This is a genomic window from Streptomyces sp. SYSU D01066-1 (genome assembly GCF_054956795.1).
The window spans coordinates 57,672-107,561 of the sequence record NZ_JBUDHV010000018.1 but is presented as its reverse complement, the minus strand read 5'-3'; the positions used below and the strand labels follow the sequence as shown (position 1 = coordinate 107,561).

Here is a 49,890-nt window from a genome sequence, read left to right as displayed (position 1 = left end):
GGGGGGGGGCGGGGGGGCGCCGGGGGGGGGGGGGGGGGGGGGGGGGGGGGGGGGGGGGGGCGCGGGGGCCCCCCGCCCCCCCCCCCCCCCCCGCCGCTCTCCCCGGACGGCGGCCAGTTCCGCCTCGATCAGGTCGGCCGCCCGTCGGGTACCGCCCTCCTCGGCCATCTCCGCCTGGATCCTCGTCAGCCGCCGGGCCACCTGCGGGTCGTCGGCCAGAGCGAGCGCGGCGGTGCGCAGCGCCTCGGCGGTGGCCTCCTCGGTGAGCAGCTTGCGGGCGACACCGAGCGCCTGGAGCAGGTCCGCGTTCCCGAACTGGTCCACGGCCTGCGGTACGGCGATCATCGGGGTGGCCGTGGCCAGCCCCTCCTGGCTGCCGCCGGCCCCGGCGTGCGTGACGAACAGGTCCGCCTGCCTGAGGATCGCCAGCTGCGGGACCCAGGACCGCACCTCCACGTTGGCGGGGAGGTCCCCCAGCTCGGCCGGGTCGACGTGCCGGCCGATCTGGAGCACCAGGTGCCAGCCCGGCAGTCCGCCGAACGCCTTGACGCACTCCCGGTAGAAGGCCGGCCGCTTGGTGAAGGAGGAGCCGAGCGACACGAGCACGACCTTCTGGGCACCGGCCGGCCGCTCCCAGCCGCCCTCGGCGCCGCGGTCGCCCTGGCAGGCGCCGACGAAACGGTGCACCGTCTCGTCGACCCGGTCGGCGTTGGGCTGGAGCGCCCTGGGGATCAGCACCAGGGAACGGGCGGGGCGGCCGACGAACGGGTCCGGGTGCTCGGTGATCCCGTTCTCCTCCAGCCAGGCACGGAACCGGGCGTAGTACGCCTGACCGCGCTCGGTCCTCAGCGGCTCCTCCCACATCGGCTCGCCGACCTCCCGCTCGTACCCGTCCCAGGCGACGAGGTTCGGCGAGAGGGAGATCGCGGGCACGCCCCAGCGGCGGGCGAGGACCCGGGCCGGGTACGAGGTGACGTCGTGCAGGACGAGGTCCGGCTCGTCGCCCTCGTACGCCTCGATGAGCTGCGGGAGCGCCTGGATCGCGTCGGCCAGGAACGGCTCCACGTGGTCCAGCAGGGTGGTGCCCCAGGCCGCCGGATCGGCGTCGGGGCCGGGCAGCGTGCTGTGCCACGGCTTCGGTTCGGCACCCGTCCCGGCGACCTTCTCCACCAGGGCGGGCGGGATCGCGTACGTCACCCGGTGTCCCCGCGCCACCAGCTCGCGGATCACCTCCAGGCTGGGGTTCACATGGCCGTGGGCGGCGATGGAGAACATGGCGATGTGGGCGCGACTGGTCATACGACGACCGTAACGAGACGAGACGTATCGTGCAAGCCAGTTGCCGGCACGGTCACCGCCCGCCTCTTCGATCCGTACGCCCTCGTTCCGTGCGCCCTGGACGGGCCCGGTCGTGGAAGTGCAGGCGACGCGCCCCGTCAGGGCACCTCGCACACCGCCCCGACCTGTGTGAATGCGACACTGGGACGGGTTTCGGAGCACGGAGGCGGACGATGGACGAGGCACGGGCACGGGAGGTGCTGGACGCGGCGGGAGTACTGCCCGGCGCGGCGGCCGACACGCGGCTGCTCACGCTGGGCGAGAACGCCGTGTTCGCCGCCGGCCCTCTGGTGGTCAAGGTGGGCCGCGACGCCGGCCTGCTCGACCGGGCGCGGCGGGAGCTGGCCGTCGCGCTGTGGCTGGATGAGGCCGGGGTGCCGGCGGTCCGGGCCGCCGCGCCCGAGGCGCTGTCGGTCGAGGGCCATCCGGTGACCGTGTGGCACCGGCTGTCCGAGCCCGTGCGGCCCGCCGAACCGCGGGATCTGGCTCCCCTGCTGCGGGTCGTGCACGCACTGCCCTCGCCCTCCTTCGGGCTGCCGCCCCGTGAGCTGCTGGGCGGTGTGGAACGCTGGCTGCGGCTGGCGGGCGACACGATCGACCCCGCCGACGCGGAGTTCCTGCGCGCGCGCCGCGACGGCTTCGCGGCGGCCGCCGCCGCGCTCGTCCCCGCGCTGGAACCGGGCCCGATCCACGGTGACGCGCTGCCCCGCAATGTGCACGTCGGCCCGGACGGCCCCGTCCTGGTCGATCTGGAGACCTTCTCCAGCGACCTGCGCGAGCACGATCTGGTGGTCCTCGCCCTCAGCCGCGACCGCTACGGCCTGCCCGCCGAGGCCTACGACGCCTTCACCGACGCCTACGGCTGGGACGTGCGCGACTGGGACGGCTGTGCGGTGCTGCGCGGTGCCCGGGAGACGGCCAGTTGCGCCTGGGTGGCCCAGCACGCGCCGAGCAATCCGAAGGCGCTGGCCGAGTTCGAGCGCCGGGTGGCGTCGCTGCGGGACGGGGATCCGACGGTGCGGTGGTACCCCTTCTGATCCGCTCGCGGGCGGGCCGGGTCAGACCCGCTCGTCCACCGGCCGCCGTACCGGCCACGTCCCGTCTATCACGGCCGTGGCGTCGCCCTTGCGGCGCAGGAAGCTCTGGAAGTCCGCCGCCCATTCGGCGTACCACTCGATCTGCCGGTGGTGCAGCTCGGCCGGCGTCAGGGCCGCGACCTGGGGGTGCCGGCCGGCTATCGCACAGGCGAGCCGGGCCGCCGCGAGGGCGTCGGCCGAGGCGTCGTGGGCGGTGTCGAGCGGTACGCCGTACTCGGCGCAGACCGCCTCCAGGTTGCGCTTGCCGCGGCGGTAGCGGTCGACGGAGCGGTCGATGGTGTACGGGTCGATGACGGGGGCGGGGCCGGGGCCGCCGAGGCGGTCGCTCAGGGACGGCAGGGCGTGGCGCCGCAGTTCGGCGGTGAGCAGGGTGAGGTCGAAGGCCGCGTTGTAGGCGACGACCGGGACATTCGCCTTCCAGTGGGCGACGAGGACGTCCGCGATGTCGTCCGCGACCTGGTCGGCGGGCCGGCCCTCGGCGGCGGCGCGCTCGGTGCTGATGCCGTGCACCGCCACCGCGCCCGCCGGGATCTCCATGCCGGGATCGGCCAGCCACTCCCGGCGTCCCAGCGGCTCTCCGGCCCTGACCTCGATCACGGCGCCCGTGACGATGCGTGCCTCGTGCGGATCGGTGCCCGTCGTCTCCAGGTCGAAACCGACCAGCAAATCCTGGTGCCAGCCCATGGGCGGCCCCCCTTCTCGGTGCGTTCCCCCAGTGGTCTCCACCTTCGCACGGGCCACTGACAATCCGGCGGCCCCCGTCCGGGACGGCGGCCGCCGACGGGTCAGGAAACCGGCCGCGAATCCGCCCACATCAGCTCGAACTCCTCGCGGTAGGTGGGGAAGAGACCGCCTTCTTCCGCATGGTCCGACTTGACGACTCTGCCGCCGTTCCGCCCGTTCCGCAGGACCAGTACCGGCGCCTCCATCCCCCGGGTGCGGCGCAGGTAGGACTGCACGACCGCGACGCCGTCGGCTCCGTCGCCGTCGACGAGGTAGGCGGTGAAGCGGGGCGTCTCGTCGAAGACCTGGATCTCGAAGGCCCCCGGGTCGCGCAGCCGGGAGCGGACCCGGCGCATGTGCAGGATGTTGGTCTCCACCGCCCGGCCCAGCTCGCCGCGTTTGACGCCCAGTTCGCGCTCGCGCCGCTTGAGGGCGCTGGAGGCCGGGTTGAGGAAGAGCAGCCGGACCCGGCCGCCCGCCTCGGCGAGGCGGACCAGCCGGCGGCCGGAGAAGTTCTGCACGAGCAGGTTGAGGCCGATGCCGATGGCGTCGAGGCGGCGGGCGCCGCCGAAGAAGTCCTCCGCCGGGAACTGGCGCAGCAGCCGCACCCGGTCCGGGTGCACGGCGACCACGTCGGCGTACCGGTCGCCGACCAGGTCCTCCACCGCGTCCACCGGCATCCGGCGGGCGGAGGGCACGTCACCGCCCGCGCCGAGCATCTCCAGGAGCCGGGCCGCGGCCCGCTCGGCCTGGTTCAGGACCGCCTCGGACAGCGCCCGGTTGCGGGAGACGACGTTGCGGGTGACCTCCAGCTCGTCCAGGGCCAGCTCCACGTCCCGGCGGTCGTCCAGGTACGGCTCGAAGCAGGGCCAGTGCTGCACCATCAGCTCGCGCAACTGGGGCAGGGTCAGGAAGCTGAGCACGTTGTCGTCGGCCGGGTCGAGCAGATAGCCCTTGCGGCGGCTGACCTCGCGGACCGCGGCCGCGCGCTGCACCCACTCCTGGCCGGCCGGTCCGGCGGCGGCGATCACCCAGCCGTCGCCGCCGTGGACCGGTTCGTAGACCGGCCGCAGCACGGCGGCCACGACGGATCTCAGCCGCTGCTCGACCAGGTTCAGCCAGATGTAGGCGCGGCCGGCCCGCTGGGCACGGGTGCGCACCTCGTGCCAGGCGTCGGCGTCCCAGTCCAGCTCCGGACCGATCGCGCCCGCGTTCATCGGCCGCGCCAGGGACACCGCACCGGCCGGGACGTCCGTGGAGCTCCCCTCGTGACCCTCGTGACCCTCGTCACCAGGGGGCAGCTCCAGCCCTCCCGAGCCCACCCGCGCACCGCCTTCCGCTCCCCCGACCTGCCCGTCTCAACGATCAAGGAAGGGTACTCCGCGAGCGGTGCGCGGTGCAGCCTGATGCACAGGCTCGTTCACCAACTGGACGCCCGGCCCGGTTCGTTCCGCGCCTGCGGCGGTGCCGGAGTGAGCGGATTCATAGCGGTGACAGACGGCCGGAGCAGGGCACCCCTGTGGTCTCGGGAAAGTCGGCCGCGCATCCTGAGTGCTTCCCGCAACTTTCGGGGAGACTCGGAGCCAAGGCGCCCCCACGGGCGCCGTACACCTGAAAGAGTCGTATCCATGCAGGTCTGGCCTGGAGAGGCGTATCCACTCGGTGCCACGTACGACGGCGCGGGCACCAACTTCGCGGTCTTCTCGGAGGCCGCCGACCGAGTAGAGCTGTGTCTGCTGCACGACGACGGTTCGGAGACGGCGGTCGAACTGCGGGAGAGCGACGCGTTCGTGCGGCACGCGTACCTGCCGGGCGTGATGCCCGGGCAGCGGTACGGCTACCGCGTGCACGGCCCGTACGCCCCGGAGCACGGGCTGCGCTGCAACTCCGCGAAGCTGCTCCTGGATCCGTACGCGCGTGCGATCAGCGGTGCGGTCCGCTGGGGCGAGGAGGTCTACGGCTACCACTTCGACGCCCCCGACCGGCGCAACGACCTGGACTCGGCGCCGCACACGATGACGTCGGTCGTGGTCAACCCGTACTTCGACTGGGGCGACGACCGGCGCCCGCGCACGGAGTACCACCACACGGTGATCTACGAGGCCCACGTCAAGGGCCTGACGATGCGCCACCCGGGGCTGCCGGACGAACTGCGCGGCACGTACGCGGCCCTGGCGCACCCGGCGGTCATCGAGCACCTCACCGAACTGGGCGTGACGGCGCTGGAGCTGATGCCGGTGCACCAGTTCGTCAACGACCACCGCCTGGTCGACATGGGGCTGAACAACTACTGGGGCTACAACACCATCGGTTTCTTCGCCCCGCACAACGCCTACGCCTCCTGGGGCGACCGGGGCCAGCAGGTGCTGGAGTTCAAGTCGGCGGTCAAGGCGCTGCACGAGGCCGGGATCGAGGTGATCCTGGACGTCGTCTACAACCACACCGCCGAGGGCAACCACCTGGGCCCGACGCTCTCCTTCAAGGGCATCGACAACCCGTCGTACTACCGGCTGACCGACGACCCCCGCTACTACATGGACACCACGGGCACCGGGAACTCGCTGCTCATGCGGTCCCCGCACGTCCTCCAGATGATCATGGACTCGCTGCGGTACTGGGTGACCGAGATGCACGTCGACGGGTTCCGCTTCGACCTGGCGGCCACCCTGGCGCGGCAGTTCCACGAGGTGGACCGGCTGTCGTCCTTCTTCGACCTGGTGCAGCAGGACCCGGTGGTCTCCCAGGTGAAGCTGATCGCCGAGCCGTGGGACGTGGGCGAGGGCGGCTACCAGGTGGGCAACTTCCCGCCGCTGTGGACCGAGTGGAACGGCAAGTACCGGGACACCGTGCGCGACCTGTGGCGCGGTGAGCCGCGCACCCTGGCGGAGTTCGCGTCCCGGCTGACCGGTTCCTCCGACCTCTACCAGGACGACGGCCGCCGCCCGCTGGCCTCGATCAACTTCGTGACCTGCCACGACGGCTTCACCCTGCACGACCTGGTCGCGTACAACGAGAAGCACAACGAGGCCAACGGCGAGGACAACCGGGACGGCGAGAGCCACAACCGGTCCTGGAACTGCGGCGCCGAGGGCGAGACCGACGACCCCGCGGTGCTGGAGCTGCGGCAGCGCCAGATGCGGAACTTCATCGCCACGCTGCTGCTCTCCCAGGGCGTGCCCATGATCAGCCACGGCGACGAGTTCGCCCGCACCCAGCGGGGCAACAACAACGCCTACTGCCAGGACAACGAGCTGGCCTGGGTGGAGTGGCCCGACGAGGACCCCGACCTGCTGCGCTTCACGCGCGCGATGGTGTGGCTGCGCAAGGACCACCCGGTCTTCCGGCGCCGCCGCTTCTTCCACGGCCGGCCCGTGGAGGGCACCCACGACGAGCTGTCGGACATCGCCTGGTTCACTCCCGAGGGCCGTGAGATGACCCAGCGGGACTGGACCTCGGCGCAGGCCTCGGCGCTGACGGTGTTCCTGAACGGCAACGCGATCTCGGAGCCGGGGGCGCGCGGGGAGCACATCGGCGACGACTCGTTCCTGCTGATGTTCAACGCCTCGCCCAAGCGGCTGGACTTCGTCGTACCGGTGGACCACGGCCGGCAGTGGGAGGTGGTGGTGGACACCGCCCTGCCGGACGGGGTGCCCGCGGACGGGGGCCGCAAGGTGCAGGCCGGGGACCGGCTGTCCCTGGTGGACCGGAGCCTGACGGTGCTGCGGCGGCCCGTGTAGGGGGGCGCGTACGCCTGTGTGGGGGGCCGGTGACACGAAAGGCGGCGGGGCGGGTACGTAGCTCTGCATGACACCTGAGCGCCCCGACCGGACCCCCACGGCCACCTACCGGCTCCAGCTCCAGCCCGGGTTCCCCTTCGGGGCCGCAGCGGCGGCCGTGCCGTACCTGGCCTCGCTCGGCGTATCCCACCTGCACCTGTCCCCGGTCCTGGAGGCCGTGCCGGGCTCCGCGCACGGCTACGACGTCGTCGACCACGCGCGCGTGCGCGAGGAGCTCGGCGGCGAGGAGGGACTGCGGGAGCTCTCGCGCACCGCGCGGGAGTACGGCCTGGGCCTGGTGGTGGACATCGTGCCGAACCACATGGCGATGTCCCCGCGGCACAACCGCGCCCTGTGGGAGGTGCTGCGCCAGGGGCCGAGTTCGCCGTACGCGCGGTGGTTCGACATCGACTGGGAGGCGCGGGGCGGCCAGGTGCTGATCCCGGTGCTGGGCGCCCCCGTCGGCGAGGTCCTGGACCAACTGCGGGTCGACGGCGACGTGCTGCGCTACCACGACCACGCCTTCCCGCTGCGGGAGGGCACCGCCCACCTGCCGCTGCCGCAGCTGCTGGACGCGCAGTGGTACCGCCCGGTGTGGTGGCGGCTGGCCCGGACCGAGCTGAACTACCGGCGCTTCTTCAGCGTCTCCGAGCTGATCGGCGTGCGCGTGGAGGACCCGGAGGTGTTCGAGGCCACGCACGCCACCGTGCTGCGGCTGCTGCACGAGGGCGTGGTGGACGGGCTGCGCGTCGACCACCCCGACGGGCTCGCCGACCCGGACGCCTACCTGCGGCGGCTGCACGAGGCGACCGGCGGACGGTGGACGGTCGTGGAGAAGATCCTGGCCGACGGGGAACCCCTGCCGGACACCTGGCCGGTGGCGGGGACGACCGGGTACGACGCCCTGCGGCACGTGGACGGGCTGTTCACGGACCCGGCGGGGCACGGGGAACTCGTCGCCGCGTACCGGGGGTTCGCCGCGCCTCAGACCGACCGGGGCGGTGCGTGGGCGCCGACCGTGCGGCGGGCGGCGTACAAGGTGCTCACGCACGAGCTGGCCACCGAGATGAACCGGCTCACGCGGGTGGCGCACCGGTTGTGCGAGGCGTCGCCCGACCCCGCGCTGCGCGACCGCGCGCCCTGGGCGTTGCGGCTGGCCCTCCAGGAGCTGCTGGTCCGCATGGAGGTCTACCGTCCGTACGCGTCGACCGACCCGGCGCGGGTCGTCACCGAGGAGGCGGCTGCCGAGGCCCGGTCGGCGTTCGCGGTGCCCGAGGAGGCCGGCGCGGTCGACGTCGTACGGGACCTGCTGCTCGGCCGGACGGACGACGGACCGGACGCGGTGGAGCTGCGGACGCGGTTCGCGCAGACCGCCTCGGCGCTGCGGGCCAAGTCGGTGGAGGACACGGCGTTCTACCGCTATGTGCCGCTGCTGTCGGCGAACGAGGTCGGCGGCGACCCCGGGCGGCCGGCGGTCCCGCCCGGGGAGTTCCACGCGTACTGCGCGCGCGTGCAGCGCGACTGGCCGCTGACCGGCACGGTGGTCTCCACCCACGACACCAAGCGCAGCGCCGACGTACGGGCGGCGCTGGCCGTGCTGACCCAGTGCCCCGGGCGGTGGGCGGAGGTCCTGGCGCAGGCCGCGCACGGCGTCGAGGAGGTGCCGGACGGGCAGCTCGCGTGGGCGGCCTGGCAGACGGTGTTCGGACTGGGCGGCCCGGCGGACGGGGAGCGGGTCCGGGAGGCACTGCTGAAGCACGTGCGCGAGGCGGGCATGTACACCAGCTGGACCGAGCAGGAGCCGCCGTACGAGGAGGCGGTGGCGCGGTTCGTCGCGGCCGGGCCGTGCGGGGCGCCCGGCGAACGGATCGCCGCCTTCCGCGAGGCGCTGGAACCGCACGTCCTGGCCAACGTCCTGGGCACCGCCCTGGTGCACCTGACCATGCCGGGCGTGCCGGACCTCTACCAGGGCACCGAGCGCGAGTACCGGGCCCTGGTGGACCCGGACAACCGCCGCCCGGTCTCCTTTCCGGACGGCGGCTCCGGGGGGTCCGGTCCGAAGGAGACGGTGACCCGGGCCGCGCTGGCGCTGCGGGTCCGGCGGCCTGGTGCCTTCGGCGGCTCGGCGACGTACGAACCGCTCACCGCCGAGGGGCCGGCGGCGGCCCACTGCGCCGCGTTCGTCCGCTCCGGCGAGGTGCTGACCGCCGTGACCCGGCTGTCGCTGCGGCTGGCCGAGGCGGGCGGCTGGCGGGAGACGAGCCTGCCGCTGCCGCCGGGCCGGTGGGCGGACGTGCTGACCGCCGGGCGGGAGTTCAGCGGGCACGCGCGCGTGGCGGAACTCTTCGAGCGGCTGCCGGTGGCGCTGCTGGAGCGGGTGGGGGCGGACGGCGATTGATCCGCGCGTGACCCGCACGCGGTGACCGGCGCACGCCCGCGCGTCCGCGTGTTCGCACGCCCGCGCGTCCGCGCGTCCGCTGGCGCACGAAGCGCGCCCGTTCGGGAGGCTCCTCGGGGCCGTCGGGAAGGGTCCCCTCCTACCGCACCGACCGTCCGCGCCACGCGCCGCGTCCGGTTCCGTCTCCGCACAGGCCGGGCCGAGGCGGCGGGGGCCTGGCCGCACGGCGAGTCGCACCGCGGGTCACGCGACGGGCCCGCCCGGCAGCGGGGGCCTCCAGGGCCGTCGGCAGGAGTCTCCCCGCACCGACCGTCCGCACCACGCGCCGCGTCCGGTTCCGTCTCCGCACAGGCCGAGCCGAGGCGGCGGGGGCGTGACCGCACCGGCGTGGCCGCACGGCGGGTCACGCGACGGACCGCACGGCAGGTCACGCGACGGGCCGCGCGACAGCGGAGGGCCCTCGTCGGCGTCGGCCGGGGCGCCGTGCCCGGTGGCGTCGCGGAGGAGCCGGTCACCGGCCGGGCCGTCGCCCGGCACGGTCGTCCGCGTCGCAGCGGGCGGCCCGGACGACGCGGAGGATCACGGCCGTCGGCGAGCCGGCCCGGTCCGCCCGGGGTCCGTCGTGACTCGTGTCATTCCCGGTGCGTCGGCACCGCGCCGCGCGCCGTGGCCCGGCCCGTCCGGGCGAGGGGCGGCGGACGCGTGCCGTCCCGCCAGTTCGAAGGCGGCGAGCACCACCCGGGCCTGGAACTCGGCCTGCCGCGCGACCGGCACCCAGCGCGCCGCGCAGCGGTCCCGGTAGTCGTCGCTCCACCGGTCGACCAGCCGTTCCAGCTCCGGCAGCACGTCGGCCGGGTCGCGCCCGGACGCCGTCACCGCCTGGTGCAGCAGTCCGGCCGTGCGCAGGGCGAGCCGCCGGCCGGCGATGCGCAGCGCGGTCAGGTGCGCGGTGTTCAGCGGCGGCAGCCCGCGTCCCGATCCGTCGTCGGCCTGGGGGTCCCAGGCGTCGGCGAGCCGGGGACAGACCAGCAGGTAGTCGTCGACCGGCGCCAGCAGGCGGGCGGTGTCCGCGGTGGCGGGCAGGTGCGGGCGGAGCCGGGCGACCAGGTGGTGCAGGAGCCGGGTGTCGCGGCGCAGGGTGCCGCTGACGTCGCGCAGCACCGCGTCCCGGTCGGCGGGCGGCGAGCCGTCGGCCACGGCGTCCACCGCCCACATGGGCGCCTCGACGACGGCCGTGACGGTGCCGTACCGCCGCGGGTGGGTCCAGGTCGAGTCGACGGCGGCCTCGGTGATCGCCGCGGTCAGGGAGCCCCGGCGGGGCGGCGGTATCCGGTAGACGGCCGGGCCCAGCACCGGCCAGTACAGGGCGTCGTAGGAGCCCAGTTCGCGGGGTATGCCGAGGCGGACCGCGGCGTGGGCCAGGCGGCGGGCGAGGCCGGGCAGGTCGTGGGTCAGCTCGGCGAAGCCGCCGCCGACGTCGGCGCCGTGCAGGGAGCACTGGAGGAAGGGGCGCAGCTCGTCCTGGAGCGCGAGCAGGGTGCGGGTCTCGGGGAGCGCGGCGCGGTCCGCGCCGTCGGGCAGCCACTCGGGCTGTTCCCTGAAGGACGGCCGGAAGAAGTGCCGGACGTAGCGGCCGAGGGTGTACGGCCCGGACAGCCAGCCCTCGTTGCGGCGCAGGCCGTCGGGGTCGAGGCAGAGCAGCAGGTTCCAGGTGGCGTCGGCGCCCTCGGTGAGCCGGGCGTCGCCGAGGACGCGGCCGGCCAGGCGCAGGACGGTGGCGCCGCCGACGGGCTCGTTGGCGTGCGGTCCGGCGACGACGAGGGCCTGGCGGGCGCCGTGGCCGAGGGACAGCAGCCACAGCGGTTGCCCCGCGCGGGAGGTGCCGACGCGGCGCAGCCGGACCCGGTCGGGATGCCGGGCGGCGAGCGCCGCGGCCCCGGCGCCCAGTTCGTCGACGGTCGGATAGCGCGGGAGGGGCGGCAGGGCACACACCTCCACGATGGGGTGCCGCCGGTTCACGGACGTGTGCGGCGTACGCACAGTCAGTCACGAGTCGCGGGGTACGTCAACACCGCCTCGGACGTGGTGAAGGGCGCCGTGCGCGCCCGCCGCGCGGTCTGTCGCGCAGGCCGGGGCGGCGCGCTCCGGCTCAGCGCGCGGAGAGCCGGAACGCCAAACGGCCGAACTCGATCTGGTCGCCCCCACGGACCACGGTGGCGCCGACGACCCGCCGTCCGTTCACGGTCGTGCCGTTGGTCGAACCCAGGTCGCGCAGCACCCACATGCCGCCCTGGCGGCTCAGTTCGGCGTGCACCCGGGAGACCGTCTCGTGGTTCAGGCGCAGCCCGCTGCCCGGGTCGCGGCCTATGCGCAGCGGGTGACCGGTGACCGGATGGGGCAGCAGCAGCTTGGGCAGCCGCTCGGCCCGCCAGGCCCGGCGCAGCCGTACGCCGAAGCCGGAGACCGCCTCCACCGAGCCGAACACCAGGCGCGCGATCCGGCCCTCCGTGCGCAGGTCGGCGGTGAGCGCGGCCAGTTCCTCGAAGCGGCGGGCGGTGAGCGCGAGTTCCATGCGGTGGACGAACGTGTCGTGCGACAGCCGCCCCGTCGCGACCCCGTCCCGGAGCAGCCGCAGCGCCTTGTCGCGCTCCGCGTCGGACAACCGCGCGGGGTGCGTGGGGAACTCGAAGGACGACGTCACGAAGCTGATTGTCGGTCAGCGTGCGCGGGGTGTCCAGGAAATGGCGGGGCGCCGTCCGCGCGCGACCGGTTGCGACGGGCGACGGCGGGCCGCACGGAGCGACAGCGGGCGGCGGTTTCGGCGGGAACGGCCTGTTCGACGGCGGATCGGCCGTCTTTGCAGGACCATGGACGGGCTACGTCACTGTGGGCAGACGAAGGGGAACCATCCGTGCAGTTCGAGGTGTGGGCACCTGAGGCCGACCGTGTGACGCTCCACTGCGACGGGGCCACGCGAGCGATGGAGCGCGACCCGGAGCGCGCGGGGTGGTGGCGGGGGGAGGCACGGGCACGGGACGGCTCGCGGTACGGCTTCGCGCTGGACGACGGCCCCGTGCTCCCCGATCCGCGCTCCCGGCGCCAGCCGGACGGCCCGGACGGGCTGAGCGCGGTCGTCGACCACGCGCGGTTCGCGTGGCGTGCCGACTGGCACGGGCGCCCGCTGCCCGGCGCCGTCCTGTACGAGCTGCACGTGGGCACGTACACGCGCGAGGGCACGCTCGACGCCGCCGCCGAGCGGCTGGACCACCTGGTGCGGCTCGGGGTCACGCACGTGGAGCTGATGCCGCTGTGCCCCTTCCCGGGACGCCACGGCTGGGGGTACGACGGGGTCGCGCCGTGGGCCGTGCACGAGCCGTACGGCGGGCCCGAGGCGCTGAAACGGTTTGTCGACCGGGCCCACGTGCTGGGCCTCGGCGTCGTCCTGGACGTGGTCCACAACCACCTGGGCCCTTCCGGCAACCACCTCCCCGCCTTCGGCCCGTACTTCACCGACCGCCACCACACCCCCTGGGGCGTCGCCGTGAACCTGGACGCGCCCGGCTCGGACGAGGTCCGGGACTATTTCGTGCGCAGCGCGCTGGCGTGGCTGCGCGACTACCGGATCGACGGGCTGCGTCTGGACGCGGTGCACGCGCTGGTCGACACGCGCGCGTGCCACTTCCTGGAGGAGTTGTCGACGGCCGTGGACGCGCTGGCCGAGGAGACCGGCCGGCCGCTGTTCCTGATCGCCGAGACCGACCTCAACGACCCGCGGATCATCACCTCGCGCGCGGCGGGCGGCCTGGGTGTCCACGCCCAGTGGAACGACGACTTCCACCACGCCCTGCACACCGCGCTGACCGGCGAGGCGCAGGGCTACTACGCCGACTTCGCGCGCGACCCGCTCGCCGCCCTCGCCAAGACGCTGACCGGCGGCTACTTCCACGACGGTACGTACTCCAGCTTCCGGGGCCGGCACCACGGGCGCCGGCTGGACCGCTCCCGGATCGCCGCGCACCGGCTGCTCGCCTACGCCCAGACCCACGACCAGGTCGGCAACCGCGCCCAGGGCGACCGCCTCGCCGCCCTGGCCTCCCCCGGGCTGCTGGCCTGCGCGGCGGCACTGACCCTGACCGGGCCGTTCACCCCGATGCTGTTCATGGGCGAGGAGTGGGCGGCGGGCACGCCCTGGCAGTACTTCACCGACCACACCGATCCCGGACTGGCGGAGGCGGTACGGCGGGGCAGGCGCCGGGAGTTCGCCGCACACGGCTGGAAGGAGGAGGACGTCCCGGATCCGCAGGACCCGGCCACCCGCGACCGCTCCTGCCTCGACTGGTCGGAGCCGGAACGCGAGCCCCACGCGCGCGTACTGGACTGGTACCGCAGGCTCATCGCCCTGCGCCACGAGCGGCCCGACCTCACCGATCCCGCCCTCACCGGCACCAAGGTCGCCTACGACGGTGCGGCGCGCTGGCTCGCGTTCCGGCGCGGGGACATCCGGGTCGCCGTCAACCTCGGCACCGAGGAGGCGGCGATCCCGCTGGGCGGCCGTCCGGCGCGGGTGCTGGCCGCGTGGGAGCCGGTCGAGGCGCCGGGGGCGGACGGGGTGCTGCGGGTGCCTGGGGAGTCGGCGGTGGTACTGGTGCAGGAGTAGGCGCTGGTGCGGGAGGAAGAGCTGGTGCGGGAGGAAGAGCTGGTGCGGGAGGAGGAGCTGGTGCACAAGCAGAGGCAGGGGCTCCCGGCTCCCGGCTCCCGGCTCCCGGCTCCCGGCTCCCGGCGGAAAACGAGGATGTGGGCGGTGCGGCGGCGCGGGTGGTCCCGCGCGCGGTCGGGGTCCGGGGCCTCAGGGTCCGGTGGCGCCCGTGTCCGGGCCGTGGGTGGTGTCCTCGCGGAGTTCCGTGACGCGTTCCAGGAGGATCGCCTCCCAGGCGCGGTGCAGGCGGTCGGTGAGGACCAGCGGTGGCTCGGCGGCGGGGCCGGCGAGGGCTTCGGCGCAGTGCAGGAGGCCGTCGCAGCGGGCCAGCCACAGGCCGCGCAGGCAGGGGCGGGCGCCGTAGCCGGCCAAGGTGGCGGCGCGGACGGCGGCGGGGGAACCCACCGAGAGCGCGAGCGAGGCGATGTCCTCCGCGGGGTCGCCGACGGCCACGCCGGTCCAGCCCAGCACGCCGCGGACCCGGCCGTCGGCGCCGACGACGAGGTGATCGGCGGTGAGCCGGCGGTGGATCAGGACCACGGTGCCGGACTGGGCGGCGAGCTGCGCGGTGGTCGCCGGGGTGAGCTGGGCCAGCCTGGTGGCGTCGAACTCGTCCGCCTCGGCCAGACGGGCCGCGGCGTGCTCGGCGGCCCGGCGCAGCGCCTCCAGCGAGCGTGGCGCGGTCCGCGGCACGCCGAGGCTCTCCGCCTGGCGGACCGGCACCCCGCGCAGCCCGCCGAGCAGCCCCGCCAGGTCCGTCTCACCGACCGCGGACACCTCGTGCTCGTCGGCCGTGCCGCCGGGCACCCTGGTGTCCAGCGTGCAGGACAGTCCCGGCGCCCACTCGCCGCGCGCCACGCTCACCGGTACGGCGACGGGGACGTGCGGCCGGACCAGGTTCCGCAGCAGCAGCTCACGGCGCTGGCGCACGGCGGCCTCGCGGTCGGGCGCGAGCCGCAGCACATGGCGGGCGCCGACCCACCAGGCGGTTCCCGCGCCGGCGCGCGCGTCGACCGGCCGGACGTCGGGCCCGTCCGCCGGCCCCGCCCGGCCCTCGCCGAGCAGGGAACGGGCCAGGAGGCGGACGGTCTCCGCGGTGGGAGTGGGTGGCTGGGTCATGGTCGCGCCGTTGTCTTCCGAAGACGTGCGGGGCCGGTGGGGCCGGTCAGGTCGGTGGGGCCGTACGGAACCGGCGGGGCCGGTACGGAACCGGTGGGGCCGTACGGAACCGGCGGGGCCGTACGGAACCGGCGGGGCCGTACGGAACCGGCGGGGCCGGTACGGAACCGGCGGGGCCGGTACGGAACCGGTGGGGCCGGTCAGTCCACGATGACCAGCCCCCGCTCGGTGTCGTTCAGGCGCCGGCCGCCCTCCTCCGTCACCGTCACGATGTCCTCGACGCGTACCCCGAACCGGCCGGGGAGATAGATGCCCGGTTCGACGGAGAAACACATCCCGGGCACGAGGAGCTGCCGTTCGCCCTCGATCATGTACGGCGGCTCGTGCGTGGTGACGCCGATGCCGTGTCCGGTGCGGTGGATGAAGTACGCGCCGTAACCGGCCTTCTCGATCACCGCGCGGGCGGCCCGGTCGACCTCCTGGCAGGCGACCCCGGGCCGCACCGCGCGGAACCCCGCCTCCTGGGCCTCGCGCACGATGTCGTGGACCCGGCGTTCCTCGTCCGTGGGCACACCGACGTGGACCGTGCGGGAGGTGTCGGAGCCGTATCCGCCCAGCAGGCCCCCGAAGTCGAGGACGACCATGTCGCCGTCCTCGATGATCCGCTCGCCGGCCTCGTGGTGCGGGTCGGCGCCGTTCGGTCCGGAGGCGACGATGGTGAAGTCCACCACCGTGTGCCCGTGCGCGCGGAGCAGCCTGTCGAGGTCCGCGGCCACGTCCGACTCGCGGCGGCCTCCGAAGCGGACGTTCCGGATCTCCTCGAACGTGGCGTCGGCCGCCGCGCCGGCGGCGGCGAGCAGTTCCAGTTCCGCCGCGTCCTTGACGGCGCGCAGCATCGGCAGCGCATCGGTGAGGGCGGCGTAGGAGGTGCCGGGCAGGGCGCGCTGGAGTCCCAGGAGGTGCGTCGCCCAGGCGTTGTCGCTGACGCCGAACCGCCCCGGACCGTCCGGGCCAGGACCGCCCAGGAGGGCGGCGGTGACGGCGTAGGGGTCCGTGCCGTCGGTCCAGTCGCGCAGGGTCAGGGCGGGTGCGCCGGGCGCCTTGCGGGCGTCGGCGGCCTCCAGCGTCGGGACGACGAGGACGGGGTCCCGCCCGGGGGTGAGCACCAGCAGCGTGAGCCGCTCGGTGACCGCGGGGGGTGTGTAGCCGGTGAGCCAGACGAGGTCCGGTCCCGGCGCCACCAGCAGACCGGCCAGACCGGCGTCGGCCGCCGCCCGCGCGGCGCGCTCCAGACGCGCCCGGTAGTCGTCGGCGGTGAACGCAACGGGTGTACTGCCGGTCATCCGACCTCCCTGTGCGGGTGAAGGGGTCACGCCAGCATCCTGCCCGGAGCGGAAGGGCGACGCGAGCCGGTTACGGGGTCCGCGGACCGCTTCCTCCCGCACGCTGCCGCAGCGGGCCGGCAGCGGTGCCCAGCGGTCGTCAGCGGTTTTCGGCCCTGCCCGGGCAGCGGGACCGGCGGTCAGATCACGACCCCCGGGACGACGGTCAGCCGCTGGTAGCCGCCGCTCGCCCGACGCACCGTCAGCTTCACCTCCACTCCGGGCCGGGCGCGGGCGACGGCGCGGGCGAGGTCGGCGGCGGAGTCGATCCGAGCCGTGCCGAAGGCCAGCAGCAGGTCGCCGCGGACCAGGCCCGCCGCGTGCCCCGGACCGGGGGCCTGGACGTCGACGACCAGGGCGCCGGGCCCGTCGTCGTCCACCGCGGCCACACCGAGCGTCGCGCCGGCGGACGGCGGGGTGGCGGACGGCGAGGTGGACGCCGGGGCGGGCGGCGCGGTGGCCCCGGGGCGGCCCGAGGACGGGCCGCCCCGGAGGGTCGCCGCGTCCGGGCTTCCGCCCCGCTGCCGCAGCTCGGCGAACTTGCTCAGGCCCGCCACCGTGGTGCCCATCGCCCCGATCCCCGCACCGGCCAGCAGCAGCACCGCCCCGGCGAGCGCACCGCACAGCAGGGCGGCCGGCCGGCGCCTGCGCCGGCGCGGTGGCTGCGGGGACCGGGCGGGAGCCTGCTCGGCGCCGGCTCCGGGGTCCCGGCCCGGCATCGGCTTGGGACGCAACACAGTCTGTTCCATCGATCGCCTCCGGCAGGAGCCCTACCCGGGCCCCCGTCGGACGACGAGTCACGAACGAGTGAGACTGAGCGGCGGCCGGATACGGTAGGCCCGTCGTGCGGGGTCAGCCCGCGGCCCCCTCTCCATGACCGCCGTGGGCGCCTCCGTGGTCGAACTTGAGCGCTTCGGGCGGCATCACGACGAAGGGCCGCATCATTCCCATGTCCTCGTGCTCCAGCAGATGGCAGTGGTACATGAACCGGCCGTGGGCGCCGTCGAACCTGCCCATGATCCGCAGCATCTGGTCGCCGGGCACCCGGTAGGTGTCCTTGTGGCCCAGTTCGTTGGGCGCGGGCACGATCGTCGTGTCCGCGTCGTACCGGATCGGGGTGCGGGTGCCGCCGATGGCCGGGTCGAAGCCCGAGACGTCGTAGGCGTCCCGGCCCAGGAGCTGGAAGTCGGCCAGGTGGATGTGCATGGGGTGGACGATCCGCGCCAGGTTGAGGAAGCTCCACTGCTCGTGGCTGCCCTCGGCGACGGTGTAGCCGAGGGCGTCGTTGAACGTCCGGGCCGTGCGCCGGTAGGTGCGGGGCGTGGTGTCGTCCGGGCCGATGATCTGGATGACGCCCTCGGTGGGTATCTGGATGCCGCCCGGGTCCTTCACCTCCGTCATCTCCCACATCTCCGGGTGGCCGCCGGAGCCCTTGGTGCCGGGCGGGGTGAGCACGACCAGCCGGTGGCCGTGACCGATGTCGTGGGTGAGCCGCCGGAAGGAACCGGAGAGCACCTCGGGCACCTCGAAGGCGTCCGGCTCGGCGCCCTTCCCCACCCGGAACTCCATGACCGCCGGGTACCGCACGTCGCCCTCCGGGTCGGGTACGCCCGCCGGCTGGTTCGGCCCCTTGTCGACCAGGCGGAGCCTGCGGCCGGCCAGCCCGCGGAAGTCGACCAGCAGGTCGAACCGCTCGGCCGGGGCCGCGGTCAGCGTCGGCAGTTCCTCGCCGAAGACCGGGACGGGGCGCGGCAGCAGGCCGCCGTCGCTGCCGATCTGGTGGACGACGCCCGGCACCGGACGGTCGTCCTCGTCGATCAGGACCAGGTCGTAGACCCGGGCGTTGGACGCGTTGACCAGCCGGAACCGGTACCAGCCGTCGTCCACCTCGGCGTACGGCCAGATGCGGCCGTTGACCGTGGTGTAGGGGCCGGTGAAGGGGAGGGTGACCGGCTTGCCGGTCTCCGGATCGCTCGGCTGGACGATCACCGTCTTGTGCAGCAGCCGCCCGTTGAGGCGGCCGTCCTCGTCGGTGTCCAGGTTCCGGTCGGCCAGCAGCAGCGGGATCTCCCGCTCGCCGCGGGGCAGACGGAGCGCGTCCTCCTCGTCGTCACGGACGAGGTAGGTGCCGTACAGGCCCGTCATCACGTTCCACCGCGTGATGTTCATGGCGTGGTCGTGGTACCACCACTGCACCGCCTGGTGGTCGTTCGGGTACTCGGAGAGCTGGGCGTCGCCGAAACCCACCGCGTTGTCCGCCCAGCCGTCGTTGCCGCCGCCGGTCTGGGCGCCGTGCAGATGGGTCACCGACCAGGCCGGGAGGGCCGCTACGTCCTTGTTGGGCTCGACGCCCTCGCGGCCGGGTTCGGTGGTGGCGGGCGGCGTGCCGGGAGCGCGTACCGGCACCTCGACGGAGGTGACCGGGTACTCGCTCTCCCTGGGGACGCGGTTGGTCCACGCGATGCGGACGCGCTGTCCGCGCCGCACCTCGATGGTCGGGCCCGGCACCTGCCCGTCGTACCCCCACATCAGGGTGGGCGGCAGTTGCGGGTGCAGGCGCACCCAGGCCGGGCGCAGGGCTATCTCGGTCTCGCGCAGGACGTCACCGGACGCCGGGCGCAGGACGGGCGGGACGGTCAGCGGCGCCGCGTACGGCGTCAGTTCGGCGGCCCTCTCGGTGTTGTCGGTGCCAGTGGTGCTTGCGGTGATCTCGGACAAGGTCGAACACCCCCGTGTTCTGCTCTCTGTTCACCTCGTGTTGCCCGTGTACCTCACCGAGGGAGACGCCCGACGCGGTCCCGGAGTTCCCGGAAAGACCCGTTCTGCACGAAAAGATGTGGATCAGTGGGGCACGGGCACCGCCGGTGCCCGGTCCGGGAGGAAGAGGTGGCTCCGTCCGGCCAGGTACTCGGCCTTGTAACGGGGGACGTGCCGGTGCCAGTTGAGGATGCCCGCCATCCAGTTCTGCAGGTCGCTCACATAGCCGCGCATGATCTCGCGTGCCTCTTCGGAGAGCTGGAAGTCGTCGTAGACGATGGGCAGTTCGTGCGCGACCACGTGCTCGAACTGGTGCATGCGCTGGGTCATCAGGTCGTGGACGACGTGGAGCGCGGTCGGGTAGTCGATGCCGAAGAAGTTCTGCACGACCAGGATGGCGTTGTGCATCTCGCCCTCGTACTCGATCTCCTTCTGGTACGAGAAGATGTCGTTGAGCAGGCAGGCGTAGTCCATCGCCGCGTTCTCCAGGGAGCGGACCGGGCCGCTGCGGTAGACCTCCGGCGGTACGGCGGGCCCGTGGCCGGCCCGGCACAGGCCGAGCGTGAGGTCGGAGCCGAAGGTGTCGCGCCGCATCTCCAGGTAGTCCACCGGGTCGGGGACGCGGTGGTGGATCTGGTTGGTCAGCTCCCACACCCAGGCGGCGGTCATCTTGTCGATGGCCTCCCTGAGGGGGCGCCGCTGCCGCGGGGTCATGCCGGCCGTGGTGCGGGCCCACAGGTCGATCAGCGAGCGCTCCATGGCGTTGGCGGGGGGCGGGACCGGTTCGCCGTCCAGCGGCATGCACGCCGACAGGCGGGCCGTGGTCAGCCGGGCGGCGGCCAGGTCGCGGCGGTGCCCGTAGACCAGCGGGTAGTAGTCGTCGCCGTAGGTGCCGAAGGCCAGCCAGCCGGAGGCCAGGTCGAGCTGGTCCTGGGTGGCGTCCGGGTCGAGGCCCGCGGCGCACAGGGGCAGGTCGCAGCTCAGCAGCTTGTCCTCGTCCCACACGCCCTCGCTGAGCATGCCCATCCGTAGCGCCCATTCGGACAGATGGCGCCGGGAACCGTCCAGGGCGGGGCTGAGCGCGAGCGGGAACGGCATGTGGATGTCGGGGATCAGGGACGGGCCGACCCGCTGGAACGGCACGTGCGTATGGGGCCGCATGCGCTCGGCTCCGGCGGCGGCGAGCAGGGCGGCGACGTCGGCGGCGGAGGTGCCGGGGCCGGTCGGGGAGTGCCAGGGGGCGGTGGTGGCCCGGGCGTTCTCGTTCATGTAGCGGCTGGAGCGCATGTGCCACTCGTGGCCGCCGGACTGCCAGTCCTGGAGTCCCTTGGCGTAGGCGGCCACGGCGGCGACCTCGGGCGGGGTGAGGCCCTGTTCCAGGGCCACCGCCGGGACTTCGGTGAACGCGGTGTGCTCGAACTGGTGCAGCCGGGAGGTGAGGACGTCGTTGACGATGTCGGCGGCCTCCTGGGTGGTGCAGCCGAAGAAGGTCTCCAGGACCAGGACGCCGTTGCTCAGCTCGCCCTCGTCCTCGACCTCGCGCTGGTAGGAGAAGAGGTCGTTGCGCAGGTGGACGCCGTCGGAGAAGGTCTCCATGAGCACCCTGAGCGGCCTGGTCCCGGCGACCGCGGGCGGCACCTCGGCGGTGGCGTACTCCACCAGCCCGGCCGACCAGGGGGCGCCGCCCACCTTGCGGCGCATCTCGATGTACTCGACGGGGTTGGCGATCCGCCCCTCGTTGATGTTGGACAGCTCCCACAGCGACTCGTTCAGCAGGTGCTCGGTGGCGACGGCGAAACGGCGGCGCCAGTCGGCCGACATCGCCGGCACCGTGCGCCGCCACAGGTCGATGAGGCCGGCCTCGACCGGGTTCTCCGGCTCGGGGACCCCGGCGGTGAGGTCGAGCGGCATGAACAGCGGGAGCCGGTCCAGGTGGGCCTTGCCCGCGGCGCGGTCCTGGGTGCGCTTGTACTTCTCCAGGAAGTGGTCGTCGAAGAAGAACACCCACACGTACCAGTCGGTGATCAGGGAGAGGGCCGGTCCGTCGCAGTCGGGGTGCGTGTAGGCGCAGAGCAGGCCGTAGTCATGGGCTTCCAGATCGGCCTGCTCCCAGACTCCGGAGCCCTCCAGCATGCCCATGTCGCGCGCCCACCGCGTCGAGTGGGCGCGCGCCTCGTCGACGTGGCGGTTCAGCCGCGCGGGATGCGGCAGGTAGAAGTGCGGGAGTTCGAAGGGCTGCTGCGTCATGGCCGGGCCCTACCCAGGGCCCTCCTGGGGCATCCTCGGACCAGGACATGATCACACCATCGCGTGAATGAGGGCGGATCGCGGAACTCCGGCCGCTTCGTTCGCTCCGCCTACGGCTCCGGAGCCGGTTCCGACTCCAGAGCCGGTTCTGGAATCGGCTCCGGTTCCGGTCCCGGCTCAGCCCCGTACCTGGATCAGCGCGTGCGTGCCGCTCGTGCGCCACCGCTGCTGCTCGGCGGCGACGAGCGCGGCCTCCGTGGCGGGGGCCAGACCGGTGACCACGTCGGACTTCAGGGTGCGCAGCGCGGCCACCGGGCCGGGGAAGTAGGCGGTGACGTCGGCGAACGGCGTGGCCGGCGGCCACCGCCGGTCGCCGACCAGCCGCCGGTAGTTCAGGTCGCCCTTGAACACGGTGAGCGTCGCGGCGGCGAATTCGGCGCGCAGGTCGTCCGGCATGTCGGAATAGGGCAGCGGGGCGCAGGAGAAGGGGTGGGCGCGGACGGTGAGACGGCCGTCGGCCAGGGCGGACCACAGCCGGCGCCCGCACCCGGCGGCGGCGCCCTCCGCTCCGGTCAGCCGCCGTACCGCGTCCAGCACGTCTGCGGGCGTGGCGTCGGAGACGTAGTACGGGTACGGCTTCACGTGCAGCACCGCGCGCGTGACGTGTCCGTGGGTGAGGAGGTGGTCGATGAGGAGCAGGTCGGGGACGAGTTCGCGGCCGGCGTTGTCGGCGACCAGGCACAGGGTGCCCGTACCGCCCGCGCCGCAGGCGGAGGGCGGCAGCAGTGCCCACAGGCGTGCGCTGTCGTCGGCGACCAGGGGCGGGACGTCGGCTCCGGTTCCGGCCGCCGGGGCGGAGAGGCGGAAGCCCAGGTCGGCGCGGTTGCCCCAGAGGGAGCCGTGCAGCAGGGCGTCCGCCCGCCGTTGCGCCGAAAGCCCGGTGAGACCGTCGAGCGCGGCCAGTTCAGCGGCCGTCTCCGGGGCGTCCAGTTCGGCGAGCTTGACCGGGCGGAAGGGGTCGATGCCGCGCCAGGGACCGGGGCCGAACCAGCCGGTCGCGTCGAGGAGCCGGCGGTAGAAGTAGCTCTCCGACCACAGCCACGGCACCTGGAACCAGGAGCGCCCGGTGTACTCGCCCAGCCCCCAGGCCGCCCACCGGTCGTGGTCGTCGGCGCCGGTGCCGGCGTCCGGGGGTTCGATGCCGCCGCGCAGGCAGTCGTCCAGCAGGGCGTCGAGCGCGCGGCGGCGGTCGGGGCCGTAGGGGAGGTTCTCCCGCACCTGCCGGATGATCGCCGGGTGCCGTTCGGCCAGCACGGAGTGCGGGAAGGAACCGGGTTCGTCGGCGAGCAGGACGGGCGGCGGGGCGGACCGCGGATCGGGCGGCGACGGGGTCTCGGGCATGCGGCTCACGGTAGCGCGGCGGTCACAAGGGGCTCGGCTCCCGCTCCAGGCGCACCGCGAGACGGGCGTAGTGGGGACGGCGGGTCACCGGCACCAGCGCCCGGATCAGCAGCCGCCACATCTCGGCGACCCGGCGGGGCTGGCGTGCGACGGGTTCCAGGGTGCGGCCCACGACACGGGTGCCGACGAAGGAGCAGACGAAGCTGTGGGCGACGGCTTCGACATCGATGTCCGGATGGATGTCGGACTCCTCGACCGCGCCGACCAGCCGGGTGGAGGCCAGTTCCAGCCACTCGGTGAAGGGGTGACGCAGCGGCGGGCGTACCGGCACGCCCGCGGTGGCGAGCCGCAGCCCGGCCCGTAGCACCGGGCCCTCGACGGAGAGCCGGGTGACGCCGAAGGTGAGCCGCATCAGGGCTTCCAGGGAGGAGTAGCCCCGGCCGTCCATCTCCCGGGCCATCCGGCGCGAAGTCCTGGACTGCAACTCCATGATGGCCTGGGCGAGGTCGTCCTTGGCCGCGAAGTGGAAGTACAGCGCGCCCTTGGTCACGCGCGCGTGCTGCACGATGTCGCTCAGGCTGGTCGACTCGTAGCCCTGACGGTCGAACAGGTCGGCGGCGGCCGCGATGATCGTCGCGCGGGTCTGCTCGGCGCGTAACTGCCTCGCCATCGGATGGACACTCCTGGGCTGGAACCGAACGGGTCATGCCGTGTGTTCTGACCCGCAGCAGACAATAACTCACCCTGCCATCAGCCCGTTTGACGAGGTCGCGGGCCGGCCGGCGCCTCCGGGGACGGGTCCCGGCGCCGGCCGGACCGCACGCGCGCGTGCCGCGTGACCGTGCTCGGACGGGAGGGTCAGTTGACGAAGACCGTCCCGCCGCCGGACGTCGTCACCGGGGCGTAGTCGGCCGTGAAGTAGCCGTTGGCGAAGCAGAGCGCCGAACCGGAGACCTTGGTGAAGTGCTGGTCGGTGAAGTGGATGCCGTTGTCGTCGTTGCTCGCCGTACCGGACAGGGAGGGCGCCTCGTAGACGCAGTTGACGGTGCCCAGCAGGGTGCGCAGGGCGACCGTCGCTCTGACGGTGGAGCCGCTCGGCGGGGCCACGGTGAGCGTGCCGTCGGAGGCCACGGTGGCGGTGTAGGGCAGGTTGCCGAGGCTGATCTGGTTGACGCCGAGCACACCGGTGACGTTGGTGCTGCAACTGGCGGCGTCGAAGGTGTGCGCGGTGACCGACTCGGTGGCCGTACCGGGCGCGGTCGGGTTGCCGGTGACGGTGGCCGCGAACTGCGAGGACGTGCAGGAGAGACCGGACGTGCCGGTGGCGCTGGAGTAGAAGGTGGCGTTGCTGCCGCTCTCCAGCGGGGCGGTGAGGGCCTCCCCCACCGCGACGGCCGTGCCGCCGACGGAACCGGTGGTGAGCACGGAAGCCGCGGCCGCCCCGGTGGTGTCGGCGGCGACGGCGGTGAAGGCCGTGGGAACGGACAGCGCGGCGACGGCCGCGGTGAGGGCCAGGAGGGTGCGTGTACGCATGCGGGTACCTCTTCTCCGGTTCGGGGGAGGTCGTGCCCTGGATGTGGAGGTGCGGTGGTGCGGCGGTGCGGAACGCGTCGTGCGTCGTACGTGGTACGTCGTGCCGGTACCGTCCGCGAAAGCACGCACCCGTGCGTGTGCCCGTACGTGTGCCCGTACGTGTGCCGGCGTGCGCACCGGTGCGTGGGGTGGCGCGGGGCGACGGGACGCGCGTGGAACGTCCCGCCGCCGTCATCGGTCCGTGACGCCTTCTCCGTACGTGACGGACCGAGAGGCGGGCGACCGCGCCGCGCCACGGGGCGGGGCGGGGCGGGCCGCTCGTACGAGAGCAGCCGCGGCGGCACGGCGGGGCGTGGGGCGGTGCCTCGCGATGGGCCGGGCTGTCCGGGAACGCGGACGGGTGCCGCGGAAACGGATCCGGCGCCACGGATCCGGGAAACAGGGGAAGTTCTAGAACCGACGGGCGGCCGACGTCAATACATCGCGCACGAGTCGACGTACCGGAAGACGGTTCGGCCGGAGCCGGCGGGGGCCGGCGGCGCCGACGGGCACACAACCCCCACTCTTTACCCACAACGTGCTTGACCGCCGGGCGTAACCACCGGTAACTTCCCCCTCGGTTACTGGTGCGTAACCCGGAAATCCGCGCGGCCGCCGGGAGTTGGGCGGAGGGCACCGCACCAGCCGCTGTCCGCGCCAGGACAACGTGCCGTCTCAGCCCGATCCGCATCGACTATGCCTCTGGAGCAGACATGGCCCCGTCCTCGGAACCCACCCCGACCGCCGACCAGACCCCCGACAGTCCGGGCCCGAGACGCGGCCGGGTCCGGTTGCGCCGGGCCGCGGTGATGGCGGTGCCGGCCGCCGCGGTCACCGCCACGCTGGCCGTCCTCACCGCCCAGGGCGCGCTGGGGGTGCAGTTCGCCATCTCCGGCATGCCCTTCACCGTCACCGCCACGGAGCTGGACGGCACCGGCTTCGCCCAGTTCGGCGGTCTCGACCACATGGCCGAGGGCAGTCCGAACGCCGGGGACACCGGCGGTGATGTGCTGGTCGTCACCTCCGTGATCAAGGACGCGAAGCTCACCAAGCTGTGCCAGAGCGTCGACCTGGGCGGTACCAACCTGCTGATCACGGCGGGCGACAGCGGCACCCGGGTGTCCGCGAGCGACCTGACCACCGACTCCACGTTCCTGTCGGGCGACGCCTCGTTCAACAACATCGAGATCGGCAACGACGCCAGCACCCTGGACAAGGCCGGGTCCAAGGGCCGCGGTCCGATCGGCGTGTTCAGCCAGCAGGCCGACACCGTGCACATCGACAAACTGCGCCAGACCAACTACGCCACCACCGCCGCCGTGTTCAAGCTGCCCGGCCTGAAGCTGCGGTTCAGCGAGTCGGGCTGCTGATGACGGACGACCGGCGTACGGGAGCACGGGCCGCCTTCCGCCACTGGCGGTCCCGGCGTCCCTTCTGGGGCGGGCTGCTGCTCCTGCTGGGCGGGGCGGAGGTGTGGTTCACCATGAAGGCGTCGCTGAAGGTCGTGCTGCACATCGGCCCGCAGGGCGTGGCGGGCTACCTGCTCCCGACGGTGATGCTGCTGTGCGGGCTGCTGCTCCTCGTCAACCCGGCCCAGCGCCTCTTCTACTCGATCGTCGGCGTCCTGGTCTCCCTGGGCACGTGGCTCACCTCGAACCTCGGCGGATTCGTCATCGGACTGCTGCTCGGAGTCGTCGGGAGCTGTCTCGCCTTCGGCTGGCTGCCGGACCAGGAACCGCGCCGCCGACGCCGCCGGAAGCGGGCCGTCCGGTCCGAGTCCGTCCCACGCCCCTTCGAACGGGGGGCCGGCGAGACGGCCTGAGCCGGTGTGCGGCGGGGGCCGGTGTGCGGCGGGGGCCGGTGTGCGGCGGGGGCCGGTGGGACGGCCTGAGCCGGCGTGTGGCGACGGGATCCCGAGGCGCTCCTCGCCGACGGGATCCCGCGCCGTCGCGGCCTACGGAGCCCGCCCAGTCGCCCGTCGGCCGCCGGGCGGGCGGCTCGCGGACGCCGGGCGGGGGCTCGCGGACGACCCGCAGACGGTTCGCGGGCGGCTCGCGGACGGTGCTGGGGAGGCGATCGGGCGGCGGGCCGGCGGCGGGCGAATGGTCACGATGCGGTAGTGACGGACCCCGGCGGATCGTTGGTCACTTGACTACCGGTGGTCACACGCGATTGGCTCCGGCCCAGCGAGACTCACCCAGTTGGCGCACAGGTCGTCCTACGACGGTGGCTCCTCGCCCTGTTCCTCCTGCTCGGCCGCTCAGCGAGGTGCCGCACCCCCATGAACACTTCTCCCCCGCCGTTCGCCCCGTCCGCGCGGTCGCGCCTCGCCGCCCTGATGGCCGCGGTCTGCCTGCTCTCGGCCGGCTGCGCGGGCACCGGCGCGGACGGCGAGGCCACCTCGCACGGCGCCGGGCCGGGCGGCGACCGGACGAGGATCGCCCTGGTCACCCACGGCGACGAGGGTGACGCCTTCTGGGACCTGGTGCGCAAGGGCGCCGAGGCGGCCGCGGCCAAGGACGGCATCGACCTGACGTACGCCGGCGACGCCGACACGGCGGGCCAGGCCGAACTGGTCCGGGACGCGATCGGCGACCGGGTCGACGGCATCGCCGTGACCCTGGCCAAGCCGGGGGCGATGAAGGGACCGGTCGCCGAGGCGCGGAAGGCGGGCATACCCGTCGTGGGGCTCAACTCCGGAATGGACGCCTGGCGCTCCGCGGGCCTGCTGTCGTACTTCGGACAGGACGAGGGCGTGGCCGGCCGGTCCGTCGGCGACAAGCTCGACGCTCTTGAGGCCGAACACACCCTGTGCGTCATCCACGAGCGGGGCAACGTCGCGCTGGAGGCCCGCTGCGCCGGGGTGAAGAAGACCTTCGACGGCCTGACCGAGATGCTCTACGTCGAGGGCACGGACATGGAGGCGGTACGGGACGCCGTCGCCGCCCGGCTGCGGCAGGACACCCGCATCGACGAGGTCGTCATGAACGGCGCGCGGTACGCGCTCACCGCCGTCAGGGCGGTCAAGGACGCGGGCAGCCGGGCCCGGGTCGCCACCTTCGACCTCGACAAGGACCTGGTCGCCGCCGTCAAGCGCGGGGACGTGCAGTTCGCGGTCGACCAGCAGCCCTACCTCCAGGGCTATCTCGCGGTGGACGCGCTCTGGCTGTACCGCACCAACGGCAACGTCAGCGGCGGCGGCGCCGAGCCCGTGCTCACCGGGCCCGCGTTCGTCACCAAGGCCAACGCGGACTCGGTCGGGCGCTTCGCCGCGAACGGCACCCGGTGAACCGCCCCGCCGACCACCACGTGGTCCGCCCCGCCCGCCCCCGCGTGGCCCGTCCCGCTGGCCCCCGCGTGGTCCAGCCCGCCGACCCCCGCGTGGTCCAGCCCGTCTACCACCGCGTGAACCGCCCCGTGGTCCGCCCCGTGAACCGGTGCCCCCTGCCCCTCGCGTCCGCTCCCCGCCGCCCCTCCTCCCCGATCGCCTAGGACGACGATGTCTGCACGGACCGGTGCCCCGCGCCGCCTCGGCCACCTCGGCTCCATACGCCTCTCCCTCATCCTCCTGGCACTCGTCCCGAGCGCCACCCTGGCCGTGATGTGGGGCGTGACGACGAACCGGATGCTCTCCGAGGGACTGGAGCTGCGGTCGCAGACCCGGCTGAGCCAGGCCACCGGGGCGATGGGCACCGAGGCCGCCCTCGCCCTCCAGCGCGAACGCGGCGTCTCGGCGGCCTGGCTGGCCACCCCCGGCGGCTCCCGGGCGGAACTGGAGGCGCGGCGCGAGGAGACGGACGCGGCGGTGGCCGAGCTGGTCGCGCAGACCGACACCATCCGGCAGGCCCCCGCCCGGGTCTCGGAGCGGCTGTACGCGGTACTCGGCTCGCTCGGCAGCCTGGAGTACTACCGCGACCAGGTCGACGAGCCCACCGACATCTCCCCCGAACAGGCACTCGACCAGTACTCCTCGATCATCGACGAGCAGATACACGCCTTCCAGGAACTGTCCCAGGTCAACGACGGCGACCTCACCTCACGGGCCGGCCCGCTGATCGCGCTGGAACACGCGGCGGAACTGACTTCCCGGGAGGACGCCCTCCTCACCCTGGCCTGGCCCTCCGGACGGCTCGACGAGGCGGAGTGGGCCGCGTTCTCCCAGGCCGTGCACACCCGTCGCTGGCTGGTCCGGGACCAGATCATGTCCTCGCTGCGCGGCGCGGCGAAGACGCAGGTGGAGAGCATCCTCGCCAGCGACGCGTGGAGGACCGTGGAGTCGGTCGAGGACCAGGTGCTCGCGGCGCGTTCCGCGGGCGGTCAGGACACGATCCCGCTGCCGGACGCGCGCGACCGGTGGACCGCCGCCTTCGACGAGGTCTCCCTGCGGTACGCGGCGCTGGTCCGGGGGCAGACGACGGAACTGCTCGACCGCAGCGCGGAGGAGGCGCGCGGGCTGCTGCTCACGGTGGGCTGGCTGAGCGCGGGCGGGCTGCTCGCCCTGCTGCTGTGCGTGGTGGTGTCCTGGCGGATCACCCGCTCGCTGTCCCGGCGGCTCACCGGTCTGCGGCGGGCCACCCTGAGCCTGGCCGAGGAGCGGCTGCCCGACGTGGTGGCCCGGCTGGAGCGGGGCGAGACGGTCGACGTGGAGTCGGCGACCCCGCCGCTGGACTACGGGCGCGACGAACTCGGCCAGGTCGCCCAGGCGTTCAACGCCGCGCAGCGCACCGCCGTGCACACCGCCGTGGAACTCGCCGACACCCGGCGGGGTTTCCAGAAGGTGATCCTCGGCATCGCCCGGCAGAGCCAGAACCTGGTCAACATGCAGCTCGGCAAGCTCGACGCGCTGGAGCGCCGCCACACCGACCCCGAGGTCCTCAAGGGGCTCTACGAACTGGACTCGGTGGCCAGCCAGCTGCGCCGCTACGAGGAGAACCTGGTCATCATCAGCGGCGAGCAGCCGCGGCGCAGCTGGCGGGAGCCGGTCGCGCTGATCGACATCCTGCGCGGCGCGGTCGGCGAGGTCGCCGAGTACCAGCGGGTGGAGGTGTCCACCGAGTACGTCGAGGGGGGCGGCGAGGAGGTGTACCTGGCGCCGCCCGCGGTCGCCGACGTGATCCACCTGCTGGCCGAGCTGATCGACAACGCCACCGCGTACTCGCCGGCGCCCGCTCCGGTCGGGGTGCGGGCGTCGATGGTGGCCAAGGGGCTGGCCGTCGAGATCGAGGACCGGGGGCTGGGGCTGTCCGAGGAGGACTACGTCTCGTTCAACGAGCAGCTGTCGGTGGAGCCGCAGTTCGACGTGGTGGCCCTCGCCGGCGACCTGCGGCTCGGCATGTTCGTCGTCGCCCGGCTCGCCCACCGGCACGGCATCACGGTCACCCTGCGCCCCTCGCCGTTCGGCGGCACCACGGCGATCGTGCTCCTGCCGCACGAGATAGTGGTGCGGGAACTGCCCGCCACTCCCGACACGTCGGCCGCTCCCGCCTCTTCGGTCGCTCCCGCCACTCCTGCCACTCCTGCCACTCCCGCCACTCCTGCCACTTCTGTCACTCCTGCCACTTCCGCCTCGCCCGCCTCTCCCGACGCGCCGACCACTCCGGCCGGCACCACGACATCCCCGGCGCCCTCACCCGCGTCCGCGTCCGCGTCCGCACCCACCCCCGCCCCCACCGACGCACCGTCCCCCGCACAGCCCCAGGCCCCCGCCGCCCCCCGCCCGGCGAACGGCGTCCCCTCCCCCCTCCCCCGCCGCGTCCCCCAGACGAGCCTCGCCGCCGAGTTGCGCGAGGAGCCGCCCGGCTCCCCCGGCGGGACCGCCACGGCGCCCGGGGACGACGACAGCTACCCCGACTTCACCGCCGAGCGCGCCGCCGCCTCCCTCGCCGGTTTCCAGCGCGGCACGCTCCAGGCGCGTGACGAGGAGCCCGAGGAGCGGGACGGCCGCCTCCCGGGTTCCGCCCGCCGCCCGCTCACGAAGGACACGCCATGACACGCCCCACGCCCGCCACCCACACCCAGCTGGACCAGTTGCTCACCGGACTCGTGGAGCGGGTCGCCGACGTCAACCAGGCCGTCGTGCTCTCCGAGGACGGGCTGGTCGTCAGCAAGTCCACCGGTTTCCCGCGCGACGACGCGGAACGGCTCGCGGCGACCGCCTCGGGCCTGATGAGCCTCAGCAAGGGCGTCAGCATGGACTTCCGGGGCGGCCCGGTCCGCCAGGCGCTGATCGAGATGGCCAACAGCTACCTGATCCTCACCTCCGCCGGTCCCGGCGCCCACCTCGTGGTGCTCACCGGTCCGAACGCGGACGTCGGTGTGGTGGCGTACCAGATGAACATGCTGGTGAAGAGGATCGGCGAGCACCTCAGCGCGGCCCCCCGGTCCGGCACGGCCGCCGGCGAGTGACATGAGGGAAGGCGACGCGGAGGGCCGGCTCGTCCGGCCGTTCGCCCTGACCGGCGGGCGGACCCGGCCCAGCCGCGCCGACTTCACCCTCATCACGACGGTGACCGCGGTGCACCCGCCGCCCGAGCGGGCGGCGCGGGGCCAGCCGGAGCACGCCCGCATCCTGCGGCTGTGCGCCGAGCCCGTCGCCGTGGCGGAGCTGGCGGCCCTGCTCGACCTGCCGGTGAGCGTGGTGGTCATCCTCCTCTGCGACCTGCTGGAGGACGGCCGGATCACCGCGCGGGCGCCGCACGCGGTGTCGCACACCACCGCCGACCTGGAAGTGCTGAGGAAAGTGAGGGAAGGTCTTGGCCGGCTCTGACCACACCGGGGCGGCGGCACCCGCCGCCCCCGACGCGGTGAAGATCCTCATCGCCGGCGGCTTCGGCGTCGGCAAGACCACCATGGTCGGGTCGGTCAGCGAGATCGCCCCGCTGCGCACCGAGGAACCGCTCACCATGACGGGCCTCGGCGTCGACGACCTCGCCGGCATCGAGGAGAAACGGTCCACCACGGTGGCGCTGGACTTCGGCCGGATCACCGTCGGCGACGACCTGGTGCTGTACCTGTTCGGTACGCCGGGGCAGCAGCGGTTCTGGTTCATGTGGAACGACCTGGCGATCGGTGCCCTGGGCGCGGTCGTGCTGCTCGACGTGCGCAGACCCGAGTCGAGTTTCGCGGCCATCGACTTCTTCGAGCGGCGGGGCATCCCGTTCGTCGTCGGGGTCAACGGCTTCCACGGGGAGCACCCGTATCCGCCGGAGGAGATCCGCGACGCGCTGGCGCTGCCGGACCACGTCCGGGTGCTGCTGTGCGACGCACGCGAGCGGACCTCCTCACGGGACGTGCTGATCGCCCTGGTCGACGAGCTGATCGCCGCGGCGGGCGGCTGACCGGGGTCAGTCCAGGTTCACCGACGCCAGCCAGCTCCTGGCCACGTCCAGCGGGTCCTTCTTCTCCAGCTGCACCTGGGCGTCGAGGTCGAGGAGCGTCTCGGTGTCCAGCGCGGCGGAGACCGCGTTCAGGGCGGTGACGCCCTCCTCGGAGAGCCCCTCCTTGTTGACCAGCGGGGTGACGTTGGCGAAGCCGAAGAAGTTGTCCGGGTCCTTCAGGACGACGAACTCCTCCTTCACGATGGTCGGGTCCGTGGTGAAGATGTCCGCGGCCTGGACGGTGTTCTCGGTCAGCGCCGCCTGGGTCAGCGGACCGCCCGCGTCCAGTGCCTTGAACGACTTGAACTTCAGCCCGTACTGCGACTCCAGGCCCTTCAGCCCCTGCCGCCGGGTCTGGAACTCGGGCGAGCCGCCGATCACCAGCTCCGGGGCGACGTCCTTCAGGTCGGCGAGCGTCGAGTCCGAGGTGAGCTGGTACTTCTTCGCCGTCGCGGCGTTGACGCTCACCGAGTCCTTGTCCTCGGCGGGCGAGGACTCCAGCAGCGTCAGGCTCTTGTCGAGCGCGGCCTTGGCCGCCGTGTTCACCGCCTCGGCGGAGGTCTGCTCGGCGTCGGCGTCGAGGTAGGCGAGCAGCGAGCCGTTGTACTCGGGCAGGACGGTGACGGAACCGTTCTTCATCAGTCCGTAGGTCGTCTCGCGGCTGCCGATGTTGTGCTTGTAGGTGACCTCGATGCCCTTGGCCTCGAGCGCCTCGCCGTAGATGTCGGCGAGCAGGGTGCTCTCGGCGAAGTTGTTGGAGCCGACGACCACCGTGCCGGCCTTCGCCTTCTCCCCGTCCAGGGGGTTGTCGCCGCCGTCGCCGCCGGAGGAACAGCCCGCGAGCAGCGCCGCCGCGGCCGTGAGCGCGACGGCCGCCGCACCGGTGTGCCTCGTCCTGGACCTGCTGCTTCGTGCCGTGGAAGTCATTCACCGATCCCATCCCGCCGCTTCTCGGTCAGTCAAGAGCGTTCTGATTACGGTTTCCTGACGCTCCGGGAGCCGGACACCGCCCCGGCCAGGAGCCCGGCGGCGGCCTCCGGCGGCTCAGCGCCCGCGGACCCCCGGTGACACCGCCAGCCGGCCGGCCGCCCAGAACAGGGCCAGCGTGACCAGGGCCAGGGCGGCCACCAGCGTGGCCCCGCCCACCACCTTCTCGTAGTCGCGCTGGTAGAGCCCGTCGACGATGTACCGGCCGAGGCCGCCCAGACTGACGTACGCGGCGATGGTGGCCGTCGAGACGATCTGGATGGCCGCCGAGCGCAGTCCGCTGAGGATCAGCGGCAGGGCGACCGGCAGTTCGACCTGGAGCAGGACGCGGGACTCGCGCATGCCCAGGCCGCGGGCGGCGTCCACCGGGGCGGGGTCCACGGAGCGGACCGCCTCGTAGGTGGTGACCAGGATCGGCGGGACGGCGAGGACGACCAGCGGGATCATCACCGGCAGCAGTCCGAAGCCCATCGTGATGACGATCAGCACCAGCAGTCCGAAGCTGGGCAGCGCGCGGGCGGCGGTGGCGACGAGGGCGAGCGCGTTGCCGCCGCGCCCGGTGTGCCCGGTGACCAGGCCGACCGGCAGGCCGATCAGGGCGGCGAGGCCGAGGGCCAGCAGCGAGTACTGGACGTGTTCCAGCAGGCGCTCGGGGATGCCGTCGTAGCCGTGCCAGTGGGCGCTGTCGCTGAAGAAGGCGTTGACGAACTCCAGGACGTTCACTCGGCCACCGCCACCGGGCGCCGGGTGCGGGTGCGGGTGCCGCGCGGCATCCACGGGGTCAGCAGGGCGCGCAGTCCGACCAGGGCCGCGTCGCAGGCGATCGCCAGCAGGGCCGTGGTGATGACGGAGTTGGCGGCCAGTTCGGGCCGGTCGTACTTCTGCGCGGCGGCCAGCAGGTTGCCGAGGGCGCCCTGGTTGCCGATGAGGGCGCCGACGCTGACCAGCGAGATGCTGGAGACGACGGCGACCCGCAGGCCCGCCACGATCGCGGGTACGGCGATCGGCAACTGCACCCGCGCGTAGCGCCGTACGGGTCCGAAGCCCATCGCCGTCGCGGCGGCCAGGGTCTCCCGCGGGACCGAGCGGACGCCGTCGACGATGGCCGGGACCAGGACGACCAGGCTGTAGACGGCCAGCGGGATCATCACGGTCAGCTCGGTCTGGCCGGTGTAGTCGATGAGGACGACGAAGAAGGCCAGGGACGGGATGGCGTAGAGGACCGTCGTCACGCCGAGCACCGGCGGGTACAGCCAGCGGAAGCGGACGCAGAGCTGGGCCAGCGGCAGGGCGAGGACCAGTCCCGCCAGGACCGGCAGCAGGGCCTCGCGCAGATGCAGGCCGATCAGCCCGGGCCAGGTGTTCTGGAGGTCGCTGGGGATGTCGAAGAAGCCGTTCACGACGCGGCTCCGGTGGCGGTGGCGGTCGCGGCGTGTCCCGCGTGCGCGGCGCGGACGGCGTCGCCGATGGCCGTCTGCGAGACGACGCCGGTGACCTTGCCGTCGGCGTCCACGGCGACGGCCCAGCCGGTCGGTGACAGCACCGCGCAGTCCAGGGCGGCGCGCAGCGAGTCGGTGCCGGGCGTGAACGGCCGCCCGTACGGCAGCAGTCGCGCCGGGTCGATGTCGCCCGGGGTGAGGCCGCGCGGCTCGCTCCAGCCGAGCGGGCGGCCGTCGACGTCGGTGACCAGCACGTACGGGGACTTCGCGGCGGCGCCGAGCCGCTTGGCGGTGGCGTCCACCGGCACCACCGGGACGGTCGTCAGCTCCAGGCCGGCGGAGGGGAAGAAGGACAGCCGCCGCACGCCCCGGTCGGCGCCGAGGAAGTCCTCGACGAAGGCGTCGGCGGGGTCGGAGAGCAGTTCGGCCGGGGGCGCGTACTGGGCGAGGCGACCGCCCTCGCGCAGCACCGCGACCATCGTGCCGAGTCTGACGGCCTCGTCGATGTCGTGGGTGACGAAGACGATGGTCTTGCCCAGTTCCTCCTGGATGCGCAGGAGTTCGTCCTGGAGGCCCTTGCGGACCACGGGGTCGACGGCGGAGAACGGCTCGTCCATCAGCAGCACCGGCGGGTCGGCCGCGAGCGCCCGGGCCACGCCGACGCGCTGCTGCTGGCCGCCGGAGAGCTGGTACGGGTAGCGCTCGGCGAGGGAGGGGTCGAGGCCGACCCGCTCCATCAGCTCCGCCGCCCGGTCGCGGGCCTTGCGCTTGCTCCAGCCGAGCAGGCGGGGCACGGTGGCGATGTTGTCGACGATCGTCCGGTGCTGGAAGAGGCCGGCGTTCTGGATGACGTACCCCATGGAGCGGCGCAGGGTGGTGACGGGCTGCCGGGTGACGTCCTCGCCGTCGAGGAGGACGGTGCCCTCGCTGGGCTCGACCATCCTGTTGATCATCCGCAGGGTCGTGGTCTTGCCGCAGCCCGAGGGACCGACCAGGACCGTGATCGAGCGGTCGGGTATCTCCAGCGACAGCCGGTCCACCGCCACCGTGCCGTCCGGGTACCGCTTGGTGACTGATTCCATCCGTATCAAAGCGCCGAATACCCTTCGGGTGGGGCGGACATTCCGGGAAGTGCGGGAAGTATTGGCCAGAGGTCGTACGGGCAGTCGCGGGCGCGGCTGCCGGGTGAGTCTAGACGCGCCCGCCCCGCTCACCTGCCCAGGCCCGCGGGCCGTTACGCCGCCGCCCTCCCGCCCGTCGCCCCGCGCCGCTCCCGGCCGCCCGGCTCCCGGCCCGTCACGCCACCGCCCGCCGGTCCGGTTCCGCCACCGGCAGCCCCGGCGAGCGCAGGACCCGGCGCTCCGCGTCCACCGCGAACACCTCGCAGCCCGCCCGCGCCGCGGCCCAGCCGACGCCCTCGGGGCCCAGGGCGAAGGCGGCGGTGGCGACCGGGTCGGCCTCGGTGAGGGTCGGGGCCACCACCGTCAGGCTGAGCAGGCCGGTCGCCGGTGCCCCGGTACGCCCGTCGAGGATGTGGTCGCCGCGCTCGTAGCGGGCGGAGGTGGCGACCGCCGCGTCGGTGACGCCGAGCACCGCGCACAGCCGGTCGGCATGCTCGGGGTGCCGTATCCCCACCCGCCAGGGGCCGCCGGCGGCGACCACGTCACCGCCGGCGTTGAGGCAGAAGCGGCGTGCCCCGGCCGCCGTCAGCAGTCCGGCCGCCCGCTGCACCGACCAGCCCTTGACCACCGCGCAGGGGTCGAGCCCCCGCCCCGGCAGCCGGGCGTCGAACGCGCCGCCGGTGGCCGCCCGGTACTCCTCGCACAGCGCGAGCACCTCGCGCAGGTCGTCGCTCGTCCGGAACGACTCGCCCCGGTCCAGCCGGCACACCTCGCTGTCGGCCCGGAAGGGGCTGAACCGGGCGTCGACCTCGCGCAGCCAGGCGAAGACGGCGTCGACGGCCCGCTCGGGGACGTCCTCGTCGTCCACCCGCAGGGAGACCGGGAACCCCATGACGTGCTCGACGCGCCGCACCTCAGGTGCCGCTCGCGTCGAGGGCGGCCTGGAGGGACTCCTTGTAGCCGTCGCTGGTGACGGTGGCGCCGGAGACGGTGTCGATGTCGGCGCTCTGCGCCTGGAGGGTCTCCTCGACGAGCTGCGGCACGGCGGCCGTGGTCTGCGGGTGGTTCGGCTGCTGGAGCATGGTGACGGCGGTGATCCGCTCGCCCTCGAAGGTCACCTGGACCTGGACGGGCCCCTTCTCGGTGTTCACGGTCGAACCGGTGACGGTCCGCTCGGCGCTGCCGCCCGAGGAGGACACCGTGGGCGTCGGGGCGGGAGCGGCCTCGGTGGTCGTGGTCGTCGTCGTGGTCGTCGTCTCGGTGGACGGCGCGTACCGCCACACGGGGATCAGCCCCGCGACGCTGAGGACCAGGACGGGAATGGCTCGTTTCACGGCGATGCTCTCGTCTCTCGTCGCCGCCTCAGCCGGCCAGGCTGAAGCGCTCGAAGTGGATCTGCGGCCCGGGCACGCCCAGTTCGCGCAGGCTGCCCAGGACGGCGTTCATCATGGGCGGCGGTCCGCACAGGAAGACGTCGCGGCCGGTGAGGTCGGGGACCAGCCGGGCCAGTTCGGCCGGGGCCAGCCGGTCGGGTACCGGCGGCCCGGTCACCAGGTGCAGTTCGGCGCCCTTGGCGGCGGCGAAGTCGCGCAGTTCGTCGTACAGGACCGCGTCCCGGTCGGCGGTGACCCGGTAGACGACGACGGCGTGGCCGTCCAGCTCCTCAAGCAGCGCCCGGATCGGCGTGACGCCGACGCCGCCCGCGATGAGCACGGCGTCCGGCCGGGTGCGGTGCAGCGCGGTGAAGGCGCCGTAGGGGCCCTCGGCGAAGACCCGGGTGCCGGGCTCGAGGTGCCGTAGCGCGGCCGTCCCGTCGCCGGCCGTCTTGACGGTGAGCCGCAGGGTGCGGCCGTCGGGCGCGGCGGACAGCGAGAAGGGGTTGGCCTGCCACCAGCGGTCCCGGGTGAGGAACCGCCACAGGAAGAACTGCCCCGCCCGCGCGGGCAGCCGGTCCAGGTCCCGTCCGGTGACGTACACGGACACGACCTGGTCGTTCTCCGGTACGACGGCCGTGACGCGCAGCCGGTGCCGCCAGTTGCGCCACAGCGGCAGCGCGAGCCGCCCGGCGAACACCGCGCCCAGCGCGGCGCCCCACAGGACGTACCAGTACGCCGTCCCCCACGACGAGGTCGCGAAGCTGGTCCCGACGGCGACCTGGTGGGTGAAGGCCAGCACCACCGCGACGTACGTGTACAGGTGCAGGAAGTGCCAGGTCTCGTACGCCATCCGGCGCCGCGCGGCACGGGCCGAGGCGCCGCCGATCACGATCAGCAGCGCGAAGGCGACCACCGCCCGCAGCACGCCCTCGACGGTCTCGGCGAGGTCGACGAGCTGGTTCAGCGGGTCCATCCCGGACCCCTGGCCGTACCCGAAGGTGATGAACACGACATGGGCGAGCAGCGTCCACAGCACGCCGAAGCCGGTCCAGCGGTGCCAGGAGGTCAGCCGGTCCATGCCGATGCGGCGGTCCAGCCAGGGCAGCCGGGCCACCAGCAGCAGCTGGAACGCCATGAACAGGGCGCCGTAGAGCCCGGCCAGGCGGCCCAGCACGATCAGCGCGTTGGAGGCGAAGCCGCCCTGGACGAAGAGGACGGCGACGACGGCCGCGTTGGCGGCGAGGAACGCGTACAGGCCGGTGCGGGCCACCACCCGGGGGCGGAGCGCCGGTGCGGGGGGCGGCTGGACGACATGGGGAGCGCGTGGGGCAGTGGTCACGCCCCTGAGCTTGACCCGCGCGCCCTGTCGTTTTCCTGTCGGACGGCTTTCGACTGGTTATCGATTCCGGTACGCCGATGACCTGGGACTCGGCTGTGCGGTTCGGGTGACGCAGTATGGGCGGGTGGAAAAAGTACGACTCCTCGTCGTGGACGACGACCCGCCCATCGCCGACCTGGTCGCCACGGTCGCCCGGTACGAGGGCTGGGAGGCGGTCACCGCGGGCTCCGGCGAGGAGGCGCTGCGCACCGCCGCCGCGTTCCGCCCGGACGTCGTGGTGCTCGACCTGATGCTGCCGGGCATCGACGGCTTCGGCGTCCTGGACCGGCTGCGCCGCTCGGGGACCCAGGTGCCGGTGGTCTTCCTCACCGCCCGCGACCAGGTCGCCGACCGGGTGGCGGGGCTGACCCGGGGCGGTGACGACTACCTGGTCAAGCCGTTCGCGGTGGAGGAGCTGATGGCCCGGCTGCGCACCGTGCTGCGGCGCAGCGCCGGACCCGGTTTCCAGCGCTCGGTGCTGAGCGTGGCCGACCTGACGATGGACGAGGACACCCGCCAGGTGCGGCGCGGCGAGACCCCGCTGTCCCTGACCCCCACCGAGTACGAGGTGCTGCGCTACCTGATGCGCAAGTCCCCGACCGTGCTGACCAAGGCGCAGATCCTGGACCACGTGTGGGAGTACGGCTTCGGCGGCCGGTCCAACGTCGTCGAGCTGGTCATCAGCCGGCTGCGCCGCAAGCTGGACGAGGCGGGCGGCGGCGGTCCGCTGATCCACACGGTGCGCGGCTTCGGGTACGCGCTGCGCCGGGCGGCCCCGTGATACGGCCGGCCCGGCTGGTACGGCGGCTGTGGCGGGCCTACCACGGCTCGCGGCTCGGCACCCGTCTCGCCCTGGGCCTGGGCGCGCTGTCGCTGCTGGCGTTCGCCGTGGTCGGCACGGCGCTGACCACGTACATGCGGGACTACCTGGAGGCGCGGCTCGTCGACCAGATGAAGCTGGCGCAGGTGGTGCAGACCAAGGACGCGGCCGAGCACGGCACGGTGCAGCGCAAGCCGTACTACGGCTGGTACACGGCCGTCTACGACGTCTCCGGCTCCTCGGCCGACCTGCGCAGACCCGCCGAGGTGCCCTCGGACCCGGGTGCGCTGACCGCGCTGGCCGAGGAGATGGCCGGTTCCGGCCAGGACGTCACCCGCACCGTCCTGATCGACGGGCGGGGCTTCTACCTGATGCGGGCCTGCGAGGTGGAGCCCGGGGTGGTGCTGGTCAGCGCCGCGCCGCTGGACGACGTCCAGAACACCATGGACCATCTGATCGCCGTGCAGGTCGTCGCCTTCGGCCTCGCGCTGCTGGCGCTGGTGGTGTTCGGGCGGCGGATGCTGCGGCGCGGGCTGCAGCCGCTGAGCGACATGGCGCGCACCGCGCACGGCATCGCCTCGCACGACCTGACCGAGTCGGCGGCCCGGCTGCCGCTGCGGGACTCCGGACGGGACGGCGGGCGCGAGGTGGCGGAGCTGCGCACCGCGTTCAACGCGATGCTGGAGCACATCGACGACTCCCTCGCGGTACGCGCCGAGGCGGAGCGCCGCCTGCGCCGGTTCGTCGCCGACGCCTCGCACGAACTGCGCACCCCGCTGATGTCGGTACGGGGCTACGCCGACCTCTTCCAGTACGCGGCGGCCAACGAACCCGCCGAACGGGAGAAGCACCTGGCCCGGCTGCGCGCCGAGGCGGCCCGGATGGGCGTGCTCCTGGACGACCTGCTGCTCCTCGCCCGCCTGGACGCGGCCGAGGTGGAGACCCCGCTGCGGATGGCCGACACCGACCTGGCCGACCTGGCCCGGCAGGCCGCCGACGCGTTCCGCGCCTCGCACCCGGGGCGTGAGCTGACGGTGACGGCGCCCGCGGAGCCGGTACGGCTGCGCCTCGCCCCGGGGCGCATCCGCCAGGTCCTGGACAACCTCCTCACCAACGCGGCCGTGCACACCCCGCCCGGCACGGAGGTGTCGCTGCGGGTGGTGCGCGACGCGGACACCGCACGGGTGGAGGTGGCCGACACGGGACCGGGCATCCCGCCCGCCGACCGGGCACGGGTCTTCGACCGCTTCTACCGCGTCGACAAGGCCCGCACCCGCGACCGCGGCGGCAGTGGGCTGGGCCTGGCGGTGGTGCGGTCGCTGGTCGTCGCCCACGGGGGCGGGGTGGAGCTGAGCAGCGCCCCGGGCCACACGGTGTTCACGGTGACGCTGCCCGTGGCGGGCGCGGACATGACCGACGCCAAGACGGCCGACGTGGACCTCACGGCCCGCTGACGGGCTCGGCGCGCTCCCGGCGTCGGCCGGCCCGGGTGGCCGTGGCCACGCTGCTGAACCGTCTGTGGCCGACGGGCCGATGCCGGGACGCGGCGTGTGCGGTCCGGTCCAGGATGGCAACCTGAGTGTGGGAGCATGCGGTGTTCCGGACCAGGACGGAGGAGGGCGGCTGTGATCGACCGATTCGAGGACGGGCTCCTCACGCCGTCGGAGACGTCCTCGTACCTGCAGATCCCGCAGTCGACGCTGCACGGCTGGCTCAAGGGCGAAGCAGCGGGGGCCCCTCTGGTGCACCGAGTCGAGCCGGTGCGTCCCGGACAGCCGTCCGTGCCTTTCGTCGCGGTGGCGGAGGCGTATGTCCTGCGGTCACTGCGCGGGCTGGGACTGCGGATGAGGGAGATCCGCGAAGCGGCCGAGGCCGTGCGGGCCGCCTTCGGCACGCCGTACGGTCTGGTGTCCCAGCGGATCGCGACCGACGGGGTGGACATCTTCGTCGAACACGGCCTGGGCGACCTGCGTCGCGCCCGGGACGGGCAGGCACCCATCCGCGAGGTCGTCGAGGAGTACTTGCGCTACCTGTCCTGGGAAGCGGGTGACGAATTCCCGTGCAGCCTGCGGCTGCGGCAGTACGGGGAGACGGCGCCTGTTGTCATCGATCCGCGGTTCGGACACGGTCTGCCGGTCGTCGAGGCCAACCGGGTACCGGTGAAGGCGCTGACGGACCTGTGGGAGGCGGGGGAATCGGTCGAGGACATCGCCTACGAGTACGAGATGGAGCCGGACCAGGTGGACGCGCTGTGCCGCGCCGTGGTGCGCCTTGCCGCCTGAATTCTTCCTCGACCGAAACCTCGGACGCCGTGTGGCCGAGGAACTGCGGGGGCGCGGCTGGCACGTCCACCGCATCAGCGATGTGTACCCGCTCGACGCACAGGACATCGCCGACGATGTCTGGATCAGGCACGGGCTCGGCCAGGGCTGGGTCCCTCTCAGCAAGGACGGCCGCATCAAGACCCGCGACAAAGAGATCCAGCCTGTGTACGACTTCGCCGCCGTGCTCTTCTACCTCGACAACCAGCAGCTCCGCAGCCTGGAGATGGTCGAGCGGCTGCACGCGCACCGTGATCGGATGTGCGAAGCCGTCGCGAAGGCCGGCCCGGCGGCCTACGCCGTACGTGCCGACCGCATCGACCGCACCTGGCCGTGACCGCCCCACCGGAACGACACGCGGACCCGAACGTCAGCGCCCGGCGGCGAACCGTATGAACGCCGACCACTCCGAGGGACGGAAGACCAGCCGGGCGCGGGCGGGGGCCTTGGAGCCGCGGACGTGGACGGTGGCGGGGGTGGTGGCGATCTCCAGACATTCGCCGCCCTCGTTACCGCTGTGACTGCTCTTGACCCAGGTGAGGTCGGTCGGCACCACCTGGAGTTCCACGTTGCGCAGGCCGGCCAAGCGCGCGAGGTGCTCCAACTGTTCCTTTGCGTCTCCGGCCCACCGAGCGGCCGACGCAGCACGGACTCGTCGATGACAGAGGTGATCATGGGCGGGGGCCGCAGGGCGCGGATCTCCTGTCGAGCCATGCGCGTACCGACTCAGGCGGACCAGGGCACCCGGCACACGTGCGGTCCGTCGCCCTCCGGGCAGAGTCTCCGGAGTACCGCCTTGCGGACCGCCCGCCACACCCGCAGGGAGCACGCCAGGCGGACGTGCAGTTCCACCGCCTCCCGGGGGCCGGGGTCCTGTCCCGGGTGCTCCCAGGCCCACTGGTCTGCCAGGTACTCGTGATCCTGGACAGCGGGGACGACGGTCCGCTCGACGATCCGGGCGCCGCGGGCGGCCGCGGCCTCCTCGACGGCCCGGACGGCCCACGTCCGTTCCTCCGCGTCGCCGTAGAGGCCGAGCGTCAGGGACCTGTTCCGCATCAGCCCGCGTTCTCGGCCGGCTCCAGTCGCAGCGAGATCGAGTTGATGCAGTACCGCTGGTCGGTCGGGGTCGGGTAGCCCTCGCCCTCGAAGACGTGGCCGAGGTGCGAGCCGCAGCGGGCGCAGCGGACCTCCGTGCGGACCATGCCGTGGGAGCGGTCCTCGATCAGCTCGACCGCGGCGGAGTCCTTCGGGTCGTAGAAGGAGGGCCAGCCGCAGTGCGACTCGAACTTCGTGTCCGAGGTGAACAGTTCCGCCCCGCAGGCGCGGCAGGAGTAGACGCCCTTGGTCTTGGTGTCGGTGTACTCACCCGTGAAGGCGGGCTCCGTGCCGGCCTGCCGCAGGACGGCGTACTCGGCCGGGGACAGCTCCGCGCGCCACTGCTCGTCCGGCTTCTCGACGTCGTACGCCATGAGTCCTCAGCTCCCTACTGCTTGTTCAGACGGTCCAGGATCAGCGGGCCGAGGTCGGTGACGTCGCCCGCGCCCATGGTGAGAACGAGATCACCGGGCCGTGCCATTCCCGCGACCGCCTCCGGTACCTGGGCCGCCTCGTGCAGCGGGGTGACGTCGGCGCCGGCCACGCGGGCGGCCTCGACGATCAGGTCACTGGTGACGCCGGGGATCGGGTCCTCGCGGGCCGGGTAGATGTCGAGGACGACGGAGGCGTCGGCCAGCGCGAGGGACTGGCCCATCTCCTTGGCCAGCTCCTGGGTGCGGGAGAACAGGTGCGGCTGGAAGACGACGAGGATGCGGGCGTCGCCGGCCGCCGCCCGCATCGCCTCCAGGTCGGCGGTCATCTCGGTGGGGTGGTGCGCGTAGGAGTCGATGACCTGGACGCCGGCCGCCTCGCCCTTGAGCTGGAGGCGCCGCTTGACGCCGGTGTAGGCGGCGAGGGCGGGGGCCAGTTCGGCGGCCGGGACGCCGAGGGCGGCGCCCGCGGCCAGGGCGGCCACCGCGTTGGAGGCGTAGTGGCGGCCGGGGACGGAGACCGTGAAGGTCAGCTCCGTGCCGTCGAGGACGACGGTGACCTCGCTCTTCAGGCCCTGCGGGACGACGGAGAGGATGCGGACGTCGGCGTCGGCCGCCTCGCCGTACGTCACCGTGCGCACCGTACCGGCCAGGCGGCGGGTCAGTTCGCGGGCGCCCTCGTGGTCGGCGGAGACCACCAGCGTGCCGCCGGGCACGATCCGGCCGGCGAACGTCTGGAAGGACTCGTAGATCTCGTCCATCGAGGCGTAGTTGGCGTGGTGGTCGAGTTCGACGTTGAGGACGATCGCGACCTCGGGGGCGTACTTGTGGAAGCTGCGGTCGCTCTCGTCGGCCTCGGCGACGAAGATCTCGCCGTCGCCGTGCAGGGCGTTGGAGCCGGGCGCGTCCAGGTCGCCGCCGATCGCGTACGAGGGGTCCAGGCCCAAGTGGGACAGGGCGACCGCCAGCATCGAGGTGGTGGTCGTCTTGCCGTGGGTGCCGGCCACCGCGAGCGGACGCGCGCCGTCCATCAGGGCGGCGAGGGCGTCGGAGCGGTGGACGACGGGGACGCCCAGCTCGGCGGCGCGGACCAGCTCCGGGTTGTCGGCGCGGATCGCGGAGGAGACGACGACACAGCTCGCGTCGTCGGCGAGGTGCCCGGCGGCGTGACCGATGTGGACCGTGGCGCCCAGCGCGCGCAGCGCCTCGGCGGTCGCGGAGTCCTTCGCGTCGCTGCCGGCCACCTCGGCGCCGCGCTGGGCGAGGATCTTGGCGATCCCCGACATCCCGGCGCCGCCGATGCCGATGAAGTGCGGTCGGTCCATGGCGGTGGGCAGGCCGGGTGCCATGTGTGTCTCCCTGTGCGTGCTGAGCTGGGTACCGGTGCGCGCCGGTACGGCGGACGTGCAGCGGTCAGCCTATGCGGTGCCCCGCGCGCCCGCCGACCGGCGGGGCCGTTCACGCCTTGCTGTGCGAGAACAGCTTCAGCACCGGGACGCCGACCTTGTGCCGGGCCCGGGAGGCCCAGTCCCGGTGGAAGAACTCCTCCACGTAGTGCGGGTCGGTCAGGACGATCACCTCGTCGGCGCCGACCTCCTCCACCAGGCCCTTCAGCACGTCCAGCGGGTGGTCGTCGATCAGCCGGCCCACCGCCTCGTTGCCCGAGGCGCGCAGCGCGGTGAGGGACACCTCCAGGGCCCGCTGTCCCGTGGTCAGCGCCTCCTCGCCCTCGGGTGTCTCCCCCTCGCGGACGGCCTCGTCCAGTTCGCCGAGCGCGATGTCGTCGATGGCGCGCAGCAGGCGGTCCGCCTGGTCGCCGCGCGGCTGGAGCAGCACGTAGAAGGAGACGGGCTCGTCCCCGTGCAAGGTGGTGACGAACTCCACGTCGGCGGACGTCAGGGCCTTCTCGATCATCAATACGCTTGTGAACACCAGGCGCCCCTTCTCCCTCGCGGGCCCGCGGGCCCCAACCCTCCGTGAGCCGTGTCCGGCCCTGCCGAAACCATCCTGCCCCGCGATCGCTCGGGTACTGCCGCGGAACCAGTGTGCCCGTCGCGGACCAAACGGAACGACATATTCCGATTTTGCCGCGCCTCGTCCGCGCTCCGTCGCGCCCCGTCCGCGTCGTGCTCACGCCCTCCGGTACCTGCTGAAGAGGAAACCTTCCTCCTCCAGCAGGGAGACCAGCTCGAACCGCCGCGGCACCGCGACGGACGGCCCCCCGGCGATCCGCTGCGCGTCCCCCGCCGTCAGCAGCGGGGAGACGGTCAGGCACAGCTCGTCCAGCACTCCGGCCGCGACGAACTGCCCGAGCAGCCGCGGCCCGCCCTCGGTCAGCAGCCGCCGGTGGCCGAGCGCGGCGAGGGCGGCCACGGCACGCGCGGGATCCACACCGGCCCCGTCCCCGGCCACCACCACCCGGGCGCCCGCCCGCTCGGCGGCGGCGACCCGGCCGGCGGGCGCCGCGGCGCCGGTCAGGACCAGCGTGGGGACCAGGGGCGAGGTGAACAGCGGGAGGGAGAAGTCCAGGCCGAGGCCGGCGCTGACCACCGCGATCGCGGGCACCGGGCCCTGTCCGGCGGACTGCCGGGCCGCCGCGAACTCGGCACGCGCGCGGGCCGGGCGGTACCCCTCCTGGCGTACGGTCTCGGCGCCGACGACGACCACGTCCGCCAGCGCCCGCAGCGTGCCGAAGATCCGCATGTCGGCGGCGCTGGAGATGGGCTGGGAGCGGTTGTCGTGCTGGGCGGCCCCGTCGAGCGTGGAGACCATGTTGGCCCGCAGCCACGCCCCGGCCCGGCCGCCGCCGTCCCCGGGGCCGCGGTCCGGTTCCGGATAGGCGTACGCGGCGGCCAGTTCCGCCAGGCTCCACTCCCGGTCACCCCCCTCAAAGGTCTCCGGGCCCGCCGGCGCTGCTGTCTGGTCGGTCACAGGGAACAGGCGTCGCATGCGGTGCAGTGTTCCACGGCATCTACCATGATGAACCGTGTCGTCTCCCTCCCCCGCCTCCGGCCCCGCCGCCTCCGGGTCCGCGCCCATAGCGGACACCGCGGGCACCGCCCCGCTGTCCCTGTGCGCCCGTGAGCCGCATGTCCCCGCCGACCGGCTGGTGGCCGAGATGGTGCCGCCGCCGCGGTTCGACTCGGTCCGGTTCGACACCTACGTACCGGACCCGGGACAGCCCAGCCAGAGCGAGGCGGTACGGGTGCTGGAGGGCTTCGCGGCCGGGCTCGGCCAGGCCGCGCCGGCGGGCGGCGGCAGGCGCGGCCTGTTCGGTCTCGGACGGAGCAGGGCGCCGAAGACCCCGGCCGGCCCCCGCGGCGTCTACCTCGACGGCGGCTACGGCGTCGGCAAGACCCATCTGCTGGCCTCCCTGTGGCACGCCACCGACGCCGAGCCGTCCCGCAAGGCGTTCGGCACCTTCGTGGAGCTGACCAACCTGGTCGGCACCCTCGGCTTCCAGCAGACCGTGCGGACGCTGTCCGGGCACCGGCTGCTGTGCATCGACGAGTTCGAACTGGACGACCCGGGCGACACCGTCCTGGTCTCCAGTCTGCTGGCCCGGCTGGTGGAGGCGGGCGTGGCCCTGGCCGCCACCTCCAACACGCTGCCCGGCAAGCTCGGCGAGGGCCGGTTCGCGGCGGCCGACTTCCTGCGGGAGATCCAGGGCCTGTCGGCCCACTTCCGCACCCTGCGCATCGACGGCGAGGACTACCGCCACCGCGGGCTGCCCGAGGCCCCGGCGCCGTACTCCGACGCGCAGGTCACCCGGGCCGCGCACGCCACCGCCGGCGCCTCCCTGGACGCCTTCCCCGACCTGCTGGAGCACCTGGCCCGGGTCCACCCCAGCCGCTACGGCGCGCTGACCGACGGCCTCGCGGCGGTGTGCCTGACCGGGGTCGGTCCGGTGCCGGACCAGTCGACGGCGCTGCGGCTGGTGGTGCTCGCGGACCGGCTGTACGACCGCGAGGTGCCGGTCCTCGCCTCCGGACTGCCCTTCGACCAACTGTTCAGCGAGGACATGCTGAACGGCGGCTACCGCAAGAAGTACTTCCGGGCGATCTCCCGGCTGACCGCGCTGGCGCGCGACGCGGCACGTCTGGCCGACGCCCGCTGAGGCGCGGAACCACACCTAAGTACCCCCGGTCAAGAGCGAGTTCACGCCAGCCATCCGCTCTTTTCAGGCTCTCCTCAGACACGAAACACCGAATTAACCCTGCAAAGGACTTTGCCGGGTTAATGTCTTTCTTGACCAGCCATTGACCAAGTGTTGGTCCGTGCAAAACGTTCGAGGTGGGCGATGGGGGGCGCATGTCACGAGGTACGACAGTCGGCACCGTGATCTCGATCCTCGCCGCCGCCCTGCTCGCCCTGCAGTTGTTCGCACCCGGCGCGTCCTTCGCAACCGCGCACACGGGCCGTGACGTCGTGGCCAAAGCCCAGTCCGGAACCAACCCGTCCGGCTGGGCGGCGCGCACCGAAACCGTCACCTGCCACGACACCGGCCGACCCGGGGACCCGACCGGTCCCCCACGGGTCCGCGACCGGCACCGCACCACCCCCGCCCCCCAGCCCCGGTCGGCCGAGCGACCGCTTTTGAGTCAGCGCGTCCCGTCCGTCTCCGAGCAGCTCCCGGCCGGCGCCGGGCACGCACGGCCGTCGAGACCCCCGGCGGACCGTGCCCCGGCGGCGCTCCAGGTGTTCCGCTGCTGAGGAGTCCGGAACAGCAGCCCCACCTCTGTCATCGACCGTCCGACGCGCCCCCACTGCGCGCCAGGAGGAAAACACCCTCATGCAACCCCTCATCGACCACGCCCGCACCTACGGACAGCGCCCTGAGGAGTTCGCCAGGTACGCCGAAGGCCAGTCCCCCGACGTCCTGTTCATCACCTGCTCCGACTCGCGGGTCGTGCCCGCCCTGATCACGGGCGCCCGGCCCGGCCAGCTCTTCGAGCTGCGCACCGCGGGCAACGTCGTCCCGCCGTACACCGCGGAGCGCCCCACCGGCGAGGCGGCCACCATCGAGTACGCCGTGCAGGTGCTCGGCGTCGACGACATCGTGGTCTGCGGCCACTCGCACTGCGGCGCCGTCGGCGCGATGGTCCGCGGCGACGACCTGACCGCCGTACCGGCCGTGCGCGACTGGCTCAGCTACGGCGCGGACCAGCCCGACTGCTCCGACCCGGCCGACCCGGCGGTCGCCGAGCCCGTGCAGAACCACGTACTGGCCCAGCTGCTGCGGCTGCGCTCCTACCCGTGCATCCAGCGGCGCCTGGCCGAGGGCAGCCTCCGGCTGCACGGCTGGTACTACGAGGTGCACACCGGCACCGTGCGCGCGCACCAGGCGGACACCGACACGTTCGACGTCCTGTGAGCGCCGCCGTGTCCCGAATATCCAAGTACCCGTTCCTGCGGCAGGACTTCGCCGCCTCCCTCGTCGTGTTCCTGGTCGCCCTGCCGCTGTGCGTGGGCGTGGCCGTCGCCTCCGGCGTCCCGGCCGAACTCGGCCTGATCACCGGCATCGTGGGCGGCATCGTCACCGGTCTGCTGCCCGGCAGCAGCCTCCAGGTGTCCGGCCCCGCCGCCGGACTGACCGTCCTGGTCTACGAGGCCGTCGACACCTACGGCCTGCCCGCGCTCGGCGTGATCGTGCTGGTGGCCGGGCTGCTCCAGCTCGGCATGGGCGCCCTGAAGCTGGGACGCTGGTTCCGGGCCATCTCGCTGTCGGTGGTCGAGGGCATGCTGGCCGGCATCGGACTGGTCATCATCGCGGGCCAGCTCTACGCGGCGGCGGGCCTGGAGGCGCCCGCCTCCGGGCTCGGCAAGATCGCCGGGCTGCCGGGGGCGGCGGCCGACGCGTTCGGCTCCACCGACGCGCTGGCCTCGCTGGCGATCGGCGCGGGCACCATCGCGGTGATGGTCGGCTGGAAGAAGCTGCCCAAGCAGGCCCAGACCGTGCCGGGCGCGCTCGCCGCGGTCGTCCTGGCCACGCTCGCCGTCCTCGCCTTCGGGCTGCCGGTCGCCACCGTCGAGGTCAACGGCCTGTTCGACTCCATCCAGCCGCCCGGCGCCGACGCCTTCGGCGAACTGGCGAGCGTCGGGATCATCGGCACCATCATCGCCTTCACCCTGATCGCCTCCGCCGAGAGCCTGTTCAGCGCCGCCGCGGTGGACCGGCTGCACAACGGTCCGCGCACCGAGTACAACAAGGAACTGATGGCGCAGGGCGCGGGCAACGCGATCTGCGGAGTGCTCGGCGCGCTGCCGATGACCGCGGTCATCGTGCGCAGCTCGGCCAATGTGAACGCGGGCGCCAGGACCAAGGCGTCCCGGGTCCTGCACGGCGTGTGGCTGCTGCTGTTCGCGGCGCTGCTCCCGGCCGCGCTGGCCTACATCCCGCTGCCCGCGCTGGCCGGCATCCTGGTGCACGCGGGCTGGAAGCTGATCCCGTTCCGCGCGCTGGTGACGCTGTGGCGAACGCACCGGGGCGAGGCGCTGATCCTCGTCGTCACGGCCCTGTCCATCGTCGCCGTCAACATGTTCGAGGGCGTGCTGATCGGTCTGGCCCTGTCGGTGGTCAAGACCGCCTGGGACGCCTCGCACCTGAAGACGGAGGTCGTCGACAAGGGCGCCGGTCCCATTCAGGTGTACCTGTCGGGCAACGCCACCTTCCTGCGGCTGCCGAAGATCCTCGACAGCCTGGAGTCCCTCCCGCAGGACCGGCCCATCGAGCTGGACCTGTCCGGGCTGCACCACCTGGACCACGCCTGCCGTACGGCCCTGGAGAACTGGGCCGAGCGGCACAGCGCCGCCGGCACCGATCCGGTGAAGGTGACGGAACCGGCGCGGGTGACGGCACCGGCGCAGGTGAAGGAACCGGCCGGGGTGACCGAACCGGCGGGCTGACGCCCCGCTGAGACGTCCGGGCACCCCACGCGCCCCCGTGGGGTGCCCGGACGCGACACCGCGCCGCACGTGGTTCCCGGGTCTCCTGTGAGGTGGTAGACACAGCGGGTCACAGTCCTGTCCGCCAGCAGGAA

General features: G+C 73.5%; 43 protein-coding genes and 2 pseudogenes. 19 read left to right on the top strand and 26 right to left on the bottom strand.

The genetic code is table 11. The features are described 5' to 3' along the window. Positions 1-99: 99 nt before the first annotated feature. Positions 100-1,349, bottom strand: a pseudogene (mgt, locus tag ACY1JF_RS18645) (macrolide-inactivating glycosyltransferase); the annotation flags it as partial. A 162-nt stretch (positions 1,350-1,511) separates the two neighbouring features. Between mgt and ACY1JF_RS18640 the strand changes: the two are divergent. Then, positions 1,512-2,375 carry a phosphotransferase gene (locus ACY1JF_RS18640; RefSeq protein WP_462706274.1) on the top strand — a complete coding sequence of 288 codons (864 nt, stop codon included), beginning with the start codon at positions 1,512-1,514 and terminating at the stop codon, positions 2,373-2,375. Positions 2,376-2,396: 21 nt separating this feature from the next. On the opposite strand, the gene ACY1JF_RS18635 is transcribed toward ACY1JF_RS18640, so the two are convergent. Together ACY1JF_RS18635 and ACY1JF_RS18630 are read right to left on the bottom strand one after the other, a co-directional pair. Beyond that, positions 2,397-3,119: an exonuclease domain-containing protein gene (locus ACY1JF_RS18635; RefSeq protein ID WP_462706273.1), complete on the bottom strand. Its 723-nt coding sequence runs from the start codon at positions 3,117-3,119 to the stop codon at positions 2,397-2,399. Between the two features lie 101 nt (positions 3,120-3,220). Beyond that, entirely contained in the window at positions 3,221-4,480 is a 1,260-nt protein-coding gene (locus ACY1JF_RS18630) for an SAV2148 family HEPN domain-containing protein (protein ID WP_462706272.1), read from the bottom strand. 306 nt (positions 4,481-4,786) lie between these two features. Here ACY1JF_RS18630 and glgX point away from each other — a divergent pair, with 306 nt between their 5' ends. Further along, complete coding sequence (gene glgX / locus ACY1JF_RS18625) at positions 4,787-6,895, top strand: glycogen debranching protein GlgX (protein WP_462706271.1); 2,109 nt, start codon at positions 4,787-4,789, stop codon at positions 6,893-6,895. Between the two features lie 67 nt (positions 6,896-6,962). Further along, positions 6,963-9,332 (top strand): malto-oligosyltrehalose synthase, encoded by a 2,370-nt coding sequence (treY, locus tag ACY1JF_RS18620; protein WP_462706270.1) that lies wholly within the window; start codon positions 6,963-6,965, stop codon positions 9,330-9,332. A gap of 632 nt (positions 9,333-9,964) precedes the next feature. Here treY and ACY1JF_RS18615 read toward each other — a convergent pair. Together ACY1JF_RS18615 and ACY1JF_RS18610 are read right to left on the bottom strand one after the other, a co-directional pair. Next, positions 9,965-11,330 (bottom strand): annotated as a pseudogene (locus ACY1JF_RS18615) (M14 family zinc carboxypeptidase). A 151-nt stretch (positions 11,331-11,481) separates the two neighbouring features. After that, entirely contained in the window at positions 11,482-12,033 is a 552-nt protein-coding gene (locus tag ACY1JF_RS18610; protein ID WP_462706269.1) for an FHA domain-containing protein, read from the bottom strand. Positions 12,034-12,243: 210 nt separating this feature from the next. On the opposite strand from ACY1JF_RS18610, the gene treZ reads away from it, so the two are divergent. After that, positions 12,244-13,989: a malto-oligosyltrehalose trehalohydrolase gene (gene treZ, locus ACY1JF_RS18605; protein WP_462706268.1), complete on the top strand. Its 1,746-nt coding sequence runs from the start codon at positions 12,244-12,246 to the stop codon at positions 13,987-13,989. A 189-nt stretch (positions 13,990-14,178) separates the two neighbouring features. Here the strand turns inward: treZ and ACY1JF_RS18600 are convergent, their stop codons facing one another. The 8 genes from ACY1JF_RS18600 to ACY1JF_RS18565 form a co-directional block, all read right to left on the bottom strand. Continuing rightward, entirely contained in the window at positions 14,179-15,147 is a 969-nt protein-coding gene (locus ACY1JF_RS18600; protein ID WP_462706267.1) for a phosphotransferase, read from the bottom strand. A gap of 200 nt (positions 15,148-15,347) precedes the next feature. Beyond that, a complete protein-coding gene (locus ACY1JF_RS18595) occupies positions 15,348-16,490 on the bottom strand; it encodes a M24 family metallopeptidase (protein ID WP_462706266.1) in 1,143 nt (380 codons plus the stop codon). 179 nt (positions 16,491-16,669) lie between these two features. Next, a complete protein-coding gene (locus ACY1JF_RS18590; protein WP_462706265.1) occupies positions 16,670-17,278 on the bottom strand; it encodes a PDZ domain-containing protein in 609 nt (202 codons plus the stop codon). A 103-nt stretch (positions 17,279-17,381) separates the two neighbouring features. Then, complete coding sequence (phsA, locus tag ACY1JF_RS18585) at positions 17,382-19,247, bottom strand: O-aminophenol oxidase PhsA (RefSeq protein ID WP_462706264.1); 1,866 nt, start codon at positions 19,245-19,247, stop codon at positions 17,382-17,384. Positions 19,248-19,370: 123 nt separating this feature from the next. After that, positions 19,371-21,533 carry a germacradienol/geosmin synthase Cyc2 gene (cyc2, locus tag ACY1JF_RS18580; RefSeq protein WP_462706263.1) on the bottom strand — a complete coding sequence of 721 codons (2,163 nt, stop codon included), beginning with the start codon at positions 21,531-21,533 and terminating at the stop codon, positions 19,371-19,373. Between the two features lie 177 nt (positions 21,534-21,710). Next, positions 21,711-22,934, bottom strand: coding sequence for a damage-control phosphatase ARMT1 family protein (locus ACY1JF_RS18575; RefSeq protein WP_462706262.1), 1,224 nt, complete (start codon positions 22,932-22,934; stop codon positions 21,711-21,713). Positions 22,935-22,956: 22 nt separating this feature from the next. Continuing rightward, entirely contained in the window at positions 22,957-23,604 is a 648-nt protein-coding gene (locus tag ACY1JF_RS18570) for a ScbR family autoregulator-binding transcription factor (RefSeq protein ID WP_462706261.1), read from the bottom strand. Positions 23,605-23,792: 188 nt separating this feature from the next. Then, a complete protein-coding gene (locus ACY1JF_RS18565; RefSeq protein ID WP_462706260.1) occupies positions 23,793-24,467 on the bottom strand; it encodes a Tat pathway signal sequence domain protein in 675 nt (224 codons plus the stop codon). Between the two features lie 752 nt (positions 24,468-25,219). Here ACY1JF_RS18565 and ACY1JF_RS18560 point away from each other — a divergent pair. The 7 genes from ACY1JF_RS18560 (at position 25,220) to ACY1JF_RS18530 (ending at position 31,843) form a co-directional block, all read left to right on the top strand. After that, positions 25,220-25,876 (top strand): DUF6230 family protein, encoded by a 657-nt coding sequence (locus ACY1JF_RS18560; protein ID WP_462706259.1) that lies wholly within the window; start codon positions 25,220-25,222, stop codon positions 25,874-25,876. Then, a complete protein-coding gene (locus tag ACY1JF_RS18555) occupies positions 25,876-26,328 on the top strand; it encodes a DUF6114 domain-containing protein (RefSeq protein ID WP_462706258.1) in 453 nt (150 codons plus the stop codon). Before ACY1JF_RS18560 ends, ACY1JF_RS18555 begins: the two co-directional genes overlap by 1 nt. Before the next feature lie 459 nt (positions 26,329-26,787). Then, positions 26,788-27,795 (top strand): substrate-binding domain-containing protein, encoded by a 1,008-nt coding sequence (locus ACY1JF_RS18550; protein WP_462706257.1) that lies wholly within the window; start codon positions 26,788-26,790, stop codon positions 27,793-27,795. A 210-nt stretch (positions 27,796-28,005) separates the two neighbouring features. After that, complete coding sequence (locus tag ACY1JF_RS18545) at positions 28,006-30,495, top strand: sensor histidine kinase (protein ID WP_462706256.1); 2,490 nt, start codon at positions 28,006-28,008, stop codon at positions 30,493-30,495. Next, positions 30,492-30,911 carry a roadblock/LC7 domain-containing protein gene (locus ACY1JF_RS18540; RefSeq protein WP_462706255.1) on the top strand — a complete coding sequence of 140 codons (420 nt, stop codon included), beginning with the start codon at positions 30,492-30,494 and terminating at the stop codon, positions 30,909-30,911. The genes ACY1JF_RS18545 and ACY1JF_RS18540 overlap by 4 nt, the downstream gene beginning before the upstream one ends. Before the next feature lies 1 nt (position 30,912). After that, positions 30,913-31,272: a DUF742 domain-containing protein gene (locus ACY1JF_RS18535; RefSeq protein ID WP_462706254.1), complete on the top strand. Its 360-nt coding sequence runs from the start codon at positions 30,913-30,915 to the stop codon at positions 31,270-31,272. Continuing rightward, positions 31,259-31,843, top strand: a complete 585-nt coding sequence (locus ACY1JF_RS18530) for a GTP-binding protein (protein ID WP_462706253.1) — start codon at positions 31,259-31,261, stop codon at positions 31,841-31,843. Before ACY1JF_RS18535 ends, ACY1JF_RS18530 begins: the two co-directional genes overlap by 14 nt. A gap of 6 nt (positions 31,844-31,849) precedes the next feature. Here the strand turns inward: ACY1JF_RS18530 and ACY1JF_RS18525 are convergent, their stop codons facing one another. The 7 genes from ACY1JF_RS18525 to ACY1JF_RS18495 form a co-directional block, all read right to left on the bottom strand. Then, a complete protein-coding gene (locus tag ACY1JF_RS18525) occupies positions 31,850-32,809 on the bottom strand; it encodes an ABC transporter substrate-binding protein (RefSeq protein WP_462706252.1) in 960 nt (319 codons plus the stop codon). 117 nt (positions 32,810-32,926) lie between these two features. Continuing rightward, entirely contained in the window at positions 32,927-33,592 is a 666-nt protein-coding gene (locus ACY1JF_RS18520; RefSeq protein ID WP_462706251.1) for an ABC transporter permease, read from the bottom strand. Continuing rightward, the gene (locus ACY1JF_RS18515; protein ID WP_462706250.1) at positions 33,589-34,269 is read right to left on the bottom strand and encodes an ABC transporter permease; all 681 of its coding nucleotides are present in this window, start codon (positions 34,267-34,269) and stop codon (positions 33,589-33,591) included. Before ACY1JF_RS18515 ends, ACY1JF_RS18520 begins: the two co-directional genes overlap by 4 nt. Then, the gene (locus tag ACY1JF_RS18510) at positions 34,266-35,399 is read right to left on the bottom strand and encodes an ABC transporter ATP-binding protein (protein ID WP_462706249.1); all 1,134 of its coding nucleotides are present in this window, start codon (positions 35,397-35,399) and stop codon (positions 34,266-34,268) included. Before ACY1JF_RS18510 ends, ACY1JF_RS18515 begins: the two co-directional genes overlap by 4 nt. 205 nt (positions 35,400-35,604) lie before the next feature. Then, a complete protein-coding gene (locus tag ACY1JF_RS18505; RefSeq protein ID WP_462706248.1) occupies positions 35,605-36,321 on the bottom strand; it encodes an FAD:protein FMN transferase in 717 nt (238 codons plus the stop codon). A gap of 22 nt (positions 36,322-36,343) precedes the next feature. Further along, positions 36,344-36,763 (bottom strand): FMN-binding protein, encoded by a 420-nt coding sequence (locus tag ACY1JF_RS18500; protein WP_462706247.1) that lies wholly within the window; start codon positions 36,761-36,763, stop codon positions 36,344-36,346. 28 nt (positions 36,764-36,791) lie between these two features. Then, entirely contained in the window at positions 36,792-38,075 is a 1,284-nt protein-coding gene (locus ACY1JF_RS18495) for a ferredoxin reductase family protein (protein WP_462706293.1), read from the bottom strand. Between the two features lie 193 nt (positions 38,076-38,268). Here ACY1JF_RS18495 and ACY1JF_RS18490 point away from each other — a divergent pair, with 193 nt between their 5' ends. The 4 genes from ACY1JF_RS18490 (at position 38,269) to ACY1JF_RS18475 (ending at position 41,661) form a co-directional block, all read left to right on the top strand. Next, a complete protein-coding gene (locus ACY1JF_RS18490) occupies positions 38,269-38,964 on the top strand; it encodes a response regulator transcription factor (protein ID WP_462706246.1) in 696 nt (231 codons plus the stop codon). Positions 38,965-38,978: 14 nt separating this feature from the next. Further along, a complete protein-coding gene (locus ACY1JF_RS18485) occupies positions 38,979-40,457 on the top strand; it encodes a sensor histidine kinase (RefSeq protein ID WP_462706292.1) in 1,479 nt (492 codons plus the stop codon). A 171-nt stretch (positions 40,458-40,628) separates the two neighbouring features. Continuing rightward, a complete protein-coding gene (locus ACY1JF_RS18480; protein WP_462706245.1) occupies positions 40,629-41,285 on the top strand; it encodes a DUF433 domain-containing protein in 657 nt (218 codons plus the stop codon). A 31-nt stretch (positions 41,286-41,316) separates the two neighbouring features. After that, a complete protein-coding gene (locus tag ACY1JF_RS18475) occupies positions 41,317-41,661 on the top strand; it encodes a PIN-like domain-containing protein (RefSeq protein WP_462706244.1) in 345 nt (114 codons plus the stop codon). 33 nt (positions 41,662-41,694) lie between these two features. Here ACY1JF_RS18475 and ACY1JF_RS18470 read toward each other — a convergent pair whose 3' ends face one another. The 6 genes from ACY1JF_RS18470 to ACY1JF_RS18445 form a co-directional block, all read right to left on the bottom strand. Beyond that, positions 41,695-41,928, bottom strand: a complete 234-nt coding sequence (locus ACY1JF_RS18470; protein ID WP_462706243.1) for a DUF397 domain-containing protein — start codon at positions 41,926-41,928, stop codon at positions 41,695-41,697. Positions 41,929-42,050: 122 nt separating this feature from the next. After that, positions 42,051-42,380: a hypothetical protein gene (locus ACY1JF_RS18465; protein WP_462706242.1), complete on the bottom strand. Its 330-nt coding sequence runs from the start codon at positions 42,378-42,380 to the stop codon at positions 42,051-42,053. Beyond that, on the bottom strand, positions 42,380-42,793 hold the full coding sequence (gene msrB, locus ACY1JF_RS18460) for a peptide-methionine (R)-S-oxide reductase MsrB (RefSeq protein ID WP_462706241.1): 414 nt from the start codon (positions 42,791-42,793) through the stop codon (positions 42,380-42,382). The genes ACY1JF_RS18465 and msrB overlap by 1 nt, the downstream gene beginning before the upstream one ends. Positions 42,794-42,807: 14 nt before the next feature. Next, the gene (murC, locus tag ACY1JF_RS18455; RefSeq protein WP_462706240.1) at positions 42,808-44,199 is read right to left on the bottom strand and encodes a UDP-N-acetylmuramate--L-alanine ligase; all 1,392 of its coding nucleotides are present in this window, start codon (positions 44,197-44,199) and stop codon (positions 42,808-42,810) included. 109 nt (positions 44,200-44,308) lie between these two features. Next, entirely contained in the window at positions 44,309-44,782 is a 474-nt protein-coding gene (locus ACY1JF_RS18450; RefSeq protein WP_462706239.1) for an indole-3-glycerol phosphate synthase, read from the bottom strand. Positions 44,783-44,980: 198 nt separating this feature from the next. Continuing rightward, positions 44,981-45,799, bottom strand: a complete 819-nt coding sequence (locus tag ACY1JF_RS18445; RefSeq protein ID WP_462706238.1) for a pyrimidine reductase family protein — start codon at positions 45,797-45,799, stop codon at positions 44,981-44,983. Between the two features lie 37 nt (positions 45,800-45,836). Between ACY1JF_RS18445 and zapE the strand changes: the two genes are divergently transcribed. From zapE to ACY1JF_RS18425, 4 genes are all read left to right on the top strand, one after another. Further along, positions 45,837-46,967, top strand: coding sequence for a cell division protein ZapE (gene zapE, locus ACY1JF_RS18440; protein WP_462706237.1), 1,131 nt, complete (start codon positions 45,837-45,839; stop codon positions 46,965-46,967). 221 nt (positions 46,968-47,188) lie between these two features. Next, the gene (locus tag ACY1JF_RS18435; protein WP_462706236.1) at positions 47,189-47,563 is read left to right on the top strand and encodes a hypothetical protein; all 375 of its coding nucleotides are present in this window, start codon (positions 47,189-47,191) and stop codon (positions 47,561-47,563) included. A gap of 79 nt (positions 47,564-47,642) precedes the next feature. Further along, positions 47,643-48,224: a carbonic anhydrase gene (locus tag ACY1JF_RS18430; protein ID WP_462706235.1), complete on the top strand. Its 582-nt coding sequence runs from the start codon at positions 47,643-47,645 to the stop codon at positions 48,222-48,224. A gap of 17 nt (positions 48,225-48,241) precedes the next feature. Next, entirely contained in the window at positions 48,242-49,756 is a 1,515-nt protein-coding gene (locus ACY1JF_RS18425) for a SulP family inorganic anion transporter (RefSeq protein WP_462706291.1), read from the top strand. Positions 49,757-49,890: the final 134 nt, after the last annotated feature.

Bases quoted from the DNA above. Each gene is read 5' to 3' on its own strand.
- ACY1JF_RS18430 (WP_462706235.1), top strand. From the start codon at position 47,643: ATGCAACCCCTCATCGACCACGCCCGCACCTACGGACAGCGCCCTGAG.
- ACY1JF_RS18600 (WP_462706267.1), bottom strand. From the start codon at position 15,147: ATGACCCAGCCACCCACTCCCACCGCGGAGACCGTCCGCCTCCTGGCC.
- treY (WP_462706270.1), top strand. From the start codon at position 6,963: ATGACACCTGAGCGCCCCGACCGGACCCCCACGGCCACCTACCGGCTC.
- ACY1JF_RS18465 (WP_462706242.1), bottom strand. From the start codon at position 42,380: ATGCGGAACAGGTCCCTGACGCTCGGCCTCTACGGCGACGCGGAGGAA.
- ACY1JF_RS18575 (WP_462706262.1), bottom strand. From the start codon at position 22,934: ATGCCCGAGACCCCGTCGCCGCCCGATCCGCGGTCCGCCCCGCCGCCC.
- ACY1JF_RS18590 (WP_462706265.1), bottom strand. From the start codon at position 17,278: ATGGAACAGACTGTGTTGCGTCCCAAGCCGATGCCGGGCCGGGACCCC.
- ACY1JF_RS18525 (WP_462706252.1), bottom strand. From the start codon at position 32,809: ATGACTTCCACGGCACGAAGCAGCAGGTCCAGGACGAGGCACACCGGT.
- glgX (WP_462706271.1), top strand. From the start codon at position 4,787: ATGCAGGTCTGGCCTGGAGAGGCGTATCCACTCGGTGCCACGTACGAC.
- ACY1JF_RS18555 (WP_462706258.1), top strand. From the start codon at position 25,876: ATGACGGACGACCGGCGTACGGGAGCACGGGCCGCCTTCCGCCACTGG.
- ACY1JF_RS18635 (WP_462706273.1), bottom strand. From the start codon at position 3,119: ATGGGCTGGCACCAGGATTTGCTGGTCGGTTTCGACCTGGAGACGACG.
- ACY1JF_RS18535 (WP_462706254.1), top strand. From the start codon at position 30,913: ATGAGGGAAGGCGACGCGGAGGGCCGGCTCGTCCGGCCGTTCGCCCTG.
- ACY1JF_RS18505 (WP_462706248.1), bottom strand. From the start codon at position 36,321: ATGGGGTTCCCGGTCTCCCTGCGGGTGGACGACGAGGACGTCCCCGAG.
- ACY1JF_RS18560 (WP_462706259.1), top strand. From the start codon at position 25,220: ATGGCCCCGTCCTCGGAACCCACCCCGACCGCCGACCAGACCCCCGAC.
- ACY1JF_RS18570 (WP_462706261.1), bottom strand. From the start codon at position 23,604: ATGGCGAGGCAGTTACGCGCCGAGCAGACCCGCGCGACGATCATCGCG.
- ACY1JF_RS18545 (WP_462706256.1), top strand. From the start codon at position 28,006: ATGTCTGCACGGACCGGTGCCCCGCGCCGCCTCGGCCACCTCGGCTCC.
- ACY1JF_RS18550 (WP_462706257.1), top strand. From the start codon at position 26,788: ATGAACACTTCTCCCCCGCCGTTCGCCCCGTCCGCGCGGTCGCGCCTC.
- ACY1JF_RS18445 (WP_462706238.1), bottom strand. From the start codon at position 45,799: ATGCGACGCCTGTTCCCTGTGACCGACCAGACAGCAGCGCCGGCGGGC.
- cyc2 (WP_462706263.1), bottom strand. From the start codon at position 21,533: ATGACGCAGCAGCCCTTCGAACTCCCGCACTTCTACCTGCCGCATCCC.
- ACY1JF_RS18565 (WP_462706260.1), bottom strand. From the start codon at position 24,467: ATGCGTACACGCACCCTCCTGGCCCTCACCGCGGCCGTCGCCGCGCTG.
- msrB (WP_462706241.1), bottom strand. From the start codon at position 42,793: ATGGCGTACGACGTCGAGAAGCCGGACGAGCAGTGGCGCGCGGAGCTG.
- ACY1JF_RS18595 (WP_462706266.1), bottom strand. From the start codon at position 16,490: ATGACCGGCAGTACACCCGTTGCGTTCACCGCCGACGACTACCGGGCG.
- ACY1JF_RS18640 (WP_462706274.1), top strand. From the start codon at position 1,512: ATGGACGAGGCACGGGCACGGGAGGTGCTGGACGCGGCGGGAGTACTG.
- ACY1JF_RS18540 (WP_462706255.1), top strand. From the start codon at position 30,492: ATGACACGCCCCACGCCCGCCACCCACACCCAGCTGGACCAGTTGCTC.
- murC (WP_462706240.1), bottom strand. From the start codon at position 44,199: ATGGCACCCGGCCTGCCCACCGCCATGGACCGACCGCACTTCATCGGC.